The following is a 47339-nucleotide window of genomic DNA, read 5'->3' as shown; positions in this document are numbered from 1 at the left end:
TTCCCAGAGCCTTGAGCTCTTTGAAGGGTCGTTCGAGACCAGGACGTTGATAGGTCAGGTGTGGAAGTGCAGTAATGCATTAAGCTAACTGATACTAATTGCCCGTACGGCTTGTCCCTATAACCTTGACGGTTATGCGCATTTACTATGATGGTGAGTGCTACCCAAAACTTTACTTCTCCCAGATTCGCTGTGCAGCCCAATTGGTGGCTGCAGAGCATACAAGTCAAAGCTTGATGACCATAGTAAGTCGGTCCCACCCCTTCCCATCCCGAACAGGACCGTGAAACGACTCTACGCCGATGATAGTGCTGCAACCAGTGTGAAAGTAGGTTATCGTCAAGCTAGTTATAAGTCAGGAAGGCCCGCTCTTTGAGCGGGCCTTTTTGCGTTTGGCGCTTGGCAGCAACAGATAGTTTTTGTGAGTTTTGACCTGCGGAAATAAAGGTGTACTATTTCGACTTTCGCAGCCTAAGCATCACACAATGAAACCAAAGACAGCCCAAACAATGCTGTACTTCGCATTGGCAATGATGGCCTGGGCACCTGCCCATGCCGATGAGTTCGCCGATGTCAGTAAGCTGGCCAAAGCCGGCAAAGTCGTTGAAGCCCTCAATAAAACCAATGAGTACCTGAGCAAGCACCCAGCCGATGCGCAAATGCGTTTCATGAAGGGCGTGCTGCTGACCGAACAGAATAAATCCGAAGAGGCGATCGCCGTCTTCACCAAGCTGACCGAAGACTACAAGGATCTTCCGGAGCCGTATAACAACCTGGCCGTGCTGTACGCCGCCAGCGGCCAGTACGACAAGGCGCGCATCGCGCTGGAAAAAGCGATCCGCACCAATCCAAGCTACCAGACCGCTTACGAAAACCTGGGCGATATCTACGGCAAGATGGCCAGCCAGGCGTATGACAAGGCGCTGGCCCTCGGTTCGACCGCGCCGCCGCCGGGCAAGTCCCGGTTAACCATGCTGCGCACGTTCTCGACCAGCACCGGCGGCAAGGCTGTTGCTGCGGAGCCGGCGCCGGTCGCCAGCGCGCAGCCGCCTTTGATGTCGGCGCTGCCGCCGCAGGATGCGGCCAAGGCCAATGCGCCGCAGCGGATTCCGGCCTTGTCGGTGACGCCGCCACCGGCAACTGCGCCGAAGGTGGCTGTGGCTGCGGTTCCGGCGCCTGCGCCCGCTGCGGTCAAGCCGACGCCGGTTCCAACGCCTGTGCCTGCCCCGGCGCCAGCCAAGGTCGCTGTTGCGCCGACGCCTGTGCCGGCGCCAATTCCCGCTCCAGCCAAGATCGCCGCCGCTCCGGCACCGGCACCGGTACCGGTACCGACGCCAGCACCGGCGCCGGTCAAGGTCGAACCGCCCAAGCCCGCCAAGCCGGATACCTCCGAGCGGGACGCCGTGATGGCGCAGGTGAACGGTTGGGCCAAAGCGTGGGCCGCGCAAAACGTCGACTCCTATTTGGGCTACTATAGCCAGCAGTTCGAGCCGCCGAAAGGCATGACGCACAAGGCCTGGGCAGACGAGCGCCGTGCCCGCATCGAAGGCAAGGGCCGCATCCATGTGGAAGTGGCCGGGCCGGAGGTGGTCGTCAACGGCAACAGCGCCAGGGTCACCTTCCGCCAGACCTATGAATCGGATCGCCTGACGGCGCGCAGTCGCAAGACGCTGGTGCTGGTCAAGAACGGCGGCAAATGGCAGATCAAGCAGGAAATTTCGGGTAACTGATGTCACATTTTGCATTTACACGCCGCTGGCGCGCGGGCAGCATCCTGGCCGTGGCCCTTCTCAGCCTGACGGGAGGGGAGTTCAGCTACGCGGCAAAAAAGCCGGAACGGGCGCCAGTCGCCCGTAAAGCCAACCCGGAAGAGCTGCTCAACGATATCTACAAAGAGCTGTCCAGGAACGACCTCGATGCGGCGCAACGCAAGGCGGATGCGCTGGTGGAGGCCTATCCCAGCTTCCGCCTCGGTCACCTGGTGCGGGGCGATATCCTGCTGATGCATACGCGGCCGGTGGCCATGCTCGGTGCGGCGGTGCCGCCCGGTTCCGACTCCAAGCTGGCGGATCTGCGGCGCGAGGCAGCGGTGCGCCTGCAGGCCGGGCGTCCAGCGGAGACGCTGCTGCCGCGCGCGCTGCTGCAGATGCGCAAAGACCAGCGCCATGCCTTGATTGTGGACGCCAGGCATTCCCGTCTTTACCTTTACGAGAACCGCAATGACGGCCTGCGCCTGGTGCAGGATTTCTACGTCAGCCAGGGCAAGCTGGGCATCAACAAGCTGAAGGAAGGCGATATGCGCACGCCGGTGGGTGTGTATTACCTGATCGGCCGCCTTCCTGGCGTCAAACTGCCGGATATGTACGGCAAAGGCGCGCTGCCGCTGGATTATCCCAACGACTGGGACAAGGTGAATGGCCGCAGCGGTTCCGGCATCTGGCTGCACGGCACGCCGCCGGAAACCTTCAGCCGGCCGCCGCTGTCGACCGACGGCTGCGTGGTGGTCAGCAATGACGACCTGAATTTCCTGACGCGCTCGGTGGAGATCGGCAAGACGCCGATTCTGATTGGCGACCAAGTGGAATTCGTCAGCAAGGAGCAGATCGACAAGGACTTGCGGCAGGCTGCCGGGCTGGTGGAGAGCTGGCGCCGGGATGTGGAGAACCGCGATGATGCGAGTCTGAAGGCGCTATATTCGCCGAAGTTCAAGTCCGCAGCGGATGAAACCATCGATGCCTGGCTGGACAAGAACCGCTATTTGCCGGGTGTGAAGAAGATCAGTGTGACGGTCAGCGATCCGAGCTATTTCCGTCAGCCTAGTCAGGAAGAGGTAATTGTCACCAACTTCACGCAGCAGATCGTGATCGGCAAGTTCCGTCACGCGGTGCGCAAGAAGCAGTATTGGGCCAAGGAGGGCGCGGCCTGGAGGATTGTTGCTGAGACTAATGTGTGATCAATCCCCCGTGCGCTGCAGCGCACGGGGGACGACTTCTTTTAGAAGTGGTAAGCGGCTTTCAGCTCGAAGTAGTTGATGCCGGTGTTAGGCTTTTTGTAGCCGCCGTTCGAGAAGTGCTGCACCTTGGCGCCGATTTCCCAGTTGTTGTCGAACACATAGCCCAGGCCGATGTGGTCGCCGAACTGGAACAGGGTCGACAGGCGATAGGTGTCGTTGTTGTACAGGTCGGACAGGCGGTGAACGCCGATGCCGCCTTCGTAGTACATGCCCTTCTTGTTGTCGTTCTGGAAGCGGAACACTGGGGTGAAGCCGATATCCCACAGGTTCTTGTCGTTACCGGAAATGTTCATGTACTGCTTCTGCTGCCAGAAGCCGACGCTGGCTTCCCAGTAGCCGCTCAGGTGCGTACCGTTCGACTGGAACCATTGCACATTCCAATCCTTGGCCACGCTCAGACGCTCCATGCGTACTTTGGCGGAGGTGGCATAATCAACCGACACGGAGTCGATCAGTTTGTCATCGGCCAGCGCAAATTGCGTCACGGCCAGCGCGGCTGCTGCCACGATCATTTTTTTAGCGAACATAGTATCCTTGCAAGATTAAGGCTGTATTTCGATTTATACGGCTAGCCAGCGATTGTACCGGGGTTCTGGAAATAATTCCGGCGAGGCTGTCATTTTGATTAGTTAAGGAGCGGAATTGTCCACGCAAATTACCTTCTTAGGCATAGGCTTGATGGGAGACCCGATGGTACGGCGCCTGTTGGCGGCCGGCCATGCGGTCACCGCGTGGAACCGTACGCACGCCAAGGCCGAGGCGCTGGCCGCCGCCGGCGCCCGTCCGGTGTCGGACTTGGGCGAGGCGGTGCGCGACGCGCAGATCGTCATCTCCATGCTGGAGGCCGGCCCGACGGTGAACCTGGTGCTGCAAGCGGCCTTGCCGTTGCTGGCGCCGAACGCGCTGTGGATCGATATGAGCTCGACGCAGCAGGCGGAAGCGCAAGCCTTCCATACCCTGCTGACGGCGCAGGGCCGGCGCTTCATCGATGCGCCGGTGTCCGGCGGCGTTGGCGGTGCGGCGGCCGGCACGCTGGCCATCATGGCCGGCGGCAGCGCGGAAGACTTTGCTGAGGCTGAAGCGGTATTCGCCCCCATGGGCCGCGCCACGCGGGTAGGTCCCGCCGGCGCTGGGCAGGTGGCCAAGCTGTGTAACCAGCTGATCGTTGGCGCAACCATCAATATTGTCGCGGAAGCCATGTTGCTGGCGCAGGCGGCCGGCGCCGATCCAGCGGCGATGCGCGCGGCCATCCGCGGCGGTTTTGCGGAATCGAAAATCCTGGAGGTGCACGGCCAGCGCATGCTGGACCGTAATTTTGTCGCCGGCGGCAAGATCACCACGCAGCTGAAGGACCAGCGCAACATCCTGGCGGCGGCGGAAGCGGCGGGCATCGTGCTGCCGCTGACCGAGCTGGTGACGGCGCGCTACATGACGCTGGCCAAGCAGATTCCGCAAGCGGATCACTCCGCCGCGCTGATCGGGCTGGAGCAGATGAATCCGGGGCAGCGCGTCGGCGCCGCTCCCGATCAATTAGACTGACGACGGCAGGCTGGCTTCCACCAGCTTGACCCAGAAGCTGGCGCCGACCGGCAGCAGGTTGTCGTTGAAGTCGTAGCTGCCGTTGTGCAGCACGCACGGGCCGAGGCCGTGGCCGCCGTCGCGGTGGTCGCCTTCGCCATTGCCGATGAAGATGTAGCAGCCCGGCTTGGCCTGCAGGAAGTAGGCGAAGTCCTCCGCCGCCATCGACGGCTCCACCTGGTCATCCACCTTGTCCGCGCCGACCACGGTTTTCATGACCTCGACCGCGAAGCGGGTCGCTTCCGGATGGTTGATCAGCGGCGGGTAGTTGCGGCGGAACTTGAATTCCACTTCCGCGCCGAACGCGGCGGCCGTGTTGACGGCGATCTGCTCCATCTGCTTTTCGATCATGTCCAGCACCGTGCCGGACAGCGTGCGCACCGTGCCGGCCAGCTTGGCTTCGTCGGGAATGACGTTGGTGGCGGTGCCGGCATGGAACTGGGTCAGCGACAGCACCGCCGTGTCCAGCGGGCTGGTGCGGCGGCTGACGATGGTCTGCCAGCTTTGCGCGATCTGCACGCCGATCAGCACCGGGTCGATGCACTTGTGCGGTTGCGCCGCATGGCCGCCCTTGCCTTTGACGGTGAGGTAGAACTCATTACTGGAGGCCATCAGCGGGCCGGGCGCCACGCTCATGTGGCCGGACGGGATGCCGGGCCAGTTGTGCATGCCGTAGATGGCGTCCATCGGGCATTGCTCGAACAGGCCGTCCTCGATCATGCGCTTGGCGCCGGCGCCGCCTTCCTCGGCCGGCTGGAACACCAGGTAGACCGTGCCGTCGAAATTGCGGTTCTCCGCCAGGTGCTTGGCGGCGCCCAGCAGCATGGCGGTGTGGCCGTCGTGGCCGCAGGCGTGCATCTTGCCGGGATGGCGCGAGGCGTGGGCGAAGGTGTTTACTTCCTGCATCGGCAGGGCGTCCATGTCGGCGCGCAGGCCGATGGCGCGGCTCGACGTGCCGTTCTTGATCACGCCGACCACGCCGGTGATGCCGAGGCCGCGAATGACGGGGATGCCCCATTCGGTCAGCTTGGCGGCCACCACGTCGGATGTGCGTTGTTCTTCGTAGCAGAGTTCCGGATGGGCGTGCAGGTCGCGCCGTATCTGTTGAATTTCGGATTGAAATGCAATGATGGGATCTACCAGTTTCATGCTGCTTCTCCAGTATTGGGTTCGCTTGCTTTTTAAGCATCGAGAACAGCCATTGTAGCCCTTGTCGGCAGAGTTAAGCCAGAGCACGCGCAATGGTTTACGATACTGCTTTGAGCAATTGCTTTTGGATTTACTGACATGACAACCACACAAGTCCGCGCAGCCTGCCCGCTCGACTGCCCCGACACCTGCGCGCTGCTGGTGACGGTGGAAGACGGCGTCGCCACCGCGGTCAAGGGCGATCCCGACCACCCGACCACGGCTGGCGTGCTGTGCACCAAGGTGTCGCGCTACACCGAGCGCACCTACCACGAGGAGCGCCTGTTGCATCCGCTGCGTCGCGTCGGCAAGAAGGGCGAGGGCAAGTTCGAGCGCATCAGCTGGGAAGAGGCGCTGGAGACCATCGCCGCGCGGCTGAAGCCGATCGCCGAGCGCGCGCCGGAAGCCATCCTGCCCTACAGCTACTGCGGCACCATGGGCCTGATCCAGGGCGAGTCGATGTCGTCGCGCTTCTTCAACAAGATCGGCGCCTCGCTGCTGGACCGCACCATCTGCGCCACCGCGGGCTTCACCGGCTACAAGTACACCATCGGCGGCTCTATCGGCACCGACATGGAGCAGTTCCAGCATGCCAAATTGCTGATCATCTGGGGCGGCAATCCGATCGCCTCCAACCTGCACTTCTGGACCCGCGCGCAGGAAGCCAAGCGCAACGGCGCCAGGCTGATCGCCATCGACCCCTATCGCTCGCTGACGGCGGAGAAGTGCCATCAGCACATCGCCCTGCTGCCGGGCACCGACGCCGCGCTGGCGCTGGGCCTGATGCACGTGCTGATCAAGGAAGACTTGCTGGACCACGACTACATCGCACAGTACACGCTGGGCTTCGAGGAACTGAAGCAGCGCGCGGCGGAATGGACGCCGGAGCGTGTCGCCGCCACCTGCGGCATCACGGTCGATGAAGTGGTGGACCTGGCGCGCCTGTACGGCGGCATGGCGAAAGCCGGCGAGCCGGTGGCGATCCGCACCAACTACGGCGTGCAGCGCGTGCGCGGCGGCGGCATGTCGGTGCGTAACATGGCCTGCCTGCCGGCGCTGGTCGGCGCGTGGCGCCATCCGGCCGGCGGCATCCAGCTCTCGTCCAGCGGCTCCTTCCCGACCAACAAGCCGTGGCTGCAGCGTACCGACCTGCTGAAGAAGCAGCCGCGCACCATCAACATGACCACCATCGGCGACGACCTGCTGCGGCCGGCGTCGGCGGAATTCGGGCCGGCGGTGGAAGCGGTCATCGTCTATAACTCCAATCCGCTGGCGATCGCGCCGGATTCGGACAAGGTGATGCGGGGCTTCCTGCGTGAAGACCTGTTCACCGTGGTGCTGGAGCACTTCCAGACCGACACCGCGGACTACGCCGACATCGTGCTGCCGGCCACCACGCAGCTGGAGCACATCGACGCCCACACCTCCTACGGCCACCTGTACATGATGGCGAATAACGCCGCCGTCGCGCCGATGGGCGAGGCCAAGGCCAACACCGAAATCTTCCGCCTTCTGGCGGCGAAGATGGGCTTCGACGACGACTGCTTCAAGGACAGCGACGACCAGCTGGCGGCGCAGGCCTTCAACGCGCAGGACGTGCGCGCCATCGGCTTCGATTGGGAAGCGCTGAAGCAGAAGGGCTGGCAAAAGCTCAACATGCCGGACGCGCCGTTCGCGCAGGGCGGCTTCCCCACGCCGTCCGGCAAGTGCGAGTTCTATTCCGCGCAGATGCAGGCCGACGGACTCGATCCGCTGCCGGCCTATATTCCGCCGTACGAATCGGCGGCCAGCAATCCGGAGCTGGCGGCGCGCTATCCGCTGGCGATGATTTCGCCGCCGGCGCGCAACTTCCTCAACTCCACCTTCGTCAACGTCAAGAGCCTGCGTTCGGCCGAGGGCGAACCGCACCTGGACATCCATCCGGACGACAGCGCGGCGCGCGGCATTGCCCATGGCGACATGGTGCGCATCTTCAATGACCGCGGCTCCTTTGTCTGCAAGGCGCGGGTGACCGACAAGGCGCGCGCCGGCCTGGTGGTCGGTTTGTCCGTGTGGTGGAAGAAGCTGGCGAAAGATGGCAAAAACGCCAACGAGGTCACCAGCCAACAGTTGACGGATATGGGCCGTGCGCCGACTTTTTACGATACACTGGTCCAGGTCGAGAGAGTTGCCGCTTGAAGGTGATGTATGCGCGATATTGCCCGCCGAATGCTCCGCGCCAGGTACTGGCTGGCGCCGGCGTGCGCGGCGGCGATGCTGGCCGGCTGCGCGCAATTCAAGTACTACATGCAGGCCGCCCAGGGCCAGTACTCGCTGTGGTCGGACGCGCGTCCGATTGACGACTGGCTGGGCGACCCCACCACCGATCCCCAACTCAAGGCCCGCCTGGAAAAGGCGCTGTTGATCCGCAAATTCGCTGTCAAGGAACTGGGCCTGCCCGACAACGCCAGCTACAAGAACTACGCCGCGCTGTCGCGGCCCTTCGTGCTGTGGAACGTGGTGGCGACGCCGGAGCTGTCGCTGCGGCCGATCCAGTGGTGCTTCCCGATCGCCGGCTGCGTCAGTTACCGCGGCTACTACAGCAAGGAAGACGCCAACGCCTACGCCGATGAACTGCGCAAGGAAGGCAACGACGTGCAGGTGGGCGGCGTGCCGGCGTATTCGACGCTGGGCTGGTTCAGCGATCCGCTGCTGTCCACCTTCATCAACTATTCCGACGCCGAACTGGCGCGCATGGTGTTCCACGAGCTGGCGCACCAGGTGGTGTACGTGCCGGGCGATTCGCAATTCAACGAGAGCTTCGCCACGGCGGTGGAGGAGGCCGGCGTGCAGCGCTGGCTGGAGCTGTACGGCACCGACCCGATGCGCGAGGCCTATGCGCGCTACAACGCCCGCCGCCAGGACTTCCTGACGCTGCTGGTGCGGCACCGCAAAATGCTGGCCGATGCCTATGCCAGCAAAACCAGCACGCGCCACAAGCGCGCCGAGAAGGCGCGCATCTTTGCCCACCTGAAGTCCGACTACCTGAAACTGAAGGAAACCTGGGGCGGTTACGCCGGTTACGACCGCTGGTTTGCCGAGCCGCTGACCAACGCCCAGCTCAGCGCGGTGGGAACTTACCACGATTATCTGCCGGCCTTCCGCGCCTTGCTGAAACAAGAGCGAACGTTCGTGCGTTTTTATGCTGCGGTGCAAAAATTAGCAAGTCTTGATATAGCTCAACGCCGACAGCAGTTGGATCTCTTGGGCCGACCGGCAATGCTCAACGCGGAGGGCGGCAAGGAAGCGCTACCAGCCACCGAAGGCATGCATTGATGTTGCGTTGCATCATAAAAAGCCGTTAGAACACCCGTTCTAATTATGGTTAAATGCGCTTGCGTACGAGCGTGCTGCCCGATAGCATCGCATCATCAGCAGGCTCAACAAATTCGCTCAGACGAATCATTCGCCCCTGACCCGGCACTGTGCGCCGGCCTGTACAACGATAATATTCGAGACAAGAGGCACAGGATGGAGAAAATCTGGTTGAAGTCGTATCCGCCGGGTATGCAGACGGACGTCGATACGAGTCAGTACCGTTCGCTGGTGCAGTTGCTGGAAGAATCCTTCCACAAGTACGCTGCCCGCAATGCATACGTCTGCATGGACAAGTACCTTACCTATGCCGAGGTCGACACTTATTCGAAGCGCCTGGGCGCCTGGCTGCAAAGCCGTGGCCTGAAGCCGGGCGCGCGCGTGGCCATCATGATGCCGAACGTGCTGCAGTATCCGATCGCGATCGCCGCGATCCTGCGCGCGGGCTACACGGTGGTCAATGTCAACCCGCTGTACACGCCGCGCGAACTGGAACACCAGCTGAACGATTCAGGGGCCGAGGCGATCATCATCCTGGAGAACTTCGCCACCACGCTGGAACAGGTGCTGGGCAAGACCCAGATCAAGCATATCGTGGTCGGCAGCATGGGCGAGATGCTCGGCGGTTTGAAGGGCATGCTGGTGAATTTCGTGGTGCGCAGCGTGAAGAAACTGGTGCCGGCGTTTTCGCTGCCCAACGCGGTGCGCTTCAAGGACGCGCTGTCGCAGGGCGGCGGCATGAAGCTGACGCCGGTGGAGCGACAGTACAACGACCCGGCGTTTTTGCAGTACACCGGCGGCACCACCGGCGTGTCGAAAGGCGCGACGCTGACGCACCAGAACATCGTCGCCAACCTGCTGCAGAGCGAGGCGTGGTCGGAGCCGGCGCTGGGCGGGTCGGACGAGCAGGTGACCATCGTCTGCGCGCTGCCGCTGTACCACATCTTCGCGCTGACCTGCTGCGCGATGTGGGGCACGCGGGTCGGCGCGCTGAACATCCTGATCCCGAATCCGCGCGACATCGGCGGCTTCATCAAGGAACTGGCGAAGTACAAGTTCAACATGCTGCCGGCGGTGAACACGCTGTACAACGCGCTGCTGAACCATCCGGATTTCGCCCACCTGGATTTCTCGGCGCTGAAGATCTGCAACGGCGGCGGCATGGCGGTGCAGCAGGCCGTCAACGACCGCTGGCTGAAGGCGACCGGCGTGTCCATCATCGAGGGCTACGGCTTGTCCGAAACCTCGCCGGTGGCCACCTGCAACCGCGCCGACAGCAAGGAGTTCACGGCGACCATCGGCCTGCCGGTGCCGTCGACCGACATCGCCATCCTGGATGACGACGGCAACGAAGTAGCGCTGGGCACGGCCGGCGAGATCGCGATCCGCGGTCCGCAGGTGATGACCGGCTACTGGAACCGTCCGGACGAAACGGCCAAGGTGATGACCGCCGACGGCTATTTCAAATCCGGCGACGTCGGCGTGATGGACGCCAACGGCTTTGTGAAGATCGTCGACCGCAAGAAGGATATGATTCTGGTCTCGGGCTTCAACGTCTATCCGAACGAGCTGGAAGGCGTGATTGCCGCGCACCCGGGCGTGCTGGAGTGCGCGGCCATCGGTGTGCCGGACGAGCATTCGGGCGAGGCGGTCAAGGTATTCGTGGTGCGCAAGGATCCGAACCTGACCGAGGCCGCGCTGATGGCCTACTGCAAAGAACAATTTACCGGCTATAAAAAGCCGAAATACATTGAGTTCCGCGAGGAGCTACCAAAAACCAATGTCGGGAAAATTCTGCGCCGCATATTGCGCGACGAACCACCCGGCGAGAAGAAAAAGGCTGCATAAAGATGGATAAGATTTGGCTGAAGTCGTACCCAGAAGGCGTTCCGGCGGAGATCGACAGCACGCAGTTCCGCTCGGTGACGCACCTGATGGAGGAATCCTTCCGCAAGTACGCGGACCGCAATGCGTTCGTGTGCATGGATAAATTCCTGACCTACGGCGAGCTGGATCAACTGTCGCAGAAAGTCGGCGCCTGGCTGCAAGCCAAGGGTCTGCAACCGGGTGCGCGCGTGGCCATCATGCTGCCGAACGTGCTGCAGTATCCGGTGATCATGGCCGGCATCCTGCGCGCCGGCTACACGGTGGTCAACGTCAACCCGCTGTACACGCCGCGCGAGCTGCAGCACCAGCTGACCGACTCGGGCGCCGAAGCCATCTTCGTGCTGGAAAACTTTGCCACGACGGTGCAGCAGGTGGTGGCGCAGACCGGCGTCAAGCACGTGGTGGTGGCCACCATGGGCGATATGCTGGGCGGCCTGAAAGGCGCCATCGTCAACTTCGTGGTGCGCCATGTGAAGAAAATGGTGCCGGCGTTTTCGCTGCCGGGTTCGGTGTCGTACAAGCAGGTGCTGTCGGAAGGTAACGGCCTGACGCTGAAACCGGCCAAGCAGGGCCACGACGATATCGCCTTCCTGCAGTACACGGGCGGCACCACGGGCGTGTCCAAGGGCGCGATCCTGCTGCACCGTAACATCATCGCCAACGTGCTGCAGAACGAAGCCTGGCTGCAGATGAAGAGCGGCGGCGAGCCGATGGTGTTTGTGGCCGCGCTGCCGCTGTACCACATCTATTCGCTGACGGTCAGCGCGTTCATGAGCATCCGCACCGGCGGCCTGAGCCTGCTGATTCCGAATCCGCGCGACATTCCTGGCTTCGTCAAGGAACTGGCCAAGTACAAGGTGACGGTGCTGCCGGCGGTGAACACGCTGTACAACGCGCTGCTGAACAATGCCGATTTCGCCAAGCTGGACTTCTCGTCCTACAAGCTGTGCAACGGCGGCGGCATGGCGGTGCAGAAGGGCGTGGCCGAGCGCTGGCTGAAGGTAACCGGCACGCCGATCATCGAGGGCTATGGTTTGTCCGAAACCTCGCCGGTGGCCACCGCCAACCGCGTCGACATCAAGGAATTCACCGGCACCATCGGCCTGCCGATTCCATCGACCGAAGTGGCGATCCTGGACGACGACGGCAACCCGCTGCCGCTGGGTTCGACCGGCGAGATCGCCATCCGCGGTCCGCAGGTGATGGCCGGCTACTGGAACCGTCCGGAAGAAACCGCCAAGTCGATGACGGCCGACGGCTTCTTCAAGACCGGCGACGTCGGCATCATGGACGACAAGGGCTACACCAAGATCGTCGACCGCAAGAAGGACATGATCATCGTGTCCGGCTTCAACGTCTATCCGAACGAGGTGGAAGAAGTGGTGGCCTCGCATCCGGGCGTGCTGGAAGTGGCGTGCATCGGCGTGCCGGACAAGAATTCCGGCGAGGCCGTGAAGCTGTTCGTGGTGCGCAAGGATCCGAACCTGACCGCCGAGCAGATCCTCGACTACTGCAAGCACGAGCTGACCGCGTACAAGAAACCGAAATACATCGAGTTCCGCGACGAGCTGCCGAAGACCAACGTCGGCAAAATCCTGCGCCGCCAGCTGCGGGATGAAAAGACCGAAAAAGCCGCTGCCTAAGCTACAAAAATCGCCTGCCGAGTCAGGCGATTTTTTTTAGGCCCGGCGTACCGTTGCGCACCACGAAGCCGGCGGCGCGGGCGATCGGGCTGGCGCTGTCGTGCACATCGTCCAGTGCGAGGAAGTGGGCGGTGGTGTCGGCCGGCGTGATGGTCAGCAGCATGTAGCCGCGCTTGTCGCTGCGGCCGTATTGGATGGCTGGATTCATGCGCAGGTATTGCTCGGTGCGTGCTTGCGGCCGCGAGGGCGAGGTGATCGAGGTGCCGCAGAACTCCGTCGCCACCAGCGGGTTGGCCGCCGAGCGCGGACGCGACGGATTGCGCGCCAGTTCGCTGGCGAAGAAGCTGTGCACGTCGCCGGACAGCACCAGCGGATTGCTGGCGCGGCTGGTGTGCAGCGTGTCCATCAGCTGCTGGCGCGCCATCGGGTAGCCATCCCAGCCGTCGGTCCAGAAGCGGCCGTCGCCTTCCTTCACGATCGGCAGCTGGCTGTTCTGCGCCATCAGCGTCTGCTGCGTCAGGATGTTCCAGCGCGCCTGCGACGACGACAATCCCTGCGCCAGCCATTGTTCCTGTTCCTTGCCCAGCATGCTGCGGCTGCGGTCGAGCAGCGTCGGGCAGTCGCGCAGCAGCACCGAGCTGGAACCGCCGCGTCCCGCCGGCGGACAGGCGTGGTAGGCGCGGTACTGGCGGTCGTCCAGCACGTGAAAGCGCGCCAGCCTGCCCCAGTCGTAGCGCTGGTAGATGCGCATGTGGGCGAAGTCGGCCGGCGTGGCGCGTAGCGGCATGTGTTCGTAGAAGGCCTGGTACGCGGCGGCGCGGCGGTCGATGAAGCGCGGGTTGAGGCGCTCGTCGCGGTCGTTGCCGTAGTCGTTGGCGACTTCATGATCGTCCCAGGTGACGATCCACGGCGCGGCCTGGTGCGCGGCCTGCAGGTCGCGGTCGGTCTTGTACTGGGCGTAGCGGGCGCGGTAATCGGCCAGTGTGAAGCTCTCAGAAGCCCGTACAGCGGCTTTCGGGTGCTGCAGCTGGTATGGCCCCCACTCGTAGATGTAATCGCCCAGGAATGCCACCAGATCGGGCGCAGCGGCCGTGATGTGGCGGTGGGCGGCATAGGTGCCGAATTCCCAGTGCTGGCAGGAGGCCACGGCCAGTTTCAGGGTAGCCGGCATGGCGCCGGCGGCGGGCGCGGTGCGCGTGCGGCCGACGGGGCTGACGGCGTCGCCCAGCATGAAGCGATACCAGTACCAGCGGTCCGGCTGCAAGCCGGTGACGTCGACGTGTACGCTGTGCGCCAGCGCGGGCGTGGCGCTGGCCGTGCCCTTGGCGACGACGCGGCGGAACTGCTCGTCCTCCGCCATCTCCCAGCGCACGCTGAAGGCGATGGCCGGCATGGCGGCGGCGTTCAACGGATCGTGCAGGATGCGGGTCCAGATGACGACGGCGTCCGGCAGCGGCGAGCCGGAAGCCACGCCCAGGCTGAATGGATAGGCACTGCCGCTCTTCTGCGCGATGGAGGACGTGCTGGCGCTGGAGAGCGCGGCCAGCGCGCCGAGGCGGCTGGCGGTGGCAAGGAAGATGCGGCGGTGCTCGTCCATGCGCTCCTTGCGCTTACGAGTGGATCAGCGTTTCGATCGGCGGCACCTTGCGCGGTTTGCGGTCGGAATCGGTGGCGACGTAGGTCAGCGTGGCTTCGGTCACCTTCACGGTGTCGGCCTGCAGGCGGTTGCGTTCCGCATACACCTCGACCTGCACGGTAATGGACGTATTGCCAACCTTGGTAATATCAGCATAAAACGACAGCAGGTCGCCGACGAATACCGGATTCTTGAACACGAAGGAATTCACGGCGATGGTGGCGACGCGGCCATTGGCGCGGCGCGTGGCCGGCAGCGAGCCGGCGATGTCCACCTGGGCCATGATCCAGCCGCCGAACACGTCGCCGTAGACGTTGGCGTCCGACGGCGAAGGCATCATGCGCAGTTCCGGCATCTTCCCGGCGGGCAGGCCGCGGTTGACGGTGGTAACGGCGATCGGGGCGGGATTTTCGGGCGTGGTCATCGTGATTTCTCTTCAGGGGCTACAATTATCGGGATTGAACCATAAAAAGCCGATATCCGCCATGCGCCGTTACTCCGAATCCCCGCCAGCCTCCGCCAGTAAAGCCGCTCCCGCCCGCAGCGATACCGCTACTTTAAAAACACTGCTGCCCTACCTGTTCGTCTACAAATGGCGCGTGCTGCTGGCGCTGGGTTGCCTGGTCGGCGCCAAGCTGGCCAACGTCGGCGTGCCGGTGGTGATGAAGAAGCTGATCGATTCGCTGACCATTTCGCCATCCCATCCGCAGGCCTTGCTGGTGCTGCCGCTGGGGGCACTGGTGGCCTACGGGGTGCTGCGCGTGTCGACCACGCTGTTCACCGAGCTGCGCGAATTCCTGTTTGCGCGCGTGACGCAGCGCGCGGTGCGCACCATCGCGCTGCAGGTGTTCCGTCATCTGCATGCGCTGTCGCTGCGCTTCCACCTGAACCGCCAGACCGGCGGCATGACGCGCGATATCGAACGCGGCACGCGCGCCGTCGGTTCGCTGATTTCGTACACGCTGTTCAACATCCTGCCGACGCTGGTGGAGATCACGCTGGTGCTGGGCTACCTGGTCACGCACTACGACATCTGGTTCTCGGTGATCACCTTTGTGGCGCTGGTGTCGTACATCAGCTTCACCATCATCATCACCAACTGGCGCACGCACTTCCGCCGCACCATGAACGAGCTGGATTCCAAGGCCAACACCAAGGCCATCGACTCGCTGATCAACTACGAAACGGTGAAGTACTTCGGCAACGAGGAGTACGAAGCCAGGCGCTATGACGAAGGCTTGCAGAACTACGAAAGCGCCGCCGTCAAGTCGCAAACCTCGCTGTCGCTGCTGAACACCGGCCAGTCGATGATCATCGCCGTGGCGGTGACGCTGATCCTGTGGCGCGCCACCGTCGGCGTCATTGAAGGCAAGATGACGCTGGGCGATCTGGTGCTGGTCAACTCCTTCATGATCCAGCTGTACATTCCGCTCAACTTCCTTGGCGTGATCTACCGCGAAATCAAGCAAAGCCTGGCCGACATGGAGAAGCTGTTCTCGTTGCTGGACCAGAACCGCGAGATCGCCGATGCGCCGGATGCGCAGCCGCTGGTGACGCATGGCGCACAGGTGCGCTTCAACCACGTGGACTTCAGCTACGATCCGAAGCGCCAGATCCTGTTCGATGTGGACTTCACCATCCCGCCGGGCACCACGACGGCGGTGGTGGGCCACAGCGGTTCCGGCAAGTCCACCTTGTCACGCCTGCTGTTCCGCTTCTATGAGGTGAACGCCGGCGGCATCACCATCGACGGCCAGGATCTGCGTTCGCTGACGCAGGATTCGGTGCGCCACGCGATCGGCATCGTGCCGCAGGATACAGTGCTGTTCAACGACACCATCGAATACAACATCGCCTACGGCAAGCCGGGCGCCACGCACGACGAGATCGTGGCCGCGGCGCGCGCCGCATCGATCCACGACTTCATCGACAGTCTGCCGGACGGCTACAAGACCATGGTCGGTGAGCGCGGCCTGAAGCTCTCCGGCGGCGAGAAGCAGCGCGTGGCGATCGCGCGCACGCTGCTGAAAAATCCGGCCATCCTGATCTTCGATGAAGCCACGTCGGCGCTGGACTCCAAGGCCGAACAGGCGATCCAGGCACAGTTGAAGGAAATCTCGCGCACGCGCACGACGATGGTGATCGCACACCGCCTGTCCACGGTGGCCGATGCGCAGCAGATCCTGGTGCTGGACCACGGCCGCATCGTGGAACGCGGCACGCATCAGTCGCTGCTGGCGGCCAATGGCCTGTACGCCCAGATGTGGGAACGCCAGCAGGCCAAGGCGGATGAGACGGACGAAGAGGACGCCGTCGCCTAAGCCAGCGCGCGATACCGGAAATCGCGCATCTTCACCACGCCTGTTCCCGCGCTGTAGATGCCGGGTTGCAGGCTGGCGAAGCCGCCGAACACGTTGTGGTGCAGGCCCGAGACTTCCATCTGCCACGGATGCTGCACCCAGTTCTTCCCGTCCAGCGAGTAGTGGAAGGTGACGATGTGGCGGTCGTTGCGGACGCGGATATGCACGGTGGCGACCTCCATCTTCTCGCGCATCCAGCTTTGCTCCTGCGAGTGCTGGAAGGTTTTCATCTGCGTCGGCGTGAAGCCGATGCCGACGTAGGCGCGCTCGTTGTAGTGCAATAGCAGGCCGCCTTCGGCATCGGCGCCGATGTCCAATGTGATAGTGGCTTCGTAGGCGCGGTCGCCGGCGATGAAGGTCAACGGCGACGAGTCCACCGGCGACGTGCCTTTGCCGCGAATGGCCAGCACGCCCGGTGTGTGCTGCACGCGTTTCATTTCATCCGGTCCCGGATTGAAGAAGCTCCATTGCACGCCGAATCTCAGTGTTTTGAAATCATCGGACCGGGCGAAGTTGTGCGGGACTGCCTTGCCTTTCTTCGGCATCGGCAGTGGTGCGGACAGGTCGCCGCCTCTGGCTTTGAACCAGCCGTCGCTGGTCCATTCGATCGGCTCAAGCAGGCATTGGCGGCCCAGCGTGCGGTAGCCGTTTTCGTAGCCGTGGTAGACCATCCACCAGTCGCCGGCCGGGCCTTCGACCAGCGTGGCGTGGCCGCGCGACCACCATTTCTCTTCGGCGCTGCGGGTGCGCACCAGCGGGTTGTCTGGATGGTTTTCCCATGGGCCGTGGATGGAGCGCGAACGGGCGGCGATCACCATGTGGCTGGTGGGCGGGCCGGAAGTGCCGCCGACCGCCATCACCAGGTAAAACCATTCGCCGCGCTTGAGCAGCTTGGGGCCTTCGGGAGCGAACATCTCCACCACCCAGTCCTGCGGGTAGCGCCATGGTTCGTAGACTTTTTCCAGCTTGCCGGCGGTGGCCAAGCCGTCGTCGGTGAGGGCGATGCGGCGCACGCCGTTGACGAACAGGTAGCGCTTGCCGTCTTCGCCGACGGCGTGGCCGGGATCGATGGCGCCTTCGATCTTGAGGTCGATCGGATCGCTCCATGGACCTTTGATGTTGTCGGCCCAGATCACGTAGATGCTGCTGCCGGCGGGGATGTAGATGTAGTAGCGGCCCTTGTGCCTGACCAGGTCCATGGCCCAGATGCTGCCGAGCGGCTTGGTCAGCGCCGGGCCGATGGGCTGCCAGTTCACCAGATCCTGGGAGTGCCAGATGATGACGCCGGGGTAGGCCAGGAAGGACGAAAACGTCATGTAGTAATCGTCGCCGTCCTTGAGGATGGTGGGATCGGGATGGTCGCCGGCCAGGATGGGGTTGAGGAAGGTGCCGTTGCCCAGGTCCGCCTTGCGCTGGCCTTCGACGCCGCGTCCCCATTTCGGCTCGGCCGCCGCCGTCGCCAATTGCGGCGCCACTGCCGCGCCGGCCAACAAAGTCTTCAGCGCAGTGCGCCGCGAAGCAGTCATATCGTCTCCACCGTCATCGAATTATTCCCCGATGGTGCATCAAGCTGTACGCCATCGCAATTACGAAAACCGCCAAGCAGGATAACGATTCCGCGCAAGCGCCGCGCTTGCTTGCTATGAGGTGCAGCAAGGTGCATCATGTTTTTGCGGACTATCCTCCGATCTGCCCCGGAAAGCCTGTATGGTAACGTTCAGCTAGCGCTTGGTTCGGCGTCCACCCTGATTGCGCTACTTGAGCGGTTTGGGAAAAAAGTGACGGTTATGGAGATGATTGGCGCTGGCATTCGGGGCGAAAAGTTGGCTGTCATCGGGGCCATGAGTGCATCGTTTTACGTTGGCGCCGTCATTGGGAGTATTGCGGTGGCTACCGGCAGAAGTTTGGCGAACGGCACTTCTATTGCCGATGTCTTGCTTAATGCGCAGATGAATCACCTGCATCGTCCCTGGTTGCCGGGACTGCTGGTGCGCCATCCGGAGATTTATAAACGGAGGGGAAAATGAAAGACGGATTGATGTTATTGATTGCCGGACTGCTTTGCGCCGGCGGCGCAGCGCTGTTCTTCAGGTACTTCGGCAGCGACGCGCTCAACATCATCATCTTGCTGACGCTGATTTGCACCATCGCGGACAACGCCCGCCTGCGGCGCCGGTTGCGGGAGATGGGCGCCAAGCCGGAAGGCAAACGCACCTGGCTGTAATGAAAAAGGCCACCCGAAGGTGGCCTTGTCTGGAATAGCTTATACCGCTTCTTTCGGCGGATCCATCTCGCCTTCCCACTTGGCGACGACGGCGGTGGCGATGCCGTTGCCGATGACGTTGGTCGCGGAGCGCGCCATGTCGAGGAAGTGGTCGATGCCCAGCAGCAGCAGCATGCCGGCTTCCGGAATATTGAACTGGCCCAGCGTCGCGGCGATCACCACCAGCGAGGCGCGCGGCACGCCGGCCATGCCCTTCGAGGTCAGCATCAGCACCGCCATCATGGTCATCTGCTGGCCCAGCGACATTTCGATGCCATACGCCTGCGCGATGAACACGGTGGCGAAGGTGCAGTACATCATCGAGCCGTCCAGGTTGAACGAGTAGCCGATCGGCAGCACGAACGAGGCGATGCGGTTGCGCACGCCGAAACGCTCCAGGCCTTCCAGCGTTTTCGGATACGCCGCTTCGCTCGACGCGGTCGAGAACGCCAGCAGCGCCGGGCTGCGCATTTCACGCATCAGCGCGAAGATGCGGCCTTTCAGGAACAGGAAGCCGATGAAGATCAGCAGCGCCCACAGCAGCGCGATGCCGAAGTAGAACTCGGCCATGAACACGCCGTAGGTCGACAGCACGCCCAGGCCGCTCTTGGCGATGGTGCCGGCCACCGCCGCAAACACCGCGAACGGCGCGAATTTCATCACGTAGCCGGTGACCTTCAGCATGACGTGGGCAACGCCGTCCAGCGCTTCGATCAGCACATTGGCCTTCGGACCCACGGCCGCGGCGGCCGAACCGAAGAACAGCGAGAAGATCACGATCTGCAGGATTTCATTCTTGGCCATGCCCTCGACGATGGACGCCGGTACCAGGTGGGTGACGAAGTCTTTCAGCGTCAGGCTGGAGGTGGCCAGGTCGGTCTTGGCGGCGGTGGCGGCCATGTGGCCCAGCAGCGCGTCGCCGGGACGGAACAGATTGACCAGGATCAGGCCCAGCGTCAGCGACATCACCGAGGCGATGAAGAACCAGCCCAGCGTCTTGATGCCGACGCGGCCGACGGCGGTCGCATCGCCCATCTTGGCAATGCCGCACACCAGCGTGGAAAATACCAGCGGTGCGATGATCATCTTGATCAGGCGCAGGAACAGCGTGGTAATCAGCGTCAGCGTGTCGGCCAGGCTGATACGGCCGGCCTCGGTCATATTGCCGTAGGCGAGATAGCCCGTGATGACGCCTAGCGCCAGTCCGATGAGGATGTAGGTGGTCAATCGGCTTTGTTTGTTCATGTGTTCGGGCTTCCTGTGGTAGTGTCTCTCTGGGCCTGCGCAGCGAGCAGGGTGGCCGCCGCTGCGTTCTTCTTAGCGATGGCAACAGCCGGTTTTGGGTGCGCCGGCTGCTGAAACTATTGGCAAGTTCCGCAGTATCCTTGTGGGCACGGGCGCTGTCAAGCGCGCGGCGGGCCAGCCACAGGCTGCAAAATAATCTATTTACTTATGATCGAAATCAAAAACATCAGCAAGTGGTATGGTCAATTCCAGGTGCTGAAAGACTGCACGACTGGCGTTAAAAAAGGCGATGTGATGGTGATTTGCGGGCCGTCCGGTTCCGGCAAGTCGACCCTGATTAAGACCGTCAACGGGCTGGAACCGTTCCAGCAGGGCGAAATTATCGTCGACGGCACCTCGGTCGGCGCCAAAAACACCGACCTGCCGGCGCTGCGCGCGCGCATCGGCATGGTGTTCCAGAACTTCGAGCTGTTCCCGCATTTGTCGGTGCGCGACAACCTGACCCTGGGCCAGATCAAGGTGCTGGGCCGCAGCGCGGACGAGGCCAACGCGCGCGGCCTGCAGTATCTGGACCGCGTCGGCCTGCTGGCGCAGCAGGACAAGTTCCCCGGCCAGCTTTCCGGCGGGCAGCAGCAGCGGGTGGCGATCGCCCGCGCACTGGCCATGGACCCGATCGCCATGCTGTTCGACGAGCCGACCTCGGCGCTGGACCCGGAAATGATCAACGAAGTGCTGGACGTGATGGTCGGCCTGGCGCAGGAGGGCATGACGATGATGGTGGTGACCCACGAAATGGGCTTTGCCCGCAAGGTGGCCAACCGCGTGGTGTTCATGGACCAGGGCGCGATTCTGGAGGACAGCGGCAAGGACGAATTCTTCCAGGCCCCGAAAACCGACCGCGCCCGCGACTTCTTGGCGCGCATCATTCACTGATGTTTTATTGGTAATGCGTCCCGCCGTGAATACGTACCCGCCAGATCGCCGACCAGTTTTCGAACCGCGGCGGACGGGCAAACAGATCGTTTGCCAGGATGTCCAGCAGCGCCTGTGTTTGTTTCTTCAGATGTGCGGCCGCCAATTTTTTCGCGTCTTTTTGCGCCTGGCGCGAATACACCAGTTGCCAGCTCACCAGTTCAATTCCTTGCTGCTTTCCTCCAGCGGTTCCGCGCGGGCGGCGATGATGGACTCACGCATGCCCGGCACCGACATCAAATGCAAGGTTTCCTGGATGGCGGCCCAGTCCTCGGCAGAGACCAGCACCGCGTTATTGCGTTTGCCGGTGATGGTGACCGGCGCATGACTGGCCGCAGTTTCGTCGATCAGGTTATACAGCCGGGCGCGGGCTTCGCTGGCGGAAATGGTGTCCATGACGACTCCTTGGGATAATGCAAGCAAACGTACGCTTATGCGTACGCACTGTCAAGCGACCCGCGCAACGAGGTAAAATGTCGGCTATTCGTGTTTTGAAAGCCTGCCGCCATGTCCGACCTTGCCACTACTCCCGACAGCATCACCATCACCCGCCCAGACGACTGGCACCTGCATCTGCGCGACGGCGCGACGCTGGCCAGCGTGCTGCCGCACAGCGCCCGCCAGTTCGGCCGCGCCATCGTGATGCCGAATCTGAAACCGCCGGTGACCACCACCGCCGCTGCTGTCGCCTATCGCGAGCGCATCATGGCCGCGCTGCCGGAAGGCCTGAACTTCGAGCCGCTGATGACGCTCTACCTGACCAACAACACGCAGCCCGACGAAATCGTGCGCGCCGTGGACAGCGGCATCGTCCACGCGGTCAAGCTGTATCCGGCCGGCGCCACCACCAATTCGGACGCCGGCGTGACCGATCTGTCCAACTGCTACAAGACGCTGGAAAAGATGCAGGAACTGGGCCTGCCGTTCCTGGTCCATGGCGAAGTCACCGACCAGGACATCGACCTGTTCGACCGCGAAGCCGTGTTCATCGAGCGCGTGATGCGCCCGCTGCGCCGCGACTTCCCGGCGCTGAACATCGTCTTCGAACACATCACCACCAAGCACGCCGCGCAATATGTGGCGGAAGCCGAAGGCCCGATCGCCGCCACCATCACCGCGCATCACCTGCTGTACAACCGTAACGACATCTTCAAGGGCGGCATTCGTCCTCACTACTACTGCCTGCCGGTGCTGAAGCGCGAAGAGCACCGCCTGGCGCTGGTCACCGCCGCCACCAGCGGCGACGAACGCTTCTTCCTCGGCACCGACTCGGCGCCGCACGCCAAGGGCGCCAAGGAGGCCGCCTGCGGCTGCGCCGGCTGCTACACCGCGCTGCACGCGATGGAGCTGTACGCCGAAGCCTTCGAGCGCGCCGGCGCGCTGGACAAGCTGGAAGCCTTCGCCAGCTTCAATGGCCCGGCCTTCTACAACCTGCCGCGCAACGAGGGCACCATCACCCTCAAGCGCGAACAGTGGACCATGCCGGAAACCCTGCCGCTGGCCGAGCAGGAAGTCGTGCCGCTGAACGCCGGCGAAACCATCAACTGGAAAATGGTGTAAGCAAGTGCTGGACACCGTCGACTGGTCGCGTCCGTGGTACGAATCGGTACGCGGCGCGGCTGGACGCTTGTCGGCGGAGGCACATTTCCGCGATGAATTCTGCAAGCAGGCCGCCGCACTGGGCCTGCGCAATCACCTCGGCCTGCCGATTTCCTTCGTGCCGCAGGAAGATCTGCCGGACGGCACGGCCTACGAAGAGCACATCGGCGTCACCGGCTGCGTACCGACGCGCGACAACTTCCACGATTTCTTCAACGGCCTGGTATGGCTGACCTTCCCGCGCATCAAAGTGCAGCTGAACGCCTTGCAGGCGGCGCAGATCGCATTGGACGGCGTGGGCAAGTCACGCGGCCCGGCGCGTGACGCCGCCACCATCTTCGATGAAAACGCCGCGCTGCTGGTGGTGCGCGACTACGCCGACGGCCATGCGCTGGTCGATGCGCTGCGCGGACACCGCTGGCAGGAAGCCTTCCTCACGCGCCGCGCCAGCTTCGGCCCCGACGCGCAAGTCTGGCTGTTCGGCCACGCGCTGATGGAAAAGCTGGTCGCGCCGCGCAAGGCCATCACCGCGCATACGCGCGTGGTGCTGGCGGGCGACGATTTCTTCGCGAAGGACCACGAAGGCCGCCGCGCATGGCTCGACGCCACGGTCGCGCAGCAGCTGGCCGAGGAAGGCCTGAGCACCGCCGGCTTCACGCCGATACAGGCGCTGGGGGTGCCGGGCTGGTGGCCGGAGCAGGATGAAGCCTTCTACGCCGACGCAACGGTGTTCCGCCCAAAGCGCGAAGCCGCAGTAAAATAGCCCTTCCAACACCAACCAACACGCCGCCGACGCGGCAGAAAGAACACGCCATGACGCAGGTAATTCGCTGGGGTATTCTGGGCACGGGCAAAATCGCCAAGGCCTTCGCCACCGCTTTGCGGGAAACGCCGGACGCAAAACTGGTGGCCGTCGCTTCGCGCGCCGTAGATAGCGCTACCAAGTTCGGCCAGGAGTACGGCGCCGAGCGTTTCCACGGCAGCTACCAGGCGCTGGCCGACGATCCCGATGTCGATGTGATCTATATCGGCACGCCGCACCCGATGCATCACGAGAACGCGCTGATGTGCCTTAACGGCGGCAAGGCGGTGCTGGTGGAGAAGTCGTTCACCATGAACCGGCGCCAGGCCGAGGACATCATCAATCTGGCGCGCGCGAAAAATCTGTTCGTCATGGAGGCGATGTGGACGCGTTTCATGCCGACGGTGGTCGAGGCCAAGCGCATTGTCGACAGCGGCGAGATCGGCAAGCCGGCCAATGTGACGGCGGATTTCGGCTTCACCTCGGACGCCGGTCCTGAGCACCGCCTGTTCGCGCCGGAGCTGGGCGGCGGCGCGCTGCTGGACCTGGGCATTTATCCGCTGTCGATGTCGTCGTTCTTCATGGGCGCTGTCACCGGCGTGAAGGCGCAGGCGGAGATGGCCGCCACCGGCGTCGACATGCAAACCGCGTTCACGCTGACGCATGAAGGCGGCGGCGTGTCGTCCTGCGCGTGCAGCCTGCGTTCGCGCACGCCGACCGAGTTGACCATCTCCGGCACCAAGGGCTTTGTGCGCCTGCATGACCGCTTCCACAACACCGACACCATCACCGTCACGCTGGTGGATGGAGTTTCGCGCAACGAGCGCACCCTGTCGCTGCCGAAGTCCGGCAACGGCTACACGCATGAAGCGCAGGAAGTAGGGCGCTGCATCCGCGCAGGCCTGATCGAAAGCCCGGTGATGCCGCACGCCGAAACGCTGGCGCTGATGGGCACCCTGGACGAGATCCGCGCGCAGATCGGCCTGCGCTATCCCGCCGACGCCTAAGCACCTCAGCGCGGCCGGCGCGAACTGGTTACAATCTTCGGATATGAATTTAATAACGGGGATAGACCATGTTCGTTGCTGACCGCACGCCTTCCTTGAAAACCGTACTGCTCGCCACCGGCGTCGTCCTGACGCTGGCCATGGGCGTGCGCCACGGTTTCGGTTTCTGGATGCAGCCGATCTCGCAAGCCAATGGCTGGACGCGCGAGACCTACTCGCTGGCGCAGGCCATGCAAAACCTGATGTGGGGCGCGTTCGGCCCGTTCGCCGGCATGGCGGCGGACCGTTTCGGCACCATGCGCGTGGTGCTGGTGGGCGCGATCAGCTATGCCGCCGGTTTGTTCTGGATGGCGCTGGTGACCGATCCCACCATGTTCGTACTGGGCACCGGGTTGTTTGTCGGCTTTGGCCTGGCCTGCACGGCGTTTGGCGCGGTGAGCGGCATCATCGGCCGCGTGGCGCCGCCGGAGAAGCGTTCGTGGGCGTTCGGCATCTCCGGCGCGGCCAGCTCCTTCGGCCAGTTCATGATGATGCCGGTCGAGCAGCAGCTGATTTCCGCCGTCGGCTGGCAGAACGCCTTCTATATCCTGGGCGGCTTGCTGGTGTTGTTGATGGTGCCGATGGCCTTCCATCTGCGCGAGCCGGCGGTGGAGCATGCGCATGGTCCGCAGCAAAGCATCCGCGAGGCGGCCGGCGAGGCGCTGGGCAATCGTTCCTTCCTGCTTCTGCTGGCGGGCTATTTCGTGTGCGGCTTCCAGGTGGTGTTTATCGGCGTGCACTTGCCGGCGTACTTGCGCGACAAGGGCATCGCCAATCCGAATGTCGCCGTGCTGGCGCTGGCGCTGATTGGGCTGTTCAATATCTTTGGCTCGTACTATGCAGGCAAGCTGGGTGGACGGCTGCCCAAGCGTTATCTGCTGTCGACCATTTACTTCTCGCGTGCGGTGGTGATTTCGCTGTTCCTGCTGGCGCCATTGATGCCGCTATCGGTGTATCTGTTTGCGGCGGCGATGGGCGTACTGTGGTTGTCGACGGTGCCGCTTACGAACGGCATCATCGCCGGCGTGTTCGGCGTCAAGCACATGTCGATGCTGGCGGGGATCGTGTTCTTCTCGCACCAGATGGGCAGCTTCCTGGGCGTGTGGCTGGGCGGTTATCTGTATGCGGCGCAGGGCAATTATGACGTTGTGTGGGGCATCGCGATTGCGCTTGGCGTGATGGCCGGCCTGGTCAACCTGCCGATCAACGAGCGCCCGCTGGCGCGCCTGAAGGCGGCGTGATGAAAACCTGGCTGCTGCGCGCCGCCATCGCCGTTGTGCTGGCGCTGGTGTTCGCCGCATATCTGCAGCCAGACTTCATGGTTGATCTCGCCAACCGCATCTACCTGTGCTTCTAAAACCGGGGTCAGTTCTGCCATTGGTACATGAGCTCGTGTGCGATTGGCAGAACTGACCCCGGTTTTAGACTTTCAGGAACTCTTCGCGGCCGCCTAGCCAGCGGGCGAGGTGGGCTTCGACGGTGGCGGCTTTTTCCGGGCTGTTGGCGTGCAGCAGGTCGTGGGCGACGTCGCGCGCCTGGTCGACCAGCCAGCCGTCGGTTTCCAGGTCGGCGAAGCGCAGCATGGCCTGGCCGGACTGGCGCGCGCCGAGGAATTCGCCGGGGCCGCGTATCTCCAGGTCGCGGCGGGCGATTTCAAAGCCGTCGGTGGTTTCGCGCATCGTCATCAGGCGCTGCTTGGCGATCTGGCCCAGCGGGCTTTGGTACAGCAGCAGGCACACCGATGCCGCCGAGCCTCGCCCTACGCGGCCGCGCAACTGGTGCAGCTGCGACAGGCCGAAACGCTCGGCGTGTTCGATCACCATCAGCGAGGCATTCGGCACGTCCACGCCCACCTCGATCACCGTGGTGGCGACCAGCACCTGCATCTCGTTGGCGATGAAGGCGTCCATCACTTCCTGTTTCTCCGCCGTCTTCAGGCGGCCGTGCACCAGGCCGATGTTCAGGTCCGGCAGCGCTTCCGCCAGCAGGGCGTGGGTGTCGGTGGCGGTTTGCAGTTGCAGCGCTTCCGATTCCTCGATCAGCGGACAGACCCAGTAGACCTGCCGGCCTTCCTGCGCGGCCGCGTGCACGCGTTCGATCACTTCGTCGCGCCGGTTCTGGTCGATGGTGCGCGTGACGATCGGGCTGCGGCCCGGCGGCAGTTCGTCGATCACCGATACTTCCAGGTCGGCGTAGTAGGTCATCGCCAGCGTGCGCGGGATCGGCGTGGCCGACATCATCAGCTGGTGCGGCACTTCGCCTTCGTTGCCCTTGTTGCGCAACACGAGACGCTGGCCGACGCCGAAGCGGTGCTGCTCGTCGACGATGACCAGGCCGAGATTGGAGAAGGTCACCACATCCTGCAGCAGCGCGTGCGTGCCGACCACCAGCCGCGCCTCGCCGGATTCGATCAGGTCGTACGCCGCCTGCTTGTCCTTCTTCTTCAAGCTGCCGCTGAGCCATGCGACCTTGACGCCCAACGGCTCCATCCACGCGGCGATCTTGCGGAAGTGCTGTTCGGCCAGGATCTCGGTCGGCGCCATCAGCGCGGCCTGGTAGCCGCTGTCGATGGCCTGCGCGGCTGCCAGCGCCGATACCACGGTCTTGCCGCTGCCGACGTCCCCTTGCAGCAGGCGCTGCATCGGGAACGGCTGGCGCAGGTCGGCGCGGATTTCGTTCAGCACCTTCTGCTGCGCATTGGTCAGCTTGAAAGGCAGGGCGTCCTGGAAGCTTTTGGACAGCGAGCCAATCACTGTCAGCGCCGGCGATCCTTTCAGCCGGCGCGCGCGCTGGGCGCGTTTCAGCGACAGCTGCTGCGCCAGCAGCTCGTCGAACTTCACGCGTGTCCAGGCGGGATGCGAGCGGTCGGCCAGCGCGTGGTTGTCCACCTGTTGCGGCGGGTAGTGCAGCAGCTTCACTGCCGGCTCCAGCTCGGACAATTGCAGCTGCTTGCGCAGCTCGGCCGGCAGCGTATCGGTCCAGTCGACGCGTTTCATGGCCTCGCCGATGGCCTTGCGCAGCACCGGCTGCGACAGGCCTTCGCCGGCCGGATATACCGGCGTCAGGGAAGTCGGCAACGGCGCGCCTTCGTTGACCACCTTGTAGGCCGGATGCACCATCTCGGCGCCGAAGAAGCCGTGCTTCAATTCGCCGCGCGCGCGCACCCGCGTGCCCTCGGCCAGCTGCTTGACCTGGCTGCCGTAGAAATTCATGAACCGCAGCTGCAAATCGCCCGTGTCGTCGGCGATGTGGACCAATAACTGCCGGCGCGGCTTGTAGGCGATCTCGTTTTTGGTGACAACGCCCTCAACTTGGGAGGTGTCGCCGCCATGCAGCCGGGCTTCCTCGATGCTGATGACCTGGGTTTCGTCTTCATAGCGCATGGGCAGGTGCAGCACCAGGTCCATATCGGTGTGCAAGCCCAATTTGGCCAGTTTGGCCTCGGGGCTGACGGTTTTCTTGGCAGTTTTAGACGGTGAAACAGGCATATGGCGTAAAATAGAGGGTTGGCCGCCGGTATTGTAAGGCCTACCGTATTTTTGTTTAACAGAGTCCGCACATGTATTCGCTTTCCGATTTCGATTTTAACTTGCCGCAAGAGCGTATTGCGCAATTTCCGCTGCCAGACCGCAGCGCTTCCCGTCTGCTGCATCTGGACGGCGAGCAGATCATCGACCGTCAGTTCGCTGACATCGTCAATCTGCTGCAAGCCGGCGACCTGCTGGTGATGAACAATACCCGCGTGCTGAAGGCGCGTTTCTTTGGCACCAAGGAGAGCGGCGGCAAGGTGGAGGCATTGGTCGAGCGCGTGCTGGACAACCGCACCGTGCTGGCGCAGGTGCGCGCCTCGCGTTCGCCGCTGGCCGGCACCAAGATGCGCCTGGCCGACGCCTTCGACGTCACGGTCGGCGAGCGCGCCGGCGAGTTCTTCACGCTGCACTTCGACGCCGACGTGTTCGACCTGATCGAAGCGCACGGCCGCCTGCCGCTGCCGCCGTACATCGAGCACGATGCGGATTCGTTCGACGAAACCCGTTACCAGACCGTGTTCAACAAGGTGCCGGGCGCCGTCGCCGCGCCGACCGCCGGCCTGCACTTCGACGAGAAGCTGCTGGAACAGCTGAAGGCCAAGGGCGTCAACTTCGCCTACGTCACGCTGCACGTGGGCGCCGGCACCTTCCAGCCGGTGCGTCACGAGAAGCTGTCGGACCACCAGATGCACACCGAGTGGTACACCATGCCGCAGGAAACCGTGGACGCCGTGCGCGCCACCCGCGCCGCCGGGCGCGACGTGGTGGCGGTCGGCACCACCAGCCTGCGCGCGCTGGAGTCGGCCTCGCAGAGCGGCCAGCTGGAGGCGGGCAGCGCGGACACGGCGCTGTTCATCACGCCGGGCTACAAGTTCAAGACGGTGACCCGTCTGATCACCAATTTCCACCTGCCGAAATCGACGCTGCTGATGCTGGTGTCGGCCTTCGCCGGGTTTGAAGAGATCCGCAAGGCCTACGCCCACGCGATCGCCAATGAATACCGCTTCTTCAGCTATGGCGACGCCATGCTGCTGACGACGCAGAACAAGGAATAACAATGCTGGAATTTAAACTGCACAAGACCGACACCACCGGCGTGACCAAGGCCCGCCGCGGCGAGGTGAAACTGAACCACGGCGTGGTCCAGACCCCGATCTTCATGCCGGTCGGCACCTATGGCTCGGTCAAGGCAATGTCGCCGCTGGAGCTGAAGGAAATCAACGCGCAGATCATCCTGGGCAACACCTTCCACCTGTGGCTGCGTCCGGGCAACGACGTCATGGCCAAGTTCGGCGGCCTGCACGACTTCATGGGCTGGGACAAGCCGATCCTGACCGACTCGGGCGGTTTCCAGGTGTTTTCGCTGGGCGCGATGCGCAAGATCACCGAGGAAGGCGTGCACTTCAACTCGCCGATCAACGGCGACAAGCTGTTCCTGTCGCCGGAAGTGTCGATGCAGATCCAGCGCGTGCTGAATTCCGACATCGTCATGCAGTTCGACGAATGTACGCCTTACGAAATCGACAACCGCCCGGCCACGCTGGACGAGGCGGCCAAGTCGATGCGTATGTCGCTGCGCTGGGCGCAACGCTCGCACGACGAATTCCACCGCGGCGAGAACCCGAACGCGCTGTTCGGCATCGTCCAGGGCGGCATGTTCGAGAACCTGCGCGATGAATCGCTGGCCGGCCTGGAAGAAATCGACTTCCCCGGCCTGGCCATCGGCGGCCTGTCGGTCGGCGAGCCGAAGGAAGACATGATGCGCATCCTGCAACACGTCGGCCCGAAACTGCCGGCCAACAAGCCGCACTACCTGATGGGCGTGGGCACGCCGGAAGACCTGGTGGCCGGCGTTTCCAACGGCGTCGACATGTTCGACTGCGTGATGCCGACCCGTAACGCCCGCAACGGCTGGATCTTCACCCGCTACGGCGACATCAAGATCAAGAACGCCCGTTACAAGGATGACAAGGAGCCGTACGATCCTACCTGTTCTTGCTACGCTTGCAAGAACTTCTCGCGCGCCTACCACCACCACCTGAACCGTACCCAGGAAATCCTCGGTGCGCGTTTGAACACCATCCACAACCTGCACTATTACCTGGACATCATGCAGCAGATGCGCGACGCCCTGGACGCCGACCGTTTCCCGGCGTGGGTGCAGCAATTCCACGCGGATCGCGCACGCGGGGTGTAAAAGTCCTGACGCCGTGCGGCCAGTGCTAGAATACAGCGCTGTTTTTTAAACTATAGATATCGGAGTCACCTGTGTTCCTCATTTCCAACGCGTATGCCCAATCCAATCCTCTCGAAGCCCTCGGCGGCGGCGGCTTCCTGGGCCAGTATGGCTTCCTGATTCTGATGTTCGTGGCGATGTACTTCCTGATGATCCGTCCTCAGCAGAAGCGCGCCAAGGAACAAAAGGCCATGATGGAAGCGCTGGCCAAGGGCAATGAAGTCGTGACCGCCGGTGGCGTGCTGGGCAAGATCACCAAGATCTCCGACGCCTACGTGACCCTGGAAATCTCCAGCGGCGCCGAACTGGTGGTGCAAAAGAACTCGATCACGATGGTGCTGCCAAACGGCACGCTGAAGAGCCTGTAATTCCCACTGGCCCGCGCCCGCGCGGGCCTTTTGACGTCTACATTGAACGTTAGAGCTATATGAATCGTTATCCAGTCTGGAAATACATCCTTATCGCGGTCGCGATCCTGTTGGGCGCGCTGTACACCGCGCCGAACTTCTTCGGCCAGTCGCCGGCGGTGCAGGTCACCAGCGGCAAATCGACGGTCAAGATGACCTCGGACATGACGGCCAAGGTCGCGGACGTGCTGAACAAAGCCGGCATCGCCAACAACGGCCTGACTTATGACGGCAGCGGCGCCTACACCTCGGTGCGCGTGCGCTTCGCCACGCCGGACATCCAGTTCCAGGCCAAGTCGGTGCTGGAAAAGGGCCTGAACGCCGATCCTGAAGACCCAACCTACCTGGTGGCGCTGAATCTGCAGGAAGATACGCCGAAATGGATGCAAAGCCTGCACGCGCTGCCGATGTACCTCGGCCTCGATCTGCGCGGTGGCGTGCACTTCCTGATGCAGGTCGACACCAAGGCCGTGCTGGCCAAGCGCGTGCAAGGCATGCAGGCGCTGGCCCGTGCCGCGCTGCGCGACAAGAACGTGCGCCACGCCGGCATCGACCGCGTGGGCGACACCATCGAAGTCAAGTTCCGCGACGACGCCACCCGCCAGAAAGCCAAGGATGTGCTGGCCGGCCAGCTGGCCGACGTGGCGTTTGTGGACGCCGGCGAAGGCAGCGACCTGAAAACGGTGGTGAGCCTGAAACCGGCCGCGCTGAAGCAGACCGTCGATGACGGCGTCAAGCAGAACATCTCCACCCTGTCCAAGCGCGTCAACGAGCTGGGCGTGGCGGAACCGGTGATCCAGCAGCAAGGTCCGGACCGCATCGTGGTCCAGCTGCCGGGCGTGCAGGACGTGGCGCGCGCGCGCGCCGTGATCGGCCGTACCGCGACGCTGGAAGTGCGCATGGTCGACGAATCGATCACGCCGGGCACCGAAATGTCGGCGGCGATTCCGTTCAACTCGGAACTGTTCACCGTCGGTAAAGGCGTGCCGGTCGTGCTGACCAAGGACGTGGTGCTGACCGGCGATTACATCTCCAGCGCCGTCGCCAGCTTCGACTCGAACAACCAGCCAGCGGTCGGCATCGACCTGAACGGCGACGGCGGCCGCCGCATGCGCGACGCCACCCGCGAGCGCGTCGGCAAGAAAATGGCCATCGTGCTGTTCGAAAAAGGCAAGCCGGAAGTGCTGTCGGTTGCCACTATCCAGAGTGAACTGGGCAGCCGCTTCCAGATCACCGGCATGGGCAATGCCGAGAACTCGGCTGAACTGGCGCTGCTGCTGCGCTCCGGCGCGCTGTCGGCGCCGATGGATATCATCGAAGAACGCACCATCGGCCCTGCGCTGGGCGCGGAGAATGTCAACAAGGGTCTGCATTCGACCATGTACGGCTTCGCGGCGATTGCGATCTTCATGATCGTCTACTACATGATGTTCGGCTTCTTCAGCGTGTTTGCGCTGGCGTGCAACCTGTTGCTGCTGGTGGCGCTGCTGTCGCTGATGCAGGCGACGCTTACCCTGCCGGGCATGGCCGCTATCGCGCTGGCGTTGGGTATGGCGATTGACTCCAACGTGCTGATCAACGAGCGTATTCGTGAAGAGCTGCGTTCCGGCGCTTCGCCGCAGCAGGCGATCGCCGCCGGCTTCGACCGCGCCTGGGCCACCATCATCGACTCCAACGTCACCACGCTGATCGTCGGTGTGGCGCTGTGGGTGTTCGGTTCCGGTCCGATCCGCGGCTTCGCCGTGGTGCACACGTTGGGCATTCTGACTTCGATGTTCTCCGCCGTGTTCATCTCGCGTGGCGTGGTGAACCTCTGGTATGGCCGCAAGAAGAAGCTGCAATCCGTCGCTATCGGTACCGTCTGGGTACCGGGCCAGAAATAGTCAGAGTTAACTCGGGGCACCCAACATGGAATTTTTCCGCATTAAAAAAGACATCCCGTTCATGCGCCACGCGCTGGTGTTCAACGTCGTTTCGGCGTTGACCTTCGTCGCGGCCGTGTTCTTCCTGCTGCACCGCGGCCTGCATTTCTCGGTGGAGTTCACCGGCGGCACCGTGATGGAGCTGAAATACCAGCAGGCGGCCAATCTGGAACGCATCCGCCACACGCTGGAAACCATCGGCTACGAACAGCCTGAAGCCACCGGCTTCGGCACCGCCCACGACGTGATGCTGCGTCTGCCGGTGGTGAAGAACGTCAGCTCGAAGGATGCTTCGGCGCTGGTGTACGACGCGCTGTGCAAAGCCGAAAGCGGCGCCATGAAGCAGATCGACACCGTGACCGCCAAGGGCGAACACGTGGTCAAGCAGGCTTGCTCGGATACCGCCGGTGCTGAACTGGTATCGCTGCAGAAGGTGGAATTCGTCGGCCCGCAGGTTGGCGACGAGCTGGCGCAGAATGGCCTGAACGCGCTGGTGATGGTGATCATCGGCGTGATGATCTACCTGGCCGTGCGCTTCGAATGGAAATTCGCGGTGGCGGCGATCATCGCCAACTTGCACGACGTGGTCATCATTCTCGGCTTCTTCGCCTTCTTCCAGTGGGAGTTCTCGCTGACGGTGCTGGCCGGCGTGCTGGCGGTGCTGGGCTACTCGGTGAATGAGTCGGTGGTTATCTTCGACCGTATCCGCGAAAACTTCCGCAAGCAGCGCAAGGCTTCGGTGCATGAAGTGATCGACAATGCGATCACCTCGACCATCTCGCGTACCATCATCACCCACGGCTGTACGCAGATGATGGTGCTGTCGATGCTGTTCCTGGGCGGTCCGACGCTGCACTACTTCGCGATGGCGCTGACCATCGGTATCTGCTTCGGCATCTACTCGTCGGTGTTCGTGGCCGCCGCGGTGGCCATGTGGCTGGGCGTGAAGCGCGAAGACCTGATCAAGCCGATCAAGGAAAAAGACGAAACCGACGGCGCAGTGGTTTAAGTCTCCCCAAAATCCCTCCATCCGGAGGGATTTTTTTTTCAACTCCATCGCGCTAATGCGCTGTAATGAGGCGGCTGGACGGGCCAATCGGGTGCAGCGCGGATGCCACGCCCGTAGCGGCGGCTGGCATGGGGCTTGCATGTTTATCTACTCTTGGAGGAGGAAAGCATGCAAGCCACTTTACAAAAGACGCTGGGCACGTTTCAACTATGGGGCATCGCCGTCGGGCTGGTGATCTCGGGCGAGTATTTCGGCTGGAGTTATGGCTGGGCCTCGGCCGGCACGCTGGGCTTCACCATCACGGCGCTGTGCATCGCCGCCATGTACACGGCGTTCATCTTCAGCTTCACCGAGCTGACGACTTCCATCCCCCATGCCGGCGGACCGTTCGCCTACAGCAAGCGCGCCTTCGGACCGCTGGGCGGCTACCTGGCCGGCGCGGCAACCTTGATCGAATTCGTGTTTGCGCCGCCGGCGATCGCGCTGGCCATCGGCGCCTATCTCAATGTGCAGTTCCCGCAGGTCGAGCCGAAGACGGCGGCGGTTGGCGCCTACCTGGTCTTCATGACGCTGAATATCCTCGGCGTGCAGATCGCCGCCACCTTTGAATTGATGGTGACGCTGCTGGCGATCTTCGAACTGCTGGTGTTCATGGGCGTGGTGTCGCCGGGATTCTCGGTGGCGCATTTCGTCAAGGGCGGGTGGGCGGGGCAGGACGCGTTCAGCATGGCCGCCATTCCCGGCATGTTCGCGGCGATTCCGTTTGCGATCTGGTTCTTCCTGGCGATCGAGGGTGTGGCGATGGCGGCGGAGGAGGCGCGGAATCCGCAGCGCTCGGTGCCGATCGCCTACATCGCCGGCATCGTCACGCTGGTGCTGCTGGCGCTGGGCGTCATGGTGTTTGCCGGCGGCGCCGGCGACTGGACCAAGCTGGCCAACATCAACGATCCGCTGCCGCAGGCGATGAAGCTGATCGTCGGCGAGAACAGCGGCTGGCTGCACATGCTGGTGTGGCTAGGCCTGTTCGGTTTGATCGCATCCTTCCACGGCATCATTCTCGGCTACTCGCGGCAGATTTATGCGCTGGCGCGCGAGGCGTATCTGCCGGAGTATTTCGCCAAAATTCATCCGCGCTTCAAGACGCCGCACCGCGCCATCCTCGCCGGCGGCGTGATCGGCATCGCCGCCATCTACAGCGATGAGCTGATCAAGCTTGGCGGTCAGACGCTGACGGCCAACATCGTCACCATGTCGGTGTTTGGTGCGATCACCATGTACATCATCAGCATGCTGGCGCTGTTCAAGCTGCGCCGCGCGGAGCCGGAGATGGCGCGGCCGTTCCGCGCGCCGTGCTATCCGCTGTTCCCGACCGTCGCACTGGTGGGCGCGGTGGTCTGCCTGGCCACCATGATCTATTACAATTGGCTGATCTTCTGTGTGTTTGTGGTGTTTCTGTTGCTGGGCTACGGTTGCTTCCTGGCGACCGCGCCGCAACGTCAGCGAAAGGGCAGCGATGGGGTACTCGCACCAGGTCGGCAGTAAGACGTATCAGTTTCGCGATCTGAAGGATTTGATGGCGAAGGCAACACCTGCGCGTTCGGGCGATTACCTGGCCGGCGTGGCGGCCGGCAGCGCGGAAGAGCGGGTGGCGGCGCAGATGGCGCTGGCCGATCTGCCGCTGCGCGTTTTTCTCAGCGAGGCGCTGATTCCATACGAGCGGGATGAGGTGACGCGGCTGATCGTCGATACGCACGATGCGGCGGCGTTCGCGCGCGTCGCGCATCTGACGGTGGGCGATTTTCGCAACTGGCTGCTCAGCGATGCGGCCGATGGCGCGGCGCTGACCGCGCTGGCGCCGGGCGTTACGCCGGAGATGGCGGCGGCGGTGTCCAAGATCATGCGCGTGCAGGATCTGGTGCTGGTGGCGCGCAAGTGCGAGGTGTTTGCGCGCTTCCGCAATACCATCGGTTTGTCTGGGCGCATGTCGACGCGCTTGCAGCCGAATCATCCTACCGATGATGCGAGCGGCATCGCGGCCAGTGTGCTGGATGGTCTGCTGTATGGCAGCGGCGATGCGGTCATCGGCATCAATCCGGCTACCGATAATGTGCCGCAGGTGATCAATCTGGTTTCCATGTTGGACGAGATCATTGCGCGGTATGCCATTCCAACGCAGTCCTGCGTGCTGACGCATGTGACCAATACCATCGCCGCCATCGAGCGCGGCGCGCCGGTGGATCTGGTGTTCCAGTCGATTGCCGGCACCGAGGCGGCCAATGCCGGCTTTGGCGTGACGTTGTCATTGCTGGACGAAGCGCGGCAGGCGGCGTTGTCGCTGGGGCGCGGTACGGTGGGCAGCAATGTGATGTATTTCGAGACGGGGCAGGGCAGTGCGCTGTCGGCCAACGCGCATCATGGCGTCGATCAGCAGACCTGCGAGGCGCGCGCCTATGCGGTGGCGCGGCGCTTCCAGCCGTTGCTGGTGAATTCGGTGGTGGGCTTTATCGGGCCGGAGTATCTGTACGACGGCAAGCAGATTTTGCGCGCGGGGCTGGAGGATCATTTCTGCGCCAAGCTGCTTGGGCTGCCGATGGGCTGCGATGTCTGCTACACCAATCATGCGGAGGCGGATCAGGATGATATGGATGTGCTGCTGACGATGCTGGGCGCGGCCGGCTGCACGTTTGTGATGGGCGTGCCGGGATCGGATGACATCATGCTCAATTATCAGAGTACGTCGTTTCACGATGCGCTGTATGTGCGGCGGGCGCTGGGATTGAAGCCGGCGCCGGAGTTTGAGGCTTGGCTGCAGACCATGGGCATCGTTACGGGAGATGCGCGGTTTACGTTGGCGGATGCTTTGCCGGCGGCTTTCAACAAGGTGCTGTTGCATGGATAAACTGGTGACTGTGAATCCGTGGACGGCGCTGCGGCGGTTGACGGCGGCGCGGATTGCGCTGGGGCGTAGCGGCGTCAGTCAGCCGACGGCGCCGCAGCTGGCGTTTCAGCTGGCCCACGCGCGCGCCCGCGATGCGGTGCATCTGGCGCTCGATGTTGCGGCGCTTGGCGAAGCGTTGAGCGCCGCGAGCGGCTTGCCATGCGTGAGCCTGCACAGCGCCGCGCCGGACCGCCACACCTACCTTCAGCGCCCCGACCTCGGTCGCCAGCTCAACGCCGCCTCGCACGACACGCTGGCCGCCGTCGATGCGTCCGGCGTCGCGCCCTATGATCTTGCGCTGGTGGTCGCCGATGGCCTGTCGGCGCTGGCGATCGAGCAGAACGCTGCGCCGTTCATTCGCGCATTGATGGCGCGCCTTTCGAGCGAGCAGTGGCGCCTCGCACCGATCGCCATCGTTCAGCAAGGCCGCGTGGCCATTGGCGATGGCATCGCCCACCTGCTAAACGCACAAGCCGTGGTGGTGCTGATCGGCGAACGTCCCGGCCTCAGCTCCCCGGACAGCATGGGCCTCTATCTCACCTGGGCGCCGCGCCCCGGCCTGACGGACGCCAGCCGCAACTGCATCTCCAACGTCCGCCCCGAGGGCTTGACCTGGGAGGCCGCAGCGTTCAAGCTGCACTACCTGCTGTCCGAGTCGCGACGTCGCCAATTGTCCGGCGTCGCGCTGAAAGACGAAACCGCGAGCGAGAGCGCCAACCTGGAGGCGCCACGGCGCAATTTCCTGTTGGAGTGAGACCGCATCATGAGCCGCACCGGCCGCCTTTTCATGCTGATGGACGCCATGCGCGGCTATCGCCGTCCCGTCACCGCCGCCCGCCTGGCTGAACAGCTTGGCGTCTCCGAACGCACGATCTACCGCGACATCCAGACCCTGGCCAGCCTCGGCGCGCCGCTGCAAGGCGAAGCCGGCGTCGGCTACATGCTGAAGACCGGCTTCTTCCTGCCGCCATTGATGTTCGACGCCGACGAACTGGAAGCGCTGGTGCTCGGCGCGCGCTGGGTGCGCCGCCAGGGCGACGAAGCACTGGCCGCCGCCGCCAACAACGCCCTCGCCAAGATCGCCACCGCCACGCCGAAGGATCTGCGCGACGACATGGCCGAAACCAGCCTGTGGGCGCCTATCGGTGAAGTCAGTCACGCCAGCGACATCCACGTGCGCCCTGTGCGCGAAGCGATACGCTACCAGCACCGGCTGCGCATGTCCTACTGCGATGAACACGGCGCGCCGTCCGAACGCATCGTCTGGCCGTTCGCGCTGGCCTTCCTGGAAGGGCGCCGCCTGCTGGCCGCATGGTGCGAACTGCGTGCGGCGTTCCGCCATTTCCGCATCGACCGCATCGCCGCGGTGGAGTCGCTGCAGGAGCGCTATCCGACCCGCCGCCACGACCTGCTGAAAGCCTGGCGCACCGAGAACAACTACCGCGAAGACTACTGACAAAAACTGTCGCGCCGCAGCGCTACGATGAAGTCCTCAACCCACTCATCGGAGACTGCAATGCGCTTGTACCACCACTCGATTTCCACCTGCTCCCGCCGCGTGATGATGGCCGCCCTGCACATGGGCACGCCGCTGGAACTGACCGAGGTGAACCTGATGAGTCCGGAAGACCGCCGCCGCCTGGTCGCCATCAATCCCAACAGCAAACTGCCGGTGCTGCAGGACGGCGAGTTCACGCTGTGGGAATCCTGCGCCATCATGCAATACCTGGCCGACCGCACGCACGGACAGGACCTGTATCCGGACAACATCCTGATCCGCGCCGACATCAACCGCTGGATGATGTGGGGCGTGCAGCACTTCGCGCCGCCGATCAGCACCTTCTGCTACGAGAACATCTGGAAAGGCATGAGCGGACGCGGCGGCCCGGATGCGGCGGAAATCGACCGCGCCGGCCGGCTGATCGCGCAGTTCGCCGCCGTGCTGGAGCAGCACCTGGCCGGCCGCGACTGGGTGGTTGGCGACACGCTTACCCTGGCGGACCTGGCGCTGGCGCCGTCACTGACTTACATCCAGCAAGCCAAGCTGCCGGTGACCCAATTTCCCAAGCTGATGGCGTGGCTGGGCCGGGTATCGCAACTCGATGCATGGAAACAAACTATGCCGATCTGGTAATTGCAAGATGCATACGCTTATGTGAACTAGCGCACAGAGCGGGAGGGCAAGGCGGGGTATTCTGGACTCGTCTCCTCTGGAGGAGATCCCTAGTTTTGGACTTTGCCCGCTGCCCAGCGGGCTTTTTTTTTTACAGCATCAACACCGCGTACAGCGACTGCACTTCCTCGGCCGATTCGGTCATGATGGCGTGCAGCGTGCCTTCGCCGACCACGAAATCGATGGTGCGCGCGCCTTGCAGCGTGGTGGCGCCGGGGCGCTGGTACAGCGGCGAATGCACCGGCGACAGGTCGTTGGCCAGCAGCAGCGTGTCGCCCAGCGTTTCCGGCGGCAGCGCGCGCAGGCCGATCCACATCGATTCGATCGCCTTGAACACGCCGTCCGGCACGCTCAGGTGCGTCATGACGCCGCGGCCGATCGCGATTTCGCCGTGCTCGACCCAGTCTTCCGGTTCGCCCTCCATCACCTCCGGGTAGTCGCCGGCGCAGGACAGCATGTAGAAACCGGCCACCTCGTGCATGATGCCGGCAAACAGCGCCGTATCCGGATCGACATGGGTGACGCGCCGCGCGATGACCTGCGACAGCGCCGCCACGTGGGCGGTGTGCTCCCATAGCTGGTTGATCTTGGCCGCCAGCGACGGCTCGGTGACCTGGCTGCCGATCTGGCGCACGATCAGCGCCGCCACCAGCGATTGCAGCGTGCGCACGCCAAGGCGCTGCACGGCCGCGCGCACGCTGGAAATTTCAGTACCGGAACGGTTGTAGGCGACCGAGTTGGCGATGGCGACGCTGCGCGCCGCCAGCAACGGGTCCGCCTGGATCAGCTTGGCAGCTGATTCGATATGGCAGTCGGGATCGTTCAGCGCCTGCTGCAGGCGCAGCGAGGCGTTGACGTTGGCCGGGAACGTGAGTTCGCCCCGGCTCGCTTGAGCAGCAATAGTCTTGAAGGCGTCGAGTCTGTCCATTGCAAAAAATTATACTCGGAATGTTGCCTTGTGGCACTTTTTCGGAAAATACTTTTTGCGGCGTCTTTTTCAGCCCACAGGCGCTGTTACTGCTCGCTGAAGATGGCGTCGCAGCCTTCCACCGGTTCGTCGGTGTCTTGCAGCTCGTCGCTCAGGCCCAGGTCGAACAGTTCTTCGACCGCGTTCATGAAGCTGTTGTGGGTCGAGGCGCCGATCAGGCGGTAGATCTCGCCGTCGTCGTTGCGCACGCCGACGATCAGCGCTTCCTGGCGCACTTCGTCAGCCGGGGCGACGTCCAGCAGCAGGTTGCCGATGATGTGCTTGTCGAATTTGGCAGGCTTTTTGCCTTCCAGCAGAGAGGTTTTCAAATCTGTTTCCTTGGTTTTTTAATCGCAGTCGCGGGTGGACGGGCATTCCGTCTGGCCAGCCATGATCACATTTTTAAGCTCGGACAGGGTTTTTTCAAGCCGGGCGAAGTCGTCGTCGGAAAAATCGGCGAAGACCTTGCCGCTGTTGCTGATGACCTCGGGGAACACGGTGCAAAATGTCCGCTCGCCCTCCTTGGTCAGCCGCACAAAGAAAGAACGCTTGTCGCAATCGTTGCGCTGACGTTCCACCAGGCCTTTTTGCTCCAGCCGTTCGATCACGCCGGTCAGGGTGCCCTTGGTGATCAGTGTCTTGTCGCCCAGTTCTTTATAGGACATGCCGGGCGTATTGCCCAGCGTGGCGATAATATCGAACTGCGCGTGCGTCAGGCCGCTCCGGCGCACGTATTCGCCGGAGAGCCGTTCATAGCCTTGCATGCATTCCGCCAGTAGCCGGATGCTTTTCAAGAATCGTTCACCCATAGGCCATGATTATAGCCGCTTCGCATCCGGCTTTCCGGCGGGGTACACTATGCCAAACTACAATATCGATAAGAATCTCCATGCCTGACCACCTTCGCGGCGTTGCCGCCCTGTTGATTGTGACCCTGGTCTGGGGCACGACGTTCCCTGCGATGAAGGATATGACCGGCTATCTGTCGGCCAGCTGGATCGTGCTGTGCCGCTTCGCGCTGGCCAGCGCGCTGCTGTTGCCGTTCCTGTGGCGGGCGCGCTGGCGCGACCTGCGCTGGGGCGTGCTGGCCGGCGTGGTGTTGTTCCTGTGCTACGTGTTCCAGATCGAGGGGCTGGCGCTGACCAGTTCCAACCGCAACGCCTTCATCACCGGCCTGAACGTGCTGGTGCCGCCGCTGCTGGGCGTGGCGCTGGGCGCGCGGCTGGAGCGGCGCATCCTGGTGGCCTTGCTGCTGGCGCTGGCTGGCCTGTTCGCGCTGTGCTGGGAAGGCAGTTTCAGCTGGGGACGCGGCGATACGCTGGCGCTGCTGTGCGCGCTGCTCTTCGGCCTGTACGTGAAGATCATGGAGGCCACCACCCGCAAGGTGGACAAGCTGATGGCGCTGACCGCCTCGCAGATCGTCACCGTGGCGGCGTGCGCGGCGGCCTGGCTGCTGATCACCGAGGTGCCGCTGGGCCTGGCCGAGCGCAGCCAGGATTTGCCAAACTACATCGCCTATGTCGCCAAGGGGCTGGAGATGTACAGCGTCAACCTGATCTATCTGGGCGTGGTCGCCACGGCTGGCATCATTTCCCTGCAAACCTGGGGCCAGAGCCACAGCAGCGCCAACGAGGCGGCGGTGATCTACGCCTTCGAGCCGGGATGTGCGGCCATCTTCGCGTATTTCTGGCTCGGCGAGACGCTGGCGTGGAACGGCCTGCTGGGCGCCGCGCTGTTGATCTCGGGTATGATCGTGAGCCAATGGAATACCGAGCGTCCCGCTACGGCCCTGGCGCCGGAGTAGCCCGATGTCTTTTGTTTCCCTATCCAGCCTCGCCCAGCAGCAGCCCTTGCGCATGCTGCTGGTCAACGCCGGCGAGGCGGATTCCATCACCTGGGCCGGTCTGGTGCAGCCGCTGCGGCTGGCCGCCGCGCAACTGGGCCGCGATGTGCTGCAACTGGAGACCATGACGCCGGCGCAGGTGGTGCTGGCGCAGCCGGGCTGGCATCTGGCGCTGCTGGTGGCCGATGAGCAACAGGCGCCGCTGCCGCCCGAGCAGGCGCGCGCCGTCATCGAGCGCTGCCGTTCGGCGCAGTATTGGGGCGGCGTCGGCGCCGGCGTGCTGTGGCTGGCCAGCGCCGGACTGATGGCGGGCGTGCGCATCGCGCTGCCGTGGGCGCTGTACGCCGACACCGAGGACATCACCGAGCGCGCCATCCTGACCCCGCACCTGTTCGAGCTGGACGGCCGCCACCTGAGCTGCTGTGGCGGCGCCGCGTCGATCGACTTCGCGCTGACGCTGATCGAAATGCTGTTCGGCGCCACCGTGCAGGCCAGCGTCAAGGAAACGCTGTGCATCGAGCGCGTGCGCGGGCCGGAGGAGCGCCAGCGCGTGGCCCTGCAGGCGCGCTTCGGCGCCTTGCAGCCGCGCCTGTCCGAAGCGGTGACCTTGATGGAGACCAATATCGAGGAACCGCTGTCCACCGACGACATCGCCAACCTGGTCGGCCTGTCGCGGCGCCAGCTGGAGCGGCTGTTCAAGCAATACCTGGGCAGCCTGCCGTCCCGTTACTATCTGGAACTGCGGCTGCAGCGGGCGCGCCAGCTCTTGCTGGACACCAATCATTCCATTGTGCAGGTGGGGCTGATGTGCGGCTTTTCCTCCGGCTCGCACTTCTCGACCGCTTTCGGCGCCCTGTTCGGCAACACGCCGCGCGAGGAACGCCAGCGCAAGCTCATAGGATAAACCGGGGTCAGTGCCGACATTCGGACACGAGCACAACCGTAGCGGCGCTACGGTTGTGCTCGTGTCCGAATGTCGGCACTGACCCCGGTTTGGTATTCTGATAAGTTTACTTTGCGGCCAAAAGTAAAAATTCTTGTCGCCATTTGAAAAGAACTTTAGCATCCCGCTTTTTATAATGGGTCCTCGCGGCGCTGTGCCGCACCGTACCCACAATTGATAGGGAATGCCATGAACGCCAAAGATACGACCGTAACCACCCGTCCTGTGACTCGTCAGACTTTTGATGAAGTCCTGGTGCCTACTTATGCACCGGCAGCGATGGTTCCGGTCCGAGGCGCGGGCCTGGACCTGTGGGATCAGGCCGGCAAGCACTATCTGGACTTCACCTCCGGTATCGCCGTGGCCGCGCTGGGCCATTGCAATCCGGTCATCGTCGAAGCGCTGACCCGCCAGGCCAACACCCTGTGGCACCTGGGTAACGGCTACACCAATGAGCCGGTGCTGCGCCTGGGCCTGGCCCTGACCGAAGCGACCTTCGCCGACCGCGCCTTTTTCTGCAACTCCGGCGCCGAAGCCAACGAAGCGGCGCTGAAGCTGGCCCGTAAATACGCGCACACCAAGTTCGGCGCGCACAAGTCGCGCATCATCTCGTGCTACCAGTCGTTCCACGGCCGCACGCTGTTCACCGTGTCGGTGGGCGGCCAGTCGAAATACACCGAAGGCTTCGAGCCGCTGCCACAGTCGATCGACCACATCACCTACAACGACATCGAGTCGGCCCGCGCCGCCATCGGCGACGACGTCTGCGCCGTGATCGTTGAGCCGCTGCAAGGCGAAGGCGGCGTGGTGCCGGGCGACAAAGCCTTCCTGCAAGAGCTGCGCGACCTGTGCAACAAAACCGGCGCCCTGCTGATCTTCGACGAAGTGCAATCGGGCATGGGCCGTACCGGCGAGCTGTTCCACTACATGAGCTATGGCATCACCCCGGACATCCTGACCTCGGCCAAGGCGCTGGGCAACGGCTTCCCGATCGCCGCCATGCTGACCACCCACGAACTGGCCGCCACGCTGAGCGTCGGCTCGCACGGCACCACCTACGGCGGCAATCCGCTGGCCACCACCGTGGCGTTGGCCGTGCTGGACACCATCAACCAGCCAGCCTTCCTGGCGCGCGTGAAGGAAGCGGGCAACAAGCTGCGTTCGACCATGGAGAAGCTGGTGGCCGATTATCCGCAAGTGTTCACGCAAGTGCGCGGCGCCGGCCTGCTGTTGGGCATCGTGGTGACCGACGCGTGGAAAGGCCGCTCGAAGGATATCCAGAAAGCCGCTGAAGCCAACGGCATGATGGTGCTGATCGCCGGCATGGACGTGGTGCGCCTGGCGCCTGCGCTGATCGTCTCCGACGAACAGATCGCCGAAGCGGACCGCATCCTGCGCCTGTCGCTGGATGGCCTGCTGAAAGCGGCGTAAGCAGCACCCTGGCGGCGGACTGGTTCCGCCGCTTACTTTTCGGCCCTGCGTGTTTTGCGCGCCGGGGCCGTTTGCATTCTCTAAGGAGTTCCCATGTATGTAGTCCGTCCGGTCGAACTTGCGGATATCGCCGCCCTTGAGGCGCTGGCCGCGGTGCCCATGCCGGGAGTGCATACCCTGCCCAAGACGCGCGAGAAAATCCGCGCCATGGTCGAACTGTCGATCGCCTCCTTCGCCGCGCATGTCGACATCCCTAGCGAAGAGGGCTACCTGCTGGTGCTGGAGTCGGACGACAAGCAGATCGTCGGCACCGCCGCCATGTTTGCCGCCGCCGGCTCCAACGGCACCTATTTCTCCTTCCGTAACGACGTGATCCAGCAGGTCTCGCGCGACCTGAACATCAGCCACAGCGTGCACGCGCTGACGCTGTGCTCCGAGCTGACCGGCTATTCGCAGCTGTCCAGCTTCTACGTCGGCGAGCGCGAACACGGCACGCCGGAAGCGGCGCTGCTGTCGCGCGCGCGCCTGATGCTGGCGGTGCTGGCGCCGCATCGCTTCTCGGAGCGCTTCTTCGTGCCGCTGGCCGGCGTCACCGACAACGAAGGCGGCTCGCCGTTCTGGGATGCGCTGGGCCGCAAATTCTTCCAGATGGATTTCCTCGACGCCGAACGCACCATCGGCGGCGCGCGCAACCGCACGCTGATCGTCGAGCTGATGCCGCACTATCCGGTCTACGTGCCGTTGCTGCCGGGCGACGCGCAGGCGGCCATGGGCCAGATCCATCCGTCCGGAGAACTGGCCTTCAACCTGCTGACCGCCGAAGGCTTCGAAGCCGACGACTACATCGACATCTTCGACGGCGGGCCGATTCTGCAGGCGCATAAAAACTCGCTGCGCACCTTCACCGGCGCGCTGCAACGCCGCGTCTCCACGTCGGTGGATACGCCTGACCGTGGCCGCGAGCCGCAGCTGCGCTACGCCGTGTCGTCCGGTTCCGAACACGACTTCCGCGCCGTCATCACGCATTGCCCGGCGCTGGATTCGCAACTGAGCGTGGCGCTGTCGATCGAAGTACAAGAAGCGCTGCACGTCGCCGAAGGCGATACCGTCATCTGCGTCAGAATATAAGAAGAACGGACCACCTATGCTAGTAGTACGCGCTATCCAAGCTGAAGACCTCGACGCCCTGTATGTGATGGCCACGCAGGTGGGCAGCGGCATGACCACGCTCAAGCCGGACATGAAGATGATGGGCGACCGCCTGAACATCGCCGTCGCTTCGTTCGCCGAAACCATCCCGCCCGAACAGCGCGACTACATGTTCGTGATGGAGGACACCGACAGCGGCCGCCTGGCCGGCGTGTGCGCCATCAAGGGATCGGTCGGCCTGACCGAGCCGTTTTACAACTATCGCATCGGCACGCTGGTGCACTCCAGCCGCGAGCTGGATGTGTTCACCCGTATGGACACGTTGTACCTGTCGAACGACCTGACCGGCAGCACCGAACTGTGCTCGCTGTTCCTGCATCCGGACTACCGCACCGGCAACAACGGCAAGCTGCTGTCCAAATGCCGCTTCCTGTTCATCGCGCAGTTTCCGCACCTGTTCACTGAAAAGCTGATCGCCGAAATGCGCGGCTACCAGGAGGAGAATGGCCGTTCGCCGTTCTACGAAGGACTGGGGCGCCACTTCTTCAAGATGGACTTCGACCACGTCGACGCGCTGACCGCCGTCGGCAAGAAGTCCTTCATCGCCGAGCTGATGCCGCGCCAGCCGCTGTACGTGGCCTACCTGCCGGACGACGCGCAGGAAGTGATCGGCAAGGTCCATACCTCGACCGCGCCGGCGCGCCGCCTGCTGGAGCAGGAAGGCATGTATTTCGAAGGCTATGTCGATATCTTCGACGCCGGCCCGGTGCTGCAGGCGCGCGTGTCCGAACTGCGCGCCATGCGCGACAGCACGCTGTCCGACATCGGCCCGGCGACCGACTGGGATTCCGCCTGCGCGCCGGAGACGGTGGCCACCGAACCGATGCTGGTGTCGAACACCACGCTCAAAGATTTCCGCATGATTTTGTCGCAGGCGGTGCCGGTCAACGGCACGGTCGCCTTGCCGGAGGCTGAACAACAGCTCCTGCATTGCCGCACCGGCGACACCGTGCGCACCTTGACTCTCAATCCGAGGAAGAACCATGGCTAATTCAACGCCCAACATCAGCAACTTCATCAACGGCGAATGGCTTGCCGGCAGCGGCGCGGAGCTGGTCACCATCAATCCGGCCACCGGCAAGCAGACCTGGTCCAGCAACGAATCGACCGCACTGGATGTGGCGCAGGCCACCACCGCCGCCCGTGCCGCGTTCGATGCGTGGGCATTGGCGCCGCTGGAACAGCGCATCGCCGTCTGCACCCGCTTCCGCGACCTGCTCAAGCAGGACGCCGAGGAGCTGGCGCTGCTGATCGCCGAGGAAGTGGGCAAGCCGCTGTGGGAGGCGCGCACCGAAGTGACCACCATGGCCAACAAGATCGACATCTCGGTGCAGGCCTATGGCGCGCGCACCGGTGAATCGCACAACAAGGTGGCCGATGGCGAAGCGGTGCTGCGTCATCGTCCTCACGGCGTGTTCGGCGTGTTTGGTCCGTATAACTTCCCCGGCCACCTGCCGAATGGTCATATCGTGCCGGCGCTGATCGCCGGGAATACGGTGGTGTTCAAGCCGAGCGAATACGCGCCGCGCACCGCTATCAAGACCGTGCAGCTGTGGGAGCAGGCCGGCCTGCCGTATGGTGTGCTCAATCTGGTCAACGGCGGCCGCGAAACCGGCGTCGCGCTGGGCCAGAGCAAGCTGCTGGACGGCGTGCTGTTCACCGGCAGCTGCCAGACCGGCACCGCGCTGCATAAACAGTTTGGCGGTCAGCCGGGCAAGATGCTGGCGCTGGAAATGGGCGGCAACAACCCGCTGGTGATCTGGGACGCGAAGGAAATCGACGCGGCCGTGTTCATGGCGGTATCGTCGGCCTTCATCTCGGCCGGCCAGCGCTGCACCTGCGCGCGCCGCCTGATCCTGCCGACCGGCGCCGCCGGCGATGCGATCGTCGCGCGCCTTGTCGATGTGGCCAGCCGCCTGACCGTCGGCCCATCGGACGCCGAACCGGCGCCGTTCATGGGCCCCGTGGTGTCGGCGGCGGTTGCCAAACGCCTGGTGCAGGCGCAGGCCGACATGGTGGCGCGCGGCGGCAAGCTGCTGCTGGAGATGAAGCACCTGGACGTCAACAGCGGCTTTGTCTCGGCCGGCATCGTCGATGTTACCGACGCCAAGGGCATTCCGGACGAAGAGTGGTTTGGTCCGCTGC

At 63.4% G+C, this 47339-nt stretch carries 43 protein-coding genes and 2 rRNA genes (1 of these 45 only partly in view); 33 read left to right on the top strand and 12 right to left on the bottom strand.

The window, feature by feature from the left end; all coding sequences use genetic code 11:
* From GJ698_RS23305 to GJ698_RS23290, 4 genes are all read left to right on the top strand, one after another.
* Nucleotides 1-119: ribosomal RNA gene (locus GJ698_RS23305) — 23S ribosomal RNA — on the top strand; the annotation flags it as partial.
* A gap of 113 nt (nt 120-232) precedes the next feature.
* A 5S ribosomal RNA gene (gene rrf / locus GJ698_RS23300) occupies nt 233-345 on the top strand.
* A 185-nt stretch (nt 346-530) separates the two neighbouring features.
* Nucleotides 531-1730: a L,D-transpeptidase Cds6 family protein gene (locus tag GJ698_RS23295; RefSeq protein WP_229260135.1), complete on the top strand. Its 1200-nt coding sequence runs from the start codon at nt 531-533 to the stop codon at nt 1728-1730.
* A complete protein-coding gene (locus GJ698_RS23290) occupies nt 1730-2953 on the top strand; it encodes a L,D-transpeptidase family protein (RefSeq protein WP_154360253.1) in 1224 nt (407 codons plus the stop codon). Before GJ698_RS23295 ends, GJ698_RS23290 begins: the two co-directional genes overlap by 1 nt.
* 41 nt (nt 2954-2994) lie before the next feature.
* Here GJ698_RS23290 and GJ698_RS23285 read toward each other — a convergent pair whose 3' ends face one another.
* On the bottom strand, nt 2995-3540 hold the full coding sequence (locus GJ698_RS23285; protein WP_154360252.1) for an acyloxyacyl hydrolase: 546 nt from the start codon (nt 3538-3540) through the stop codon (nt 2995-2997).
* A gap of 115 nt (nt 3541-3655) precedes the next feature.
* On the opposite strand from GJ698_RS23285, the gene GJ698_RS23280 reads away from it, so the two are divergent.
* Entirely contained in the window at nt 3656-4552 is an 897-nt protein-coding gene (locus tag GJ698_RS23280) for an NAD(P)-dependent oxidoreductase (RefSeq protein WP_267874835.1), read from the top strand.
* Here GJ698_RS23280 and GJ698_RS23275 read toward each other — a convergent pair.
* Nucleotides 4544-5740 carry a M20 aminoacylase family protein gene (locus GJ698_RS23275; RefSeq protein ID WP_154360250.1) on the bottom strand — a complete coding sequence of 399 codons (1197 nt, stop codon included), beginning with the start codon at nt 5738-5740 and terminating at the stop codon, nt 4544-4546. The two genes, GJ698_RS23280 and GJ698_RS23275, sit on opposite strands and share 9 nt — an antisense overlap.
* Nucleotides 5741-5878: 138 nt before the next feature.
* Between GJ698_RS23275 and GJ698_RS23270 the strand changes: the two genes are divergently transcribed.
* From GJ698_RS23270 to GJ698_RS23255, 4 genes are all read left to right on the top strand, one after another.
* A complete protein-coding gene (locus GJ698_RS23270) occupies nt 5879-7957 on the top strand; it encodes a molybdopterin-containing oxidoreductase family protein (protein ID WP_154360249.1) in 2079 nt (692 codons plus the stop codon).
* Between the two features lie 9 nt (nt 7958-7966).
* Nucleotides 7967-9094: an aminopeptidase gene (locus GJ698_RS23265; protein WP_154360248.1), complete on the top strand. Its 1128-nt coding sequence runs from the start codon at nt 7967-7969 to the stop codon at nt 9092-9094.
* Between the two features lie 195 nt (nt 9095-9289).
* Nucleotides 9290-10981, top strand: a complete 1692-nt coding sequence (locus GJ698_RS23260) for a long-chain-fatty-acid--CoA ligase (RefSeq protein ID WP_154360247.1) — start codon at nt 9290-9292, stop codon at nt 10979-10981.
* Between the two features lie 2 nt (nt 10982-10983).
* Nucleotides 10984-12663 carry a long-chain-fatty-acid--CoA ligase gene (locus GJ698_RS23255; protein ID WP_154360246.1) on the top strand — a complete coding sequence of 560 codons (1680 nt, stop codon included), beginning with the start codon at nt 10984-10986 and terminating at the stop codon, nt 12661-12663.
* A gap of 22 nt (nt 12664-12685) precedes the next feature.
* Here GJ698_RS23255 and GJ698_RS23250 read toward each other — a convergent pair whose 3' ends face one another.
* Nucleotides 12686-14260, bottom strand: a complete 1575-nt coding sequence (locus tag GJ698_RS23250) for an alkaline phosphatase D family protein (RefSeq protein WP_154360245.1) — start codon at nt 14258-14260, stop codon at nt 12686-12688.
* A 13-nt stretch (nt 14261-14273) separates the two neighbouring features.
* Nucleotides 14274-14723: an acyl-CoA thioesterase gene (locus tag GJ698_RS23245; RefSeq protein WP_154360244.1), complete on the bottom strand. Its 450-nt coding sequence runs from the start codon at nt 14721-14723 to the stop codon at nt 14274-14276.
* Between the two features lie 61 nt (nt 14724-14784).
* On the opposite strand from GJ698_RS23245, the gene GJ698_RS23240 reads away from it, so the two are divergent.
* Complete coding sequence (locus GJ698_RS23240; protein WP_154360243.1) at nt 14785-16620, top strand: ABCB family ABC transporter ATP-binding protein/permease; 1836 nt, start codon at nt 14785-14787, stop codon at nt 16618-16620.
* On the opposite strand, the gene GJ698_RS23235 is transcribed toward GJ698_RS23240, so the two are convergent.
* Nucleotides 16617-18185 carry a family 43 glycosylhydrolase gene (locus tag GJ698_RS23235; RefSeq protein ID WP_154360242.1) on the bottom strand — a complete coding sequence of 523 codons (1569 nt, stop codon included), beginning with the start codon at nt 18183-18185 and terminating at the stop codon, nt 16617-16619. The two genes, GJ698_RS23240 and GJ698_RS23235, sit on opposite strands and share 4 nt — an antisense overlap.
* A 138-nt stretch (nt 18186-18323) precedes the next feature.
* Between GJ698_RS23235 and GJ698_RS23230 the strand changes: the two genes are divergently transcribed.
* Both GJ698_RS23230 and GJ698_RS23225 read left to right on the top strand, forming a co-directional pair.
* Nucleotides 18324-18686, top strand: coding sequence for a hypothetical protein (locus GJ698_RS23230; protein ID WP_154360241.1), 363 nt, complete (start codon nt 18324-18326; stop codon nt 18684-18686).
* Entirely contained in the window at nt 18683-18883 is a 201-nt protein-coding gene (locus tag GJ698_RS23225; protein ID WP_154360240.1) for a hypothetical protein, read from the top strand. The genes GJ698_RS23230 and GJ698_RS23225 overlap by 4 nt, the downstream gene beginning before the upstream one ends.
* 39 nt (nt 18884-18922) lie before the next feature.
* Here GJ698_RS23225 and GJ698_RS23220 read toward each other — a convergent pair whose 3' ends face one another.
* Complete coding sequence (locus GJ698_RS23220) at nt 18923-20167, bottom strand: dicarboxylate/amino acid:cation symporter (RefSeq protein WP_154360239.1); 1245 nt, start codon at nt 20165-20167, stop codon at nt 18923-18925.
* Nucleotides 20168-20374: 207 nt separating this feature from the next.
* Between GJ698_RS23220 and GJ698_RS23215 the strand changes: the two genes are divergently transcribed.
* Nucleotides 20375-21100 carry an amino acid ABC transporter ATP-binding protein gene (locus tag GJ698_RS23215; protein ID WP_154360238.1) on the top strand — a complete coding sequence of 242 codons (726 nt, stop codon included), beginning with the start codon at nt 20375-20377 and terminating at the stop codon, nt 21098-21100.
* Between the two features lie 4 nt (nt 21101-21104).
* Here the strand turns inward: GJ698_RS23215 and GJ698_RS23210 are convergent, their stop codons facing one another.
* A complete protein-coding gene (locus tag GJ698_RS23210; protein WP_154360237.1) occupies nt 21105-21296 on the bottom strand; it encodes a type II toxin-antitoxin system RelE family toxin in 192 nt (63 codons plus the stop codon).
* On the bottom strand, nt 21293-21535 hold the full coding sequence (locus GJ698_RS23205) for a type II toxin-antitoxin system Phd/YefM family antitoxin (RefSeq protein WP_154360236.1): 243 nt from the start codon (nt 21533-21535) through the stop codon (nt 21293-21295). The genes GJ698_RS23210 and GJ698_RS23205 overlap by 4 nt, the downstream gene beginning before the upstream one ends.
* A gap of 111 nt (nt 21536-21646) precedes the next feature.
* On the opposite strand from GJ698_RS23205, the gene pyrC reads away from it, so the two are divergent.
* From pyrC to GJ698_RS23185, 4 genes are all read left to right on the top strand, one after another.
* The gene (gene pyrC / locus GJ698_RS23200; RefSeq protein WP_154360235.1) at nt 21647-22699 is read left to right on the top strand and encodes a dihydroorotase; all 1053 of its coding nucleotides are present in this window, start codon (nt 21647-21649) and stop codon (nt 22697-22699) included.
* A gap of 4 nt (nt 22700-22703) precedes the next feature.
* Nucleotides 22704-23501, top strand: a complete 798-nt coding sequence (locus GJ698_RS23195) for a DUF3025 domain-containing protein (RefSeq protein ID WP_371865423.1) — start codon at nt 22704-22706, stop codon at nt 23499-23501.
* Nucleotides 23502-23551: 50 nt separating this feature from the next.
* Nucleotides 23552-24547 (top strand): Gfo/Idh/MocA family protein, encoded by a 996-nt coding sequence (locus GJ698_RS23190; RefSeq protein WP_154360234.1) that lies wholly within the window; start codon nt 23552-23554, stop codon nt 24545-24547.
* Nucleotides 24548-24615: 68 nt separating this feature from the next.
* A complete protein-coding gene (locus GJ698_RS23185) occupies nt 24616-25827 on the top strand; it encodes an MFS transporter (protein ID WP_154360233.1) in 1212 nt (403 codons plus the stop codon).
* Nucleotides 25828-26007: 180 nt separating this feature from the next.
* Here the strand turns inward: GJ698_RS23185 and recG are convergent, their stop codons facing one another.
* The gene (gene recG / locus GJ698_RS23180) at nt 26008-28074 is read right to left on the bottom strand and encodes an ATP-dependent DNA helicase RecG (RefSeq protein ID WP_154360232.1); all 2067 of its coding nucleotides are present in this window, start codon (nt 28072-28074) and stop codon (nt 26008-26010) included.
* A gap of 71 nt (nt 28075-28145) precedes the next feature.
* Here recG and queA point away from each other — a divergent pair, with 71 nt between their 5' ends.
* The 10 genes from queA (at nt 28146) to GJ698_RS23130 (ending at nt 38762) form a co-directional block, all read left to right on the top strand.
* Nucleotides 28146-29171, top strand: a complete 1026-nt coding sequence (gene queA / locus GJ698_RS23175) for a tRNA preQ1(34) S-adenosylmethionine ribosyltransferase-isomerase QueA (protein WP_154360231.1) — start codon at nt 28146-28148, stop codon at nt 29169-29171.
* A gap of 2 nt (nt 29172-29173) precedes the next feature.
* Nucleotides 29174-30313, top strand: a complete 1140-nt coding sequence (gene tgt, locus GJ698_RS23170; RefSeq protein WP_154360230.1) for a tRNA guanosine(34) transglycosylase Tgt — start codon at nt 29174-29176, stop codon at nt 30311-30313.
* 71 nt (nt 30314-30384) lie between these two features.
* A complete protein-coding gene (gene yajC / locus GJ698_RS23165; protein WP_166455268.1) occupies nt 30385-30720 on the top strand; it encodes a preprotein translocase subunit YajC in 336 nt (111 codons plus the stop codon).
* A 59-nt stretch (nt 30721-30779) separates the two neighbouring features.
* On the top strand, nt 30780-32642 hold the full coding sequence (secD, locus tag GJ698_RS23160; RefSeq protein ID WP_154360229.1) for a protein translocase subunit SecD: 1863 nt from the start codon (nt 30780-30782) through the stop codon (nt 32640-32642).
* A 25-nt stretch (nt 32643-32667) separates the two neighbouring features.
* Nucleotides 32668-33690: a protein translocase subunit SecF gene (secF, locus tag GJ698_RS23155; RefSeq protein WP_154360228.1), complete on the top strand. Its 1023-nt coding sequence runs from the start codon at nt 32668-32670 to the stop codon at nt 33688-33690.
* A 168-nt stretch (nt 33691-33858) separates the two neighbouring features.
* Entirely contained in the window at nt 33859-35232 is a 1374-nt protein-coding gene (eat, locus tag GJ698_RS23150; protein WP_154360227.1) for an ethanolamine permease, read from the top strand.
* The gene (locus GJ698_RS23145; protein ID WP_154360226.1) at nt 35204-36589 is read left to right on the top strand and encodes an ethanolamine ammonia-lyase subunit EutB; all 1386 of its coding nucleotides are present in this window, start codon (nt 35204-35206) and stop codon (nt 36587-36589) included. The genes eat and GJ698_RS23145 overlap by 29 nt, the downstream gene beginning before the upstream one ends.
* A complete protein-coding gene (eutC, locus tag GJ698_RS23140) occupies nt 36582-37382 on the top strand; it encodes an ethanolamine ammonia-lyase subunit EutC (RefSeq protein ID WP_229260133.1) in 801 nt (266 codons plus the stop codon). The genes GJ698_RS23145 and eutC overlap by 8 nt, the downstream gene beginning before the upstream one ends.
* Before the next feature lie 9 nt (nt 37383-37391).
* A complete protein-coding gene (locus GJ698_RS23135) occupies nt 37392-38084 on the top strand; it encodes a helix-turn-helix transcriptional regulator (protein ID WP_166454934.1) in 693 nt (230 codons plus the stop codon).
* A gap of 60 nt (nt 38085-38144) precedes the next feature.
* Entirely contained in the window at nt 38145-38762 is a 618-nt protein-coding gene (locus tag GJ698_RS23130) for a glutathione S-transferase family protein (RefSeq protein WP_154360225.1), read from the top strand.
* A gap of 130 nt (nt 38763-38892) precedes the next feature.
* Here the strand turns inward: GJ698_RS23130 and GJ698_RS23125 are convergent, their stop codons facing one another.
* The 3 genes from GJ698_RS23125 to GJ698_RS23115 all read right to left on the bottom strand — a co-directional run bounded on the left by GJ698_RS23125 (nt 38893) and on the right by GJ698_RS23115 (nt 40532).
* Entirely contained in the window at nt 38893-39729 is an 837-nt protein-coding gene (locus tag GJ698_RS23125) for an HDOD domain-containing protein (RefSeq protein ID WP_154360224.1), read from the bottom strand.
* Nucleotides 39730-39815: 86 nt separating this feature from the next.
* Nucleotides 39816-40097: a hypothetical protein gene (locus GJ698_RS23120; protein WP_154360223.1), complete on the bottom strand. Its 282-nt coding sequence runs from the start codon at nt 40095-40097 to the stop codon at nt 39816-39818.
* Nucleotides 40098-40115: 18 nt separating this feature from the next.
* Nucleotides 40116-40532, bottom strand: a complete 417-nt coding sequence (locus GJ698_RS23115) for a MarR family winged helix-turn-helix transcriptional regulator (RefSeq protein ID WP_229260132.1) — start codon at nt 40530-40532, stop codon at nt 40116-40118.
* Nucleotides 40533-40657: 125 nt separating this feature from the next.
* Between GJ698_RS23115 and GJ698_RS23110 the strand changes: the two genes are divergently transcribed.
* From GJ698_RS23110 to astD, 6 genes are all read left to right on the top strand, one after another.
* Nucleotides 40658-41572, top strand: coding sequence for a DMT family transporter (locus GJ698_RS23110; protein ID WP_154360221.1), 915 nt, complete (start codon nt 40658-40660; stop codon nt 41570-41572).
* Nucleotides 41573-41576: 4 nt separating this feature from the next.
* Entirely contained in the window at nt 41577-42515 is a 939-nt protein-coding gene (locus GJ698_RS23105; protein WP_154360220.1) for a GlxA family transcriptional regulator, read from the top strand.
* Between the two features lie 228 nt (nt 42516-42743).
* On the top strand, nt 42744-43985 hold the full coding sequence (locus tag GJ698_RS23100) for an acetylornithine/succinyldiaminopimelate transaminase (protein WP_154360219.1): 1242 nt from the start codon (nt 42744-42746) through the stop codon (nt 43983-43985).
* 93 nt (nt 43986-44078) lie between these two features.
* A complete protein-coding gene (locus GJ698_RS23095; protein WP_154360218.1) occupies nt 44079-45113 on the top strand; it encodes an arginine N-succinyltransferase in 1035 nt (344 codons plus the stop codon).
* Between the two features lie 16 nt (nt 45114-45129).
* Nucleotides 45130-46185 carry an arginine N-succinyltransferase gene (gene astA / locus GJ698_RS23090; RefSeq protein WP_154360217.1) on the top strand — a complete coding sequence of 352 codons (1056 nt, stop codon included), beginning with the start codon at nt 45130-45132 and terminating at the stop codon, nt 46183-46185.
* A protein-coding gene (gene astD, locus GJ698_RS23085; RefSeq protein WP_154360216.1) for a succinylglutamate-semialdehyde dehydrogenase crosses the window boundary here: on the top strand, nt 46178-47339 show its 5' portion. The gene runs 320 nt beyond the window's last position; the window shows 1162 of its 1482 coding nt (coding positions 1-1162); its start codon is at nt 46178-46180; its stop codon lies beyond the right edge, outside the window. The genes astA and astD overlap by 8 nt, the downstream gene beginning before the upstream one ends.

The organism is Duganella aquatilis, from assembly GCF_009674565.1.
Lineage (GTDB): Bacteria > Pseudomonadota > Gammaproteobacteria > Burkholderiales > Burkholderiaceae_D > Rugamonas > Rugamonas aquatilis.
This window is presented reverse-complemented; position numbering and strand designations above follow the sequence as displayed.

What these genes read in the sequence shown, in the direction of transcription:
- GJ698_RS23295 (WP_229260135.1), top strand. Translation starts at nt 531, where the DNA reads ATGATGGCCTGGGCACCTGCCCATGCCGATGAGTTCGCCGATGTCAGT.
- GJ698_RS23290 (WP_154360253.1), top strand. Translation starts at nt 1,730, where the DNA reads ATGTCACATTTTGCATTTACACGCCGCTGGCGCGCGGGCAGCATCCTG.
- GJ698_RS23285 (WP_154360252.1), bottom strand. Translation starts at nt 3,540, where the DNA reads ATGTTCGCTAAAAAAATGATCGTGGCAGCAGCCGCGCTGGCCGTGACG.
- GJ698_RS23275 (WP_154360250.1), bottom strand. Translation starts at nt 5,740, where the DNA reads ATGAAACTGGTAGATCCCATCATTGCATTTCAATCCGAAATTCAACAG.
- GJ698_RS23270 (WP_154360249.1), top strand. Translation starts at nt 5,879, where the DNA reads ATGACAACCACACAAGTCCGCGCAGCCTGCCCGCTCGACTGCCCCGAC.
- GJ698_RS23265 (WP_154360248.1), top strand. Translation starts at nt 7,967, where the DNA reads ATGCGCGATATTGCCCGCCGAATGCTCCGCGCCAGGTACTGGCTGGCG.
- GJ698_RS23260 (WP_154360247.1), top strand. Translation starts at nt 9,290, where the DNA reads ATGGAGAAAATCTGGTTGAAGTCGTATCCGCCGGGTATGCAGACGGAC.
- GJ698_RS23255 (WP_154360246.1), top strand. Translation starts at nt 10,984, where the DNA reads ATGGATAAGATTTGGCTGAAGTCGTACCCAGAAGGCGTTCCGGCGGAG.
- GJ698_RS23250 (WP_154360245.1), bottom strand. Translation starts at nt 14,260, where the DNA reads ATGGACGAGCACCGCCGCATCTTCCTTGCCACCGCCAGCCGCCTCGGC.
- GJ698_RS23245 (WP_154360244.1), bottom strand. Translation starts at nt 14,723, where the DNA reads ATGACCACGCCCGAAAATCCCGCCCCGATCGCCGTTACCACCGTCAAC.
- GJ698_RS23240 (WP_154360243.1), top strand. Translation starts at nt 14,785, where the DNA reads ATGCGCCGTTACTCCGAATCCCCGCCAGCCTCCGCCAGTAAAGCCGCT.
- GJ698_RS23235 (WP_154360242.1), bottom strand. Translation starts at nt 18,185, where the DNA reads ATGACTGCTTCGCGGCGCACTGCGCTGAAGACTTTGTTGGCCGGCGCG.
- GJ698_RS23230 (WP_154360241.1), top strand. Translation starts at nt 18,324, where the DNA reads ATGTTTTTGCGGACTATCCTCCGATCTGCCCCGGAAAGCCTGTATGGT.
- GJ698_RS23225 (WP_154360240.1), top strand. Translation starts at nt 18,683, where the DNA reads ATGAAAGACGGATTGATGTTATTGATTGCCGGACTGCTTTGCGCCGGC.
- GJ698_RS23220 (WP_154360239.1), bottom strand. Translation starts at nt 20,167, where the DNA reads ATGAACAAACAAAGCCGATTGACCACCTACATCCTCATCGGACTGGCG.
- GJ698_RS23215 (WP_154360238.1), top strand. Translation starts at nt 20,375, where the DNA reads ATGATCGAAATCAAAAACATCAGCAAGTGGTATGGTCAATTCCAGGTG.
- GJ698_RS23205 (WP_154360236.1), bottom strand. Translation starts at nt 21,535, where the DNA reads ATGGACACCATTTCCGCCAGCGAAGCCCGCGCCCGGCTGTATAACCTG.
- pyrC (WP_154360235.1), top strand. Translation starts at nt 21,647, where the DNA reads ATGTCCGACCTTGCCACTACTCCCGACAGCATCACCATCACCCGCCCA.
- GJ698_RS23190 (WP_154360234.1), top strand. Translation starts at nt 23,552, where the DNA reads ATGACGCAGGTAATTCGCTGGGGTATTCTGGGCACGGGCAAAATCGCC.
- GJ698_RS23185 (WP_154360233.1), top strand. Translation starts at nt 24,616, where the DNA reads ATGTTCGTTGCTGACCGCACGCCTTCCTTGAAAACCGTACTGCTCGCC.
- recG (WP_154360232.1), bottom strand. Translation starts at nt 28,074, where the DNA reads ATGCCTGTTTCACCGTCTAAAACTGCCAAGAAAACCGTCAGCCCCGAG.
- queA (WP_154360231.1), top strand. Translation starts at nt 28,146, where the DNA reads ATGTATTCGCTTTCCGATTTCGATTTTAACTTGCCGCAAGAGCGTATT.
- tgt (WP_154360230.1), top strand. Translation starts at nt 29,174, where the DNA reads ATGCTGGAATTTAAACTGCACAAGACCGACACCACCGGCGTGACCAAG.
- secD (WP_154360229.1), top strand. Translation starts at nt 30,780, where the DNA reads ATGAATCGTTATCCAGTCTGGAAATACATCCTTATCGCGGTCGCGATC.
- secF (WP_154360228.1), top strand. Translation starts at nt 32,668, where the DNA reads ATGGAATTTTTCCGCATTAAAAAAGACATCCCGTTCATGCGCCACGCG.
- eat (WP_154360227.1), top strand. Translation starts at nt 33,859, where the DNA reads ATGCAAGCCACTTTACAAAAGACGCTGGGCACGTTTCAACTATGGGGC.
- GJ698_RS23145 (WP_154360226.1), top strand. Translation starts at nt 35,204, where the DNA reads ATGGGGTACTCGCACCAGGTCGGCAGTAAGACGTATCAGTTTCGCGAT.
- eutC (WP_229260133.1), top strand. Translation starts at nt 36,582, where the DNA reads ATGGATAAACTGGTGACTGTGAATCCGTGGACGGCGCTGCGGCGGTTG.
- GJ698_RS23135 (WP_166454934.1), top strand. Translation starts at nt 37,392, where the DNA reads ATGAGCCGCACCGGCCGCCTTTTCATGCTGATGGACGCCATGCGCGGC.
- GJ698_RS23130 (WP_154360225.1), top strand. Translation starts at nt 38,145, where the DNA reads ATGCGCTTGTACCACCACTCGATTTCCACCTGCTCCCGCCGCGTGATG.
- GJ698_RS23125 (WP_154360224.1), bottom strand. Translation starts at nt 39,729, where the DNA reads ATGGACAGACTCGACGCCTTCAAGACTATTGCTGCTCAAGCGAGCCGG.
- GJ698_RS23115 (WP_229260132.1), bottom strand. Translation starts at nt 40,532, where the DNA reads ATGCAAGGCTATGAACGGCTCTCCGGCGAATACGTGCGCCGGAGCGGC.
- GJ698_RS23110 (WP_154360221.1), top strand. Translation starts at nt 40,658, where the DNA reads ATGCCTGACCACCTTCGCGGCGTTGCCGCCCTGTTGATTGTGACCCTG.
- GJ698_RS23105 (WP_154360220.1), top strand. Translation starts at nt 41,577, where the DNA reads ATGTCTTTTGTTTCCCTATCCAGCCTCGCCCAGCAGCAGCCCTTGCGC.
- GJ698_RS23100 (WP_154360219.1), top strand. Translation starts at nt 42,744, where the DNA reads ATGAACGCCAAAGATACGACCGTAACCACCCGTCCTGTGACTCGTCAG.
- GJ698_RS23095 (WP_154360218.1), top strand. Translation starts at nt 44,079, where the DNA reads ATGTATGTAGTCCGTCCGGTCGAACTTGCGGATATCGCCGCCCTTGAG.
- astA (WP_154360217.1), top strand. Translation starts at nt 45,130, where the DNA reads ATGCTAGTAGTACGCGCTATCCAAGCTGAAGACCTCGACGCCCTGTAT.